We start from the raw sequence: 57,671 nt of genomic DNA, 5'->3' as shown, positions 1-57,671 counted from the left end.
TACCTCTGCCATATACCGCTTGTGCGCCGGCATATAAAATAAAGGCGAGTGCCGCTCCTTCTCCGAAGCTCCGGACGCAATCAGCCCACCCGGACCGGTTCGAAAACGCTGTTCCGGTTCTGTGCCTTCTGTCTGCCACTCCAGGCAAAGGCCCGGTTCCTGGAAGGAATCTTGGAACTTGAAGGCTTCAGCAGCCGGATTGGCTTCTGCCTTGCCAGCCGCGCGGAACCAGCCGTCTTCTGTCCATTCAATCGGCTCCAGCAGCGTCTGTCTTCCGAGCGTATGATAGCCGCTTGCATAGGCATGATAGACCATCCACCATTGCCCGTCCGGTGCATCAATAAGCGATGCATGTCCCTTGGACCACCACGCCTCTTCCTTGCTCCAGGTGCGGACCACCGGATTATACGGGGAATGCTCCCACGGTCCCCAAGGCGTCCTGGACCTTGATGACACCGCCATATGGCTCGTAGGCGGACCGGCTGTCCCTCCGACGGCCACGGTCAAATAGTAATAGCCGTTATGATAGGTGACCTTAGGGCCTTCCAGGCTGTACCCTTCGACCACCCAATCCTCCGGATAGCGCCAGCCCTCGTAGATTTCCCTTGCCTCGCCGGCCACCGACAGTCCGTCATCGCTCAATTCAACAATGTATCCGCCGGACATATGCAGATAGCGCTTACCGTCCGGACCAACCGTATGACCAGGGTCAATCCCCTTAATTCCGAGATTGACCGGTTCACTCCACGGACCGGCCGGATGCTCCGCCGTTACGACCCAGTTCGTCCCTCCGGCAGGATAATAGATATAGTAGCGCCCGTTATGCACGGCAAAATCGGGCGCCCACACATCCCCGCCATAGCGGGTCAGCGCAGCGCCAACTTTCGTCCAATGGAGCAGATCCCGGGAATGCCAAATGATGAGTCCAGGTGTCAGCTTATAGGAAGAATGCGTCATATAATAATCTTCACCGACCCGAATAATGGAAGGATCGGCGTAGTTCCCGCCAATAATAGGCGCGTACAGCTTGTTCTCCATGAGAGCTCCTCCGAGTTTTCCTTATTATCCTTTAATCGAGCCGAGCAGGGCCCCCTTGGCAAAATGCTTCTGCAAGAACGGATATACGCACAAAATCGGAAGCGTCGCCACCACGATAACCGCCATCTTCACCGTCTGCTCTGGCGGCCGGACAAAGTCCTCCATGCTGGAGGTGTCGGCGGTCAGCCCGCTGGCCAGGATAACGATCTGGCGCAAAATAACCTGCACCGGCCACTTGGCTCCGTCATTCAGATACAGAATCGCCTGCATGTACGTGTTCCAGTAGGTCACGGCATAGAACAGCGAAATCGTTGCAATCGCAGGCATGGACAGCGGAATGACAATCCGGAACAAAATCCCCCAGTCGCCGGCACCGTCAATTTTGGCAGATTCCTCAAGACCTTCGGGCAGGTTTTGAAAAAAGTTCCTCATAATAATAAGGTTGAATGCATTAATCGCCGTCGGTACGATCAGCGCCGCATACGTATCGATCATGCCAAGCTCCTTCACCACGAGGAAGGTCGGGATCATGCCGCCGCTGAACAGCATCGTAAATACGACCATGAACATAATGAAATTGCGTCCGTCCAAATCTTTGCGAGACAGGCCATAGGCCATCAGACATGTCAGCAGCATGCTGAACATCGTGCCGAAGAACGTGACCCCGACAGAAACGCCAAGGGATTTGAATATGGTATTCGTTGAAAATATATATCTGTAAGCGTCCAGCGACCATTCCGTCGGGAACAGGACAAACCGCTTCTGTGCCAGCTCAGCCACCGTCGTAAACGAACCGGCGATGACATGCAGGAAAGGCAGAATTGTAACGAGGCCGATAATCAACAATAGCGTATAATTGACGATATCGAAAATCCGGCTCGGTATTGTTTTGTCATGTACCATAGCGCTCCACCTTTCTCATCTTAATAGATGCCCTCTTCGCCGGCTTTTTTGGCCAGCCAGTTGGCCAGCATTACCATAATCAGACCGATGATCGACTTGAAGAATCCGACCGCCGTACTGAAGCTGAACTGCCCCTGCCGAAGCCCTGCGGTATATACATACGTATCGAATATTTCCGCCACTTCCCGGTTCATCGAGTTCAGCAGCAGATAGACATGCTCAAATCCAAGCTCCAGCACATCCCCGATCTTCAAAATCAGCAACACCACGATGACACTGCGGATCGAAGGAAGGGTAATATGCCAGATTTGGCGGAACCTGCTGGCCCCGTCGATGCGGGAAGCCTCGTACAATCCCGGGTCAATCGCCGCCATCGCTGCCAGATAGATAATTGTCCCCCAGCCGGCTTCACGCCATATGACCTGGAGCACATACATTGGCCTGAACCAGTCGCTGCTCATCAGGAAATTGATTTTCTCAAAGCCCATCATCGCCAGCAGCTCATTGATGATCCCGCGGTCCATGGACAGCATGACAAATGAAATCGATACGATGATGACCCACGACATGAAGTGAGGAATGTATACCATCGTCTGGATAAAACGCTTGAATACTTCGCGCCGCACCTCATTCAGCATCAAGGCGAGAATGATCGGCACCGGAAAATAGAACAAAAGATTCATCATGAACAGTATTAAGGTATTGCTTAATATCGTAAAAAACATCGGCTCTGTGAACAGACGTTCGAAATGCTTGAACCCTACCCAGGGGCTGTTCATTACTCCCAGAAATGCTTGATAGTCCTGAAAAGCAATTACCAATCCCGACATCGGGATGTATTTAAAGATCAGGAAGTATAAGAACCCGGGAAGAATCATCATATAGATAGCTCGGTTTTTGATTATTCGCTTCATCCGTCCTGAATCTTGCTTGGGCGGCTTTACATCTACATCTGGATTCATCCCGGTGCTCACAGCTGTCTCACTCATGATCCTCGACTTCCTTTCTGTTCCCGACAATACCCGAAGGCCGAGCGGGCTGCTCGGTCTTCGGGAGACGGGATACTCGTGTACTGTTATTTCGAAGCCTCGTTTGATGCGTTGAATTCATCGATGATCTGTTGGCCTCCGCTGTTCAGCCAGTTGTCCACAGCGGCCTGGAAGCCATCCTCGTCGATATCGCCAAGCATGAAGCGGTAGGTTGCATCCTTGATAAGCTCTTGGAGCTGCACGCCTTTTTCGTTATAGGTTTTGGAATCGAGCGCTGCAGCAGGGTCTTCGATCAGGAAATCATTGTTCTCCACAATGAGCGCCTCAGCTTTGGCTTTCACCGGTCTTGTATGCTTCGCTTCCAGAAAGCCTTCAACCGTGAGCGGTCCGCCGACCTGAAGCACCTGATAAGGCTTCACTTCGCGATCCCAAAGCTTCGTGTCTTCGGTTGTAATGACCTGACCGTCCTCAAGCGTGTGGTGCTCGCCCTCGATTCCCCAGTAGATCAGGTTCGCCAGTTCGGGGCTCATCAGCTGATCCACGAAGGACAGCACTTGCTTGAGCTCTTCCTCTGTCTTGATCGCCGTTTTCGGGAACAGGGTCACCGAACCGTACCCTGGTACGGACCATACGCCAAAGCCGTTTGGACCACCGTCAATTTTGTTCTGCACGTCAAGCTCCGCATCCGGATTAATCTCCAGCACCTTCGGCTCTAAGCTGGACACATCGCCCATTGCACCGATATATACCCCTGCTTTGCCTGTGGTCAGCAAGTTCTGCTGGTCGGTTTTACTTGTCACCGGGAAGTCCTGATTGATCAACCCTTCCTGATGAAGCTTCTTGAAGAACTTCATCGTTTCCACGTACTCAGGGAACATGAATTCAGGCAGAAGCTGGCCGTCCTTCTCACCCCAGTTGTTCGGCGTGCCGAACCAGGAGCTTACCGTCTTGAATGCGCCGTAGACGAGATCGTTGCGGTCGGTGAGCGGGATCGTATCGTTCTGTCCGTTGCCGTCCGGATCGTTCTCCTTGAACTGCTTCAGCATCTCGTAGAACTCGTCAATCGTTGTCGGAGCGCCGAGTCCAAGCTTGTCAGCCCAGTCCTTGCGGTAGATGATGCCCTGACGGGATAGCGGCACCTCGCGATAGATGGCGTAGATTTTGCCGTCCACCGCCGTGTTCTTCAATACTTCCGGTTTCAATTTGCTCAAATTCGGGTAGTCCTGAAGATAAGGCCCAATTTCCCAGAACTGCCCGTTGCGGATTGCATCTCTCATATTAATAAGAGAGGCGGCATTCTTCAGCAGCGTTACCTGCGGCAGCGTGCCGGTAGCAAAGGATGCATTCACCTTTTCATCGTACGTGCCGTCTGGAACCCACTGAATCTCTAGCTTCGTGTTTGTTTTCTCTTCAATTAATTTCTCGATTTTGTCTGAAGGAACTTCCGGGGTGTGGAGGTTAGCCATAATCGTGATGGCTACTGGCTGATCGCTCTCTCCCTGAGCGCCGCTGCCCTGCTGCTTCGTTCCGGATGCGCTTCCTCCGCCTCCGCCACAGCCGGCCAATACCGCTAAAGCGGTTACAATTGCCAAGACAGTGCTGGCTTTTGTCTTTTTCATTTTTTCTGACCTCCGTTTTAATTGAAATTTGAAATGTTGACAGGAACAGCTTAAAACACCGCCTCCCGGTACGTATATAATCTTGAGATTGGGGATGCGCCGTGCACGCCATTCCATCGTTTCCGCTCCATCCAAAGGAGCGGAAAACTAATCTAATGATTATCACGGTTCCAAGGATCCCGTTGGGGACAGGCAGCAGACGAAGAACAAGCCGCTTGAATTCCGCGTCATAGGGTGAGCGCGTGCGAATTCAAGCGGCTTAAAAGATCGGTTGCGTGTATGTAATATCAGGCATTTGCCTACAGTCGCGGCTACATTTATGTTTGTGCGAATAAGCCTTTCATCATGTCAAGCCGCTGGCCCTGGCCCTAGTCTGGCTCCCTTCATTTAATCCGGTGACAACGTCCCGGCCGTTTGAGCATAAGCCTCATTATATTCCCGGATAATTCTCTCCCCGCCTTGCTGCAGCCACCGCTCCACCTCCGCCTGGAACCCGGCTTCATCCAGCATCCCGATCATAAATTGGTACGTAGCATCCCGGATGATCTCCTGCAGCCGGACGCCAATCTCGCTATCCAGCGGAGACTCCAGTGGATCTGTCGGATCATATATCAAGAATTGTTCATTATCATAGATTAACCGTTCCGCTTTCTCCTTGACTTCGTTCAGGGTAATCGGCTGCAGCATGCCCGGAATGGTGCTGAAGCCTCCGATCATGAGCGACTGATACGGCTTTACTTCCTTCTCCTTTAACCAATGGGAGTCCACGGCCATCGCCTTCCCTTCCCGAATAGTATAGTGCTCCTCCTTCACTCCCCAGTAGATCAGATTGGCCAGTTCCGGACTCATCAGCTGGTCATAAAAAGATAGTACCTGCCTCAGCTCTTCCTCGGTAGCGATGGCGGATTTAGGGAACAGCACGACCGTTCCGTAGCCTTGATTCGCCCAGATGCCATATCCCTCAGGCCCGAGAATCCGGTTATGAACATCCAGCACAGCGCTGGGATCATGCTGCTTCAACTTGGATTCCAGGGTGATGACATCCCCCATCGCTCCAACGTATACACCGGCCTTTCCCTTCACAAAGAGCTCCTGTTGATCCTGCTTGCTGGTCACCGGGAAATTCGGATTAATGAGCCCCTCCTCATGCAACTGACGGAACAACTTCATCGTCTCCATATACTGCGGAAACATAAACTCCGGCAGCAATGAACCGTCCTTCCAGCCCCAATCATTCGGAGTGCCAAAGTATGATGAAATCGTCTTGAATGCCCCGTAGATCAGGTCATTCCGATCCGTTAGGCCATAGGTATCCTGCTTGCCATTGCCGTCCGGGTCATCAAATGTAAACCCTTTCAACATGAGGTATAGCTCATCAAGCGTCGTCGGCGCTTGAAGTCCCAAGCGATCGGCCCAGTCCTTGCGGTAAATGATTCCCTGCCTCGACAAAGCCCGTTCCTGATACAAGCTGTATAGCTTGCCGTCCACCGAGGTGTTGTTCAGCACTTCCGGCTTCAGCCTCGATAAATTCGGATATTCAGGAATGAACGGCCCAATCTCCCAAAACAAGCCCGCTCGAATTTCATCACGAAAAAACGGCAGCGAGGCCGCATTTTTCAAATAGAGTGCTTTCGGAAGCGTGCCTGTCGTCAGCGACGCATATACCTTTTCATCGTAGATCCCGTCCGGAACCCACTGCACGTTAAGCTCGGTGCCGGTATGTTCCTCGATCATCTGTTTGATCTTATTGGATGGAATCTCCGCTGTATGCAGATTGGCCATAATCGAGATAGACAAGATGTCTCCTCCGGCTGCTTCGGTGCGATTATCCAGCGCCATCGATCGCAACATAAGCAAACACATCACTATTAACACAGCCCCGGACAGTACAATCCATACATTTCCCGATAGACGCCCCTTCATAACAAGCCCACCTCCGCGCTCAAGCATATTTCGCATTATGATTCGAATAACAGCAGACAGTTCCTCGTAAAATCCACAATATCCCAATCCAGTGATTATTCTTTATGAAATGATTATTGAATCATGAGAGCGTTACCAATACAATGATTATACACTTTGTTAAACGGGAAGGTGTACCCTTTGCATCCAAAAAACAGTCTTTATTCCAAAATGATACTGTTCGGCTGCGTCATCAGCATTATTCCGTTGATCGCGCTTGGATTTTTCTCTTTTATGAAATCGTCCGCCTCAGTACAAAGCCATGTGAACAGCAGCAATATCCAGCTTATGAACCAAACGAACAGCAATTTGGAGCAGGTCCTCAAGACCGTAGACTATACACTTAACTATGTTATCAATTCCAATATTTTGCAAGAGGCGCTGTATCGCCCTCTGTCCTACTATGATTTCCAGCTCTACAACAAGCTGAGAGAAGAACTAAGTTTGCTGCAATCACCGGAGACGAAGGTGACGGATGTCATTCTGGCCAACGCCACGATGAACTGGCTCGTCAACAACCGGGGAATGTACGACTTTTATGAATACGCTTCCAGTGATACATTGCTGTCGTTAATGGAATTAAAAAGCAATTCGAACTGGCTCCTTCTCGAAACCGAATCCCTGGGCTCAAGCGACACCCAGAGCTATGCTTGCCCGTATACGATCACGCTTGCGAAGAAAATGCCGCTGTCCTCCTCCGAGGCGCGCGGCATAGCCGTAGCGACTATTCCAAGCTGCAGCCTTGCTGCCATGATGGACAGTCCTTCCGATACGCGGGAGGTTATGGTGCTTGACCATGATTATCGGATCGTCGTTCATCCGGAACCCGGCAAGCTCGGCCGTTACTTGACCGATACCGGCTATGAGCAAGAAGACTTGGAGCGCTTCGACAGCAAGTCGGGGCAGTTCGAGACGAGAATTGACGGCAAGCCGGTGTCCATCACCTATGTTCGTTCCGATTTCAACGGCTGGCTGTACGCCTCCTTAACCGAGATGGCCGCAGTGACTAAGGAATCCCGCTCCATCGGATGGTTTACACTGTACATCTGCCTGGTCATGATCGGCTTCAGCCTGCTTGTTGTGTGGCTCGGCACGCGCAGGATGTATACGCCGATCCGGCATATTTTCGAGAGCATTGTGGAGCGTCTGCCGGAAATTCAGGCGAATAAGAAGAACGAGCTGCAAATTATCGATGAACATATCCGTGACATGTTCCAGTCCAACACGCAGCTTCGCAACGAGCTGCGCCAGCATAGCCAGCAGGTTCGCACCTTCTTCCTGCACAAGCTGTTTCTGGGCAAGATCAATGCTCCCGAGGCGGAAGAGCAGATCGAGCTGTTCGGTTACCGGGAACTGGTATCGAAGTGGGAGCGTATGGCGGTCTTTACCCTCCAGATCGATATGCTGGACGAAACCCGTTATGAACGAAAGGACAGCGACCTGCTGCTGTTTGCCATTCATAACATGATTGAAGAAATTATACCGTCCGAGCACAGGCTCCCGTCGGTCATTATTGATCAAACCCAGGTTACCCTGATCGGGCGCGGCGAGATCACCCTTGAGCAATTCAACGACTATATCTACAAGCTGTCCGAGGAAATTCAGAAAACGACCCGTTCCTTTCTTGATCTGGATGTCAGCATCGGCATCAGCCTGCCGTACAGCAATCTGTTCAAAACTGCGCGCGCTTATCAGGAAGGGCTTGAGGCGCTAAAGCACCGGATCAAGCTTGGCACAGGCGTCATCATTCCTTATCACAGTCTGAACTCCGGGAAACATACCCGCGTGTACTTCTATCCGACTCAGGTGGAGAACGAGCTGATCGACGCGATCAAGCTGGCCGATGAGGAACGCGCGCTGGAGTTGCTTGGACAGTGGCTGTCCGATGTATTTCACAAAGACCGGACTCCGCATGAATATCAAATCTCACTGATCCGGCTGTTGAATGATCTGATGATTGTCATGCAGGAGAGCGGGATTATGCTGGAGCAGGTCCATATCCAGGACGGCTCCCTTGTCGAGGAGCTGCTGAAGCTGTACACAAGCTCCGACATCGAGAGATGGTTCCATACCCGAGTCATTCAGCCGATGGTGAAAGTGTTCCGCGACCGGCAGCAGTCGCAATACCAGAACTTGTCCGAGCAAATGATCGAAATGATCCGCAACGAATTCGACCGCAACATTACACTTGAAGAATGTGCTTCCCGTCTGCACTATAACAATTTTTATCTGAGCAGTGTGTTTAAGAAGGAAACCAATATGTCCTTCAGCGAGTATCTGACCCAGTACCGATTCAAAATGTCAAAAAAATGGCTCGTTGAAACCGATATGCCGATTAAGGAAATTGCCGAGAAGTTAAGCTATAACAATTCCCAGAACTTCATTCGTTCCTTCCGGAAGCTTGAAGGCATGACCCCTGGACAATATCGGAGCAAATACAGGCAAGAAGGGTGAGCGCAGAATATGCAGGTGCGCTCCCCTTCTTCCTTTAAGTCAGCCTCCGCTTCTCCCAGTCCCACGACCCGCCCTCGCTTAGTACGCTGCCTAGCGCGTAGCTCTCGGCTTCTGCCTCGTCAATCTGAGCTGACCAGGGGACACGCCCGTGAGAGACCGCCCCTGGGCCGCTGCTCTCATATTCTACATACGTGACGGTGGCTTCACTTTCGGGTTTGTTCCAGTTGTCCCATCCTTCGCGCCGGATATGCGCCCCCATCCAGCAGCGGATATAAGCGACCTTCGCATCATTGCGCCACGGTCGGCCCAGATAGACACTCTCCGGGGGGGCGTCGCCAATCAGCCTGCAATCTATAAACACGTAGCCGTAGCTTCTACCCTCCGGCGTCGACGCTGCCGTTACCCAGCCGCTGATATGAGGATGAAGCTTAACATTCGCCTGGTTCTCCTCGGTTAGACGATTGCGGAGTAGATATCGCATGCTGTAAAAACAGCCGTAGCCGAACCGAATATGAAATCAACGTCGCCCTCAATGTAGCAGCGATCATACCACTGCCGGTGAACCGCTCTCCTTGGCTCTCCCTCCCGCGGTCCGCCGAAGCTTCCGCCCTGCAGCGGCTTGTCCGGCAACGGACCGGTGAACAGCGTGTCCTGATGCCCGATAAACCGGCATTCGCGAAAACAGACACGATCCCCGTCCACATAAGCCGCGAGCGCCTGCCCGACCAGCTCGCCCCGCCCCGCATCATTGCGAAAGGTGATATCCTCAGCCACGATATCATCCGCCCCGAATAGAATCGTGTAAGAGTTAAACGTCTTATACTCCGAGCCGTCCGGGAACCGCTTTCTGGCATAGTCATTGTAGGTAATGATTGTGTCATTCGCATGCTCTCCCTTTAAATAAAGAAACGGCTTATCAATATGAACCTTCTCCTTGTACACGCCACGCTTTATCCTGATGACGGTCCAGTTCCCCGCCGATCCCGCCGGCGCCAGGTCAATCGCCTCCTGAACCGTGCGGCAATGCCCGCTCCCATCCTGAGCAACGATAATGCTCCGGCCTTCCTGATTCGATATCCCCATCGATCCTTCCCCCTATCGCCCGCCATATCAAGCACGGCAATCGTATCATCTTCGTACCCTCGTTGCAGGCACTCACCTGCCAAGACGGCCGCGAAACCCTGTATATGCCTTATTCTATAAAACACACCTTATTCCGCCTACAATCCAGCCATTAGATGCTCCTCTCTCCCCCATGATGGCGGGCATATCCCATGTGATGATTATCGGCCTGCCTAACCTTCGTCTGCCCGGTCACGTTTAAGGCACGAACCGGGTGAAAACAACGCATCATTTTACCAAAAAAGGTCACGCCTATCCGGTACTCATCCGCTGGGGAAGCCTCTACAATGAAAATAGTTATCTTTTTCACCCTAGTCTGTTTCTATACCAAACCAAAGGAGATCTGCAATTATGATGCGAGAAATGCAAGCTGATATCGTCATTTTGGGCGGCGGAACAGGCGGAACCGCAGCAGCGCTAGCTGCAGCAAAATCCGGAAAAACAGTCATTATGACAGAAGAAACTTCCTGGATCGGCGGGCAGCTCACAAGCCAGGCCGTCCCGCCGGATGAACACCCCTGGATTGAATCCTTCGGCTGCACCCGAAGCTACAGACAATTTCGCGATGGCGTGCGCCAGTATTATCGGGATCACTTCCCGATGACGCCTGCGGCAAGAGCTGTGCGGAATCTCAATCCCGGCAGCGGCACCGTCAGCCGCCTATGCCACGAGCCCCGGGCTGCGCTCGCAGTGCTGCATCAAATGCTCGCCCCGTATGTGCATAGCGGCAGGGTACGTATTCTGTACCATACCGCCGTTACGAAGGCTGAAGTTCAAGGGGATCATGTAGAGAGCGTCACGGTCAAGCAGCTGGATACCGGCGATCACATCGCCCTCCACGCACCGTATTTCATCGACGCAACCGAGCTTGGCGATCTGTTGCCGCTGGCAGGCATTGAATATGTGACGGGCGCTGAGTCCATTGCGCAGACCGGAGAGCCCCATGCGGTCGACGGCGAGCCCCTGCCCCAAGACATGCAGGGCTTCACCTACTGTTATGCCGTCGATTATTTCGAAGATGAAGATCATACGATTGCCAAGCCCGACATGTACGATTTTTGGCGCCAGTACAAGCCGGACTTTTGGCCGGACCGGCTGCTTAGCCTCAGGGCGGTGAAGCCGTCTACCAACGAGCCGATCGATTATGAAATCTTTCCGGGATACGGGAGGTTCTCACTGTTTCAATATCGGCAAATTCTGAACCCTGACCATTTTGCAGAAGGGGCATTTGCCAGTCCGGTATCCTTGGTGAACTGGCCGCAGAACGACTACTGGCTCGGGTCGATCATTGATGTTCCGCAGGAGAAGGTGGAGCGGCATCTGTATGAAGCCAAGCAGCTAAGCCTGTCCTTGCTGTACTGGCTGCAGACCGAAGCGCCGCGCCCCGACGGCAAGCAGGGCTACCCGGGACTGCGCCTTCGTCCTGATGTCGTGGGCACCGAGGACGGCCTCGCCATGTACCCGTACATCCGGGAGTCCAGACGAATTCTGGCTGAATTTACCGTCCTTGAGCAGCATGTAGCGACCGACGCTAGACCGAGCGGAGTGGCCGAAACCTTCTTCGATTCCGTCGGCATCGGCTGCTACCGGATTGACCTCCATCCGAGCACAGGCAATCGGCCATACATCGACATATCGTCACTGCCGTTCCAGATTCCGCTTGGCAGCCTGATCCCGAAACGGGTCCGCAATGTGCTCGCAGCCAGCAAGAACATCGGGGTCACCCATATTACGAATGGCTGCTATCGGCTGCATCCGGTGGAGTGGAACATCGGAGAGGCCGCGGGCTACCTGCTCGGATACTGTCTTGACCACAACGCCCTCCCAACCGAGGTCCGCAATGACGAGGAGAAGCTGGCAAACTTTCAGCAAAGGCTGGTTAACGAAGGCATTGAGCTGCAATGGCCATCGCTCCGCCCGGTATAAAACACCAGCAGGCTGAATACAAGACAAAAAGCGATCCAAACCTGGCCAGAATGCCGGTTCGGATCGCTTTTTTCAGTTGCTCTTCCAACGCGGGAGCCGGGGTCAATTGCCCCGGCCCACCCGTGAACACGATTTCGGTATACTCAAACCTTGATTACCGTCCATGTGACCGGTTCAAATACTCTGCCATTTGCAGCATTCTTGTCAGCACTGCGGCCGCTTCGGCCCGGGTCGAGTCCGCTTTCGGCGCAAACAGCTGCCCGGACCGGCCATTCATCAGCCCGGTTTGAACCATCACAGCCACCGCCTCTTCCGACCAGCCCCCGAGACGGTCCCGATCACTAAAGCTTCCCAGCAGAGCATCCTTGTTCCCGAGCTCTACCCGGGTCCCGGCCAGCTCCATTGCGCGAAGCAGCAGCACGCTCATCTGTTCCCTCGTGATCCGGTCGTTCGGACGGAACTCCCCGCTGCTAAAGCCTTCAATCAGCCCGTGCTCCACCGCCGTCTTAACGGGATCGGCATACCAATCGCCCGCCTGCACATCAAGGAATCCGCTCTGGCCCGGCTGCGATTCAAGACCGAGCGCCCGTACGATCATGACGGTGAACTGGGCTCTTGTGACTGGCTCGTTCGGCCCGAACCGGGATTCCCCGAGGCCTTCGATCAGCTTCTTAGACGCCAGCAGGGTCACATCTTCACGTGCCCAGTGTTCCGTCATGTCGCCAAAGGTCTTCTCATTGGAGACGAGCGTGAATACACCGTTCTTCATGACTCGCAGCAATACGCGTGACTTCCCATCCACTGTATGGAACAGTGCCGGTACGAACACCGCCTGATCCGAACTTGGATGGCTTCTCAATACCGTTGTCGTGGACGCATGAACGACGCGGTCCAGCGTTCGAGAGAACGTAGCAAACATGCCGGAAGGCAGCTCCACCGCAGCGCCGATCTCCCCTTCTTGCTTCCAGTGCAACGCGATCTCGTAAGAGGACTCGAACGCCAGCAGATCTCCAAGCAGCGTTCGGGCTCGCTGCTCCTGTTCCCGAGAAGCCGTGCCGATCCGAATATGCAGATGCTCCGCCTGCCCGGTATTCGTCATCAGCGGCTTCAGTGCCGCAAGCGGAAGCTCGAAACGGCCCAGGGACGATTCGATAGCCACAGCGCCATCTGGCAGCCTGTTCACAGCGTTGCGGAGCCCTTCAGCCGGAAGATCCATTGTGAGCATATCCCCCTCCGCCGCTGTCCCGGCCAATGAATAGGCCAGCACCTGTGCAGCTGGCGACAGCTTGCTCAGCCTCTCGATATCTTCCAGCAGCCGCAACTCATTCACCTCGACATGGATAGCCGTCCGGCCATCCTCATCTGTCCCGCTGCTGATCGTTAACCGTTCCGGCCGGGCAGGTTCCGGCTGCGGGGCACTTCCCGTTCCCCCGTCTGATCCTGCCACGGGGACGCCAGGACTGCCTGGAGATGATCCGCCGTCTCCTGTCGATGTGCGGATGATGTCAAAGGTTTTGCTGTTCGTTTTGTAGCCGTCGACATACACCTCAACCGTGACTGAATTGCTCCCTGTTGCCAGAGGAATGACAGCGGTAAATCCGCCGTTTGCCGACAGCGCCGCATCGGCTCCATTCACTTTCACCGCAGCCTGACCTGGGCCGAGCACCTCGACCTGACCCTCAAGCTGGATCTGGCTTTCCCTCGTTTCCCGTCCTTCATCGTCCAGAAGGCCGCTTAACGCCGCAGACCGGACCTGATCGCCAACACTGTAGGCATTCGCCACAAGCTGGCGCAAGGTTCGGATGCCTGAAGGGTCCAGCGCCGAAATGACGAACCCGCCTTGCGGAATGACACTGTTATTCTCCTCCGGTGCTCCCCAGCTCCACCGAATCGCCTGATTTTTGTTCACGACCCGGGTGACAGTGCCCGTATCATCGACAACCACTTCGACTCCGAAGCGATTTGTGCCTGTGGAGTAACCGAAATCCTCGGTCATGACATTCACATTGCCTTCAACCCGGTTGACATTATAGAAGTGCCCTTCCATGAAAGAATCCGGATGCCCCGGCAAGCTCATACCAAGCTGAAAATCCTTCACCCACTCCCGATTCTCCAGCGATGCCTGAACAACGGTCCAGTTCACCTGCGAAGCATCAAACAGCATAAGCCCGTTCGTTGACGAGAGCCCCGCCTGGAACACTTCGCGCTGCACCGCCGGAACCTGCACATTATTCATTGCGATGCCGGCATACAGCGGAATTTCCCCATTGGTTACAATATTGCCGAGGGTAATGTACTTCTGAATTTCCCGGCTCGTCGTCTGGTACGCACCAATCATCAGGAAATCAAGGTACTCGATATATCCGGTATCGTAATAATCCGGTGTATACACCGACTCCTCCGGCATATTGAGCGCAGGGTGGTATCTGAAGTTTTTGCTGCCCCAGTTCACGCCGTTCAGATAATAGGTTTCATACCAGGAGCCGACATAGGAAGAGACTTTGATCTCCCTGCCTTCCCGGGCCTCATACGAATCAACCAGTGACTTCACCTCTGCGAAGAAGCTCTGGATTGTACCGGAGCGGAATTCCCACCACTCTTGAATCAGCGGACCATCGACACGGGCGTTATTCTCATAATAGAAAATATCCTCCGGCCAGTTCTCCAGCTGTTTCCCCCGCTGCTGCAAAAATTGCTCGAACTTGGCCCGCGTAACATCGCTGAAATCAGCCCCTTCATTGTCATAGCGGCCACGATCGTGCACGACGCCGTCAACGTCGTAATTCTTAATGATCTCCTCAAACGTCTTGAGTTGGTACTCCCTCACTTCGTCATGGGACGGATTGACAAAGGCCACCAGCCCTTGTCTGGCACTCTCCCGCAGACGCTTGATCTCGCCGTTATTTTCCGGGAAATAGACCCGCTCCTCCCAGTCCAGATGATCGTTCAGCACCGCATATTCATGATGAGCGATAGAACCTTCGGCAAACACGTTGATCGCAGCGTGAATCTCCAGACCCAATGGGTGTCCGTGGTCGATGAATTCCTGGAGCAGATCAAGATTCGGGCTTGCCCCCGCCTTCTCCGGCGCCTGGATTTCACTGACGTACGGCCGGCCTGTCAGGTCGTTCTTCTTATAAGACACATAGCCTTCTACGCCTTTAACATCAAGCACAACCGAGGTAATGCCGGTATCCTTTGCTTTTTGCAAGAACTGCCGCACATCCTCGCTTGACTGGAATTTGCGCACGTTGGCCGCCTGATCCACCCATAGAATCACTTCTTTATTCGATGAGAAGCCCGGCCTTGCAAAGACAGCAACATACCGCACATCCTGCTCAATGTCATTTTTCAACACTTTGACTTCAATATAGTTGGTGCCGCTAGCGAGTGGATACGTATAGGAAAAAGAACCGTCAGCCTCAAAGGAAACTTCCGTCTCGTCAATCAGCAGCTGGATCGCATCGATGTCATCCATATTATCGATTTTGCCAGAGATGACCGTACTGCCTTCAGTCACGGTGTACATCGGCTCATTGTGAAGCGACAGTCGGGCGATCAGGCCGTTGCCGCTCATCAGATCGCGAACCTGAACGACCTCACCGTTCTTGCGCAGCTTGATCACATCGCCAGCTCGAAAGTTCTCCGCCAGGAATCGTTTAATATAGTGCCCTGTATAGCTGTCATCCTGCGCCATCAGCACATAGCCGCCTTCGGGAATAGCAAGCTCGGTCGGGCCGGTCCACACCGGCGGATTCCCGTTAATGGACGGATTGATAACCTGCAGCACACGATTGTTGGCATCGACCTGAACCGCCACATTAAACTGGGGGATCAGAACGGACGCGCCGTAATCCTGTGTAAACAATGCCACGATATTCGGGACTCCCGTCACGTCCCGGTCAACATAATTCAGTTGAATGCGCGGGCCGTCGATGTCGATGGTGATATCCTTCGGAGCTGCCTCAACCTCGATATAATCCTGATCCTCCAGCGGTTCATATACAACCGTCAGATGGCTCGTCGCCAGCTCATGGCCTGACTCAAAGAGCTTTACAGGGATCACCCTCACTCCCGGCTCCAAATACACGACGTGACGGAACACGCCCTCCGGCGACAGATTAGCCGCCTCGCCATCCACTGTGACGGACAACGCCGAGCTGTCATCAGGCAGATTTGCAATGAATCCGGCCACCTCGATCGCCGGAACGGACACGATCGTATCGTTATGCGTGATCAGATGCAGCTCCGGCCCAACCGTGCCCGGGTCTGGATCAGGATCGGGTTGAGGGCCGGGATCCGGCTGCTGTGGAATAAAATCAGCTGCGGTGACCACCGTTCCTCCCCGCATCAGCTTCACTTGGTCACCAGGCTTGAAGTGCTGGAACAGCTGCTGTTGATAAGCCGACTGCTCCCAGCTCCCCCCAGCCAGCACGACATATCCGCCCGCAGGGATAGGCAGCTGCGTGTCCGGGTCCCAGACGAAAGGCGGGTCGGCATCCGGTCCGGTTACGCTGACCACACTTCCGCTAGCATCCACGGCAACAGCTATATGCTGGGATGGCACCCACACCGCTTCACGGTATACGGCATTGGTGACCCCCGAGCCGCTTGTGTACAGGGCCAAGTAGTCCGGCTTGCCTGCAAGGGCGTCCCCGGCTGCATTAATATCCGTCAGCTGCAGCGGCTGACCGCCACCCTCAGGCACAAAAGTAACCGGCTCCTCCGACGCCCCACCAGGCAGCTCTGACAAAGACGCGCTATCGCCATAGACCGCCGGCGCAGCCGGCAGGAGCATGGATATCAGCAGCGTCAGACAGAGAAGCCGGGACAGCTGCTTTCGAAGCATTCGATTCATAAACAGTACCACCTTTCATCTCATGGATTATGGCTAACACCAGATTGATTTGCAATTAAGTAAACACCTCATTTTTAGATCAATGTAAACAGATTTAGAACAGATTGTCAGATGAAGGGTGTGGAAAAAGCAGCTGCACCATGCAGACTGCTTTTTCACATCCATTTACTTCGAGGATTGAAACCATTCGTTGGCTGCCGCAACCATATCGGCTCCGCCCTCCGCCCTCCACTGGGCGAGGAACTTGTCGTAATCCTCAATTGGCTTCGCTCCGGAAATAAACTGAAGTACATTATCATCAAGCATCGTCGTTAAGCGGAGCAGGTTCTTGGAAACCGCATCGATCGGCGGCGCCGTGGACATCGGATCAACCACGATCAAGCCTTCCGCATTGCTCTGGAACTCTTCAAAATGCGCCTGCAGCACCGGGTCCTTACGAACGCGCGCCTGCCAGTAGATCGGATATTTCTCTTCATCCACACCGGTCAAGAAACTGCTGGCGTTGTTCAAATCATCATTGAATTTAGGAAGAATCGGATAATACTTGCCATCCTTCACTTCATGATGCACGCCCTCTTCCCCGATCGCAATTCCTTTGAAAGTCTCCGGCTCCAGCTTGGCGTTCAGGAAATCCATCGTCGCTTCCTTGTTCTTCGAGGACTTCAGAATCGAGATATACCAGGTTGTATTCGCTTTGGCACCGACTACCGCCTTGCCATCCTTCCCTTTCAGATAAGGCACAACGGCCGTCTTGGCCTCCGGAAAGTTCTTCTCCAATGCTGAAATCGTCGTGCCTGCATTCCACCAGGCCAGTTTATACATGGCGGCATTGCCGCCCGCAAATTTCTCGATGGACTTCTGAGCCGTATTGATCGGCGTTTCGGTGTCCAGCAGGCCTTCTTTATACAGTTTGTTCATATACGTAATGAACTCTACCATCTCCGGCAATTCTGCGCGGTGCATCAGCTGGCCGTCCACTTCCTTCCAATCGGTCAGCACCCCGAACGTCGTTGCAATATCTCCGTAGATCGAGTCTTTGCTCATCGTCAGCGGAATGACGTTTTTCTTTTCTTTGATCGTTTTTAATACGTCGTACAGCTCGTCGGTATTGGTCGGAATCGACAGCCCCAGCTCATCCAGCCAGTCCTGACGGACAACCAGCTCTTCACCGATGCTGACGCCGGCTCCCGTTTCCGGAATTCCATAGATCTTGCCGTCAATCATCGCGCTGCCAAAAGACTCCTGCTTGATGGACTGCTTGATATAATTGCCGTGCGACTCAATCAAATCATCCAGCGGCTCCAGCGCTCCTGCGGACGCCAGATTGTAGAACTGCGCCGCGTTCAGTTTCACCAGATCGTAATTATCCTTGCTGGACACAAGCAGGTTCAGCTTCTCATCAGCTCCCTCCGCAGGCAGCAGCTCGTATTCCACATTGTAGCCAGTTCTTTCCTGAATATATTTCGCCGCAAATTCCGTCTTCGGGTCAAACAAGCCGTACTGCATAATCATGCGCAGATTTGGCTTTTCAGCAGTTTCTCCCCCGGACGCACCTTGTCCTTGCTCCGGCGTAGTCGGCGGTTCATTGGGCTGTTCCGCGGTACTTCCCCCGCCACCGCAACCGGACAGTGCCAGCGTGAATCCGAGCACCGCAGCCAGAATCGAAGATCTCTTAAGCTTGATCATGGATAACCCTCCTTATAATTGAGTAACTAGACCAGCATGAATTCACTCTTAACGGGAAGCATCACCACCTTCGAGAAGTTCAGATGCTGCACATGCTTAATGACCTTTCGCGTGCTGTGATGTTCAGCCTTTGACCGAACCGACCAGCACCCCTTTGACAAAATACTTCTGCAGGAACGGATACACAAGCAGAATCGGAATCGTCGCCAGCAGGATTGACGAGGCTTGGATTGATTGCGGCGTCGTATTGATTGCCGCGTCGATGTTATCCTTCAGAAAGTCGCCGCTTGAGGATACCAGAAGCTCCTTCAGATACAGCTGCATCGGCTTCAGCCCCGGATCGGTAATGTAGATCATGGCCGCGAAGTAATCGTTCCAGAAGGCTACCGCAAAAAACAGTCCGATGGTGGCCATAACCGGAAGCGAGAGCGGGAGGATGACTGACAGCAGGATGCGGATGTTTCCGGCCCCGTCGAGCTTGGCGGACTCCTCAAGCGAATCCGGCAGACCTTCGAAATAGTTTTTGATGATCAGCATGTTGTACACGTTGATCATCGCCGGCAGAAACAGCACCGGGAACGTATTGACGAGGTTCAAGTTCTGCATAAGCAGATAGGTCGGGATCAGACCGCCGCTAAACAGCATGGTGAATACAAACATAAGCAGCAGCCATTTGCGCCCGCGCAGCCGGTATTTGGACAGCGGATACGCGGTGAGCGTGGTCACTGTCAAGCTGCAGGCTGTGCCGACAAGCGTCAGCAGCACGGAGTTTTTCAGTGAATTTAAAAACAAGGAATCCTGCAGCACATACCAGTACGTATCAAACTGCAGCCCTACCGGCAGCAAACCGACTCTTCCCGAGATCACCGCCCCCTCGCTGCTTAGCGATTTGGCGATCAGATTGACAAAAGGGAGCAGGGTCGTCAGACCCATCAGAATGAAAAAGGTGTAATTGAATACCGCAAAGCATTTCTCGGAGAAGGACAGCTTGATGACACCTCTGGCTGTGCTGTTCCCCTCCAGCGCTTTTTTGTGATCTTCCATTGAAGTTCCGCCCTTTCTTTACCAGATCCCGCGCTGCAAATATTTTCGGCTCATCGCATTGCCAACAATGACAAGCGTGAAGGAAATGACAGCTTCGAACAGGCCGACCGCGGTTGAAAAGCTGTAATCCTGATTGCCAAGCCCCATCCGGTATACATAAGTGCCGATAACGTCCGACACTTGATAGACGACAGGGTTGTACATGACAAGGATTTGCTCTGTCCCGGCCTCCAGTACGTTGCCAAGCCGCAAAATAAACATCAGAATGATGATCGGCGCAATTCCCGGCAATGTAATATGCCACAGCTGTTTCCAGCGGCCGGCGCCGTCGATTTTGGCTGCTTCATATAGCATCGGGTCAATCATCGTGAAAGCCGCCAGATAGACAATCGTGCTCCATCCGGTCTCCTTCCAGCCCGCAGAGGTGATCAGCACGCTTCGGAAGACGCTGTTGTCGAGGAAGAAGGCAATCGGCTCCATGTTTAAGGACACAAGAACTTTGTTCACGATGCCGCCGTTCGTAGAGAGCAGATCGATGAATAGGCCGCCGACGATTACCCAGGACAGGAAATGCGGCAAATAAATGACGGTCTGCACCGTCCGTTTGAACAGCATGTTTCGCAGTTCATTCAGCATGAGGGCGATAATGATCGGAAGAGGAAACAGAATGATAATTTTAAGAAAGCTGATAATGACCGTATTTCTGAATACCTGGGCGAAGTCCGGGGACGTAAACAATTTCGCAAAGTGCTTCCACCCGACCCACGGACTGTCTGCATAACCGGCAAAAATGTTAAAATCCTTGAACGCAATCGTGATCCCGTACATCGGGGTATATTTGAAGAGTAAAATGACCAGGATTCCCGGCACGAGCAGCAGATACAGATCCCATTCCTTCCAGATGTCCGACCCCAGGCGGCTCCAGTAGCCCCGCTTTCGGTTCAAGTGTGGGCCCGGTGTCGGTGAGGCCGCTGATGCATCCTGTGGTTCGATTGTTGTTCTCACGAGCTTGTTTCCCCCTTTCGATGTCATTCATCTCTTGTCGTTATTACAAATTGTAATTCGCGCCGCGGACACTGAGTAGGCGAGGATCATTACTATTTATGGTAATCTGATGTTGTGTTGGGGTAGGGGTGTCAGTAATGATGCCATGGAGTTGCGGTCGGTTTGTCACGGGATGTGATGGTGATGCTTCAACGGAACGACGTTTAGTCAACACGTCGCATCGGCTCCGGATGGATCATAAGTTCAAAATAAAAAGGCTGGGCGAGAAAACGTCAAGTTTTCCGTCCAACCTTTTGTATGACTGCTTTTACAGGAATGCAGCTAATGCCTCCCTTGCCAATGGCCTGGTGGTCCATTGTGATGTAATGTCTGCAATGAGCTTGTAAATTATCGTTCCAAGCCGCTCGTGCGTGAGGGCTTTCACGCGGGGTACCGCGTAAATCGTGTGACGTACGGAATTTTAGCAAGCTTGCCTATAGGCACGAAGGCACTTTAACCTAACTACTCTATTCGTAAGCCGCAGGCGCCTTAAAGTTCAGCGCACGCCCCGTGGCGCCTCCCAGCGGAGCGAACGAATCAATTCCGGAAAAGCGATAGCGGTCGCCTTTGGAGCTGAATTTCTTCCTTACTTCTATGATTCAGGAAATTCAGCGACAACAGCGATTGGAGGAATGATACGGTCGCGGAGCGCCTACGATTCGTCACTTACAGCGACAATGCTACGCAAGCACGCCTCTCCGCTCCACGCCCCTCTCCAGCTTGCCACTCACCCCTTGAATTCTCCCGGATTCACCCCCCAATATTTGCGAAACACCTTCGTAAAATAGCTCACATCCCGATACCCGACCAGGCGGGCGGTATCGTAAACCTTCTGTCCCTGCTGCAGCAGGGATTTAGCCCGCTCCATCTTGCGCTCCAGCACATAAGCGGAGAATGCAACTCCCACCTCCTGCTTGAACAGCCGGCTTAAATAGGACGAATTGACATATAACCGGTCCGCTACTGTATGCAGCGTAATCTCCTGGTCCATTTCTTCCTCCAGCAGGTGAAGGATATCCTTGACCAGCTGATTGCTGGATGTTTTTCGCTGCTCGCGCATGAATCTGGCGATATGCCGGACGGTTCGCGTGAGCAGCGACCAGGTCTGCATTTTGGTGCTGAGTAGCCTGACGTTGTGGAAATAGGCGATATCCTCGCCAACGATTTTCTTCAACGTCCAGCCTTGCTTATGAATGACCCGGGTCAGAAATCCGCTGACATACAGGATCGCCTCATGAAATTCATCAGAGGATGCGGAGCGCGTGAACACTTCCTCCCACAGCTCTTCCAGCAGTTCCAGCGCTTTCGTCTCGTCGGCGGTTTCCAGGGCAATTTCCAGTGCCTTCTCCAGACTCTGCTGCACGGCAACCGCCATCCCGTGACCGTCCGCTGCCTGCTGCTCGCGATATGGAATCGCAAGATCATGACCGTAGATCACCCGCTCCTGAAGCGCGCGGCAAGCCTGGGCATACAGATGCGGCGCTTCGGCAAGCGTACCGGTACCGGCACAGATGCCTGCACTCGCCGTCACCTTCAGTACCTCCTTCGTCTGGGACAGAAGCTTGGCTACTTCAGCATGAACCCGCAGCATCGCATCTTTCGGATCCCGCTTCTCATCCACAACAAATATGAGCAGCAGCTGGTTGTCTGCATCCGCACAGCCCCAGCAGGCCGGAGCCGAAAGCAGCTCCTGGGCCAGACACTGGACCGTGAACTGCAGCAGCTCCCGGTCTCCCTGACGAAACCTCGTCTCTTCCTCCGGGATCGGATCGAGATCGACGACGGCTACCGCTATCTGCGCCTCCTTTTTCAGCGGAATGTACAGCTCTTTGCTTTTGGCCAGAACTTCCTGCTCCGCATATTTACCGCCAACCCATTGAATGAAAAAAAGATGCTGCAAGTGAGGCAAGTTGTCCTTCCAGCGCTGCTCCAAGAGCGCCCTGCGTTGCCACTGCTCCAGATCAGCCCGAAGCTGGGCTCTGGCCTCCAGCACCGCCGCAAGTACCTCCTCCTCACCCGCAGGCTTGAGCAAATATTTCGAAACCCCGTACTCAAGCGCATGCTGGGCGAAGGCAAAATTATCATGCCCGCTCAAAATGATCAGCTTCAACCGATCCAGCTCCTGCCGGTCCCTCAGTTCGCGAAGCAAAGTCAATCCGTCCATCTCGGGCATCTGGATATCGAGCAGCATGATGTCCGGCTTCTTGCGGCTTACAAGCTCCAGCGCCTCCAGCCCGCTCGATGCCAGACCGACCACCTCGATGTCATGCTCCTCCCAGGGGATATTGAAGGCAAGAGCATTCCGTAGTCTCGGTTCATCTTCCACAATCATCAAGTTCATCATCTACGACTCCCCCTTGTCTGTGTTATACGTTCTCATCCGCAGGGCTTTCCAATCTGCAGCGATCAAGCGGAATGGACAGTGTAACCACCGTACCCTTGCCGGGCTCACTGTTCACGTCGATATCAGCTTCCCGCCCGTAATAGAGCTTCATTCTGCTCAAGACGTTGCGCAAGCCGAACAGGTCTTTGACATGCTCCTCGTCTTGGGAGAGTGCCTGCACACTCCGCGCACCCATCTTGGCAAGCTCCTCCCGAATATAAACGAGCCGCTCCTCCGCGATGCCGGGGCCATTGTCCTCCACGCTGATTTTGACGATGCTGCCCTGCTCGATCCAGCTGCTGATTATCAGGCTTCCGCCCTCGCTTCTTCCCTCCATACCGTGCAGGATGGCATTCTCCACCAGCGGCTGAAGGAGCAGCTTGAGAATCGGAACCCTTCTGCTGTCTTCCGATATTCGGTACGCCACGGTGAAGCTGTCCAGAAAACGAATCTGCTGAATCCGAACATAGTAGTGAAGGTGAATGACGCTTTCCTCAATGGTGAATACCTGCCTGCCTTTATTCAGGCTTAGCCGGAAGAACTTCGACAGATTCATGACCATCTCGCTGATTTCATCGGCATCATAGTTTTTGGCCATCCAATAAATGGAATCCAGCGTGTTATACAGAAAATGAGGATTGATCTGCGACTGTAAAAACTTCAATTCGGTTGTCTTCAGACGCAGCTGCTGTTCATAGTGATCTTCGATCAGATGCTTCTGCACGGCAGCCATTTTGTTAAAGGACTGGATCAGAAATCCGAACTCGTCCCTCCGCTTTGTATCTACATTGACGTTCAGTTCACCGCTGCTCAGTCTCTTCATCCCCCGGGACAGCTTCAGTACAGGAGCGGCAATGCCGCTGTAGACAACCCAGGAGATGATGATCGCCAGCAGAATGCTAAGCGCAATGATGGCATACGTAAACAGCCTGAGCTGATCTGTTTCCTTGTACAGCTCGCTCCTTGGCTGAACCAGGGTTAGCTGCCAGGAGGAGTAATCCGAGGCGGTTGTCACCACCAGATCCCGCCCTGTCACCTCGTCCTCCAGCGTGCTCCCGGTCTCCACAATGACCTCGCCCTTCTCGTTCACCAACGATATTCGGCTGTTCACCGAAGGAAGCAGCGTTTTGATAATATTGAGCAGCTTCGCCTTTTGAAAAGAAACCATGAGCAGATTGGACTGGCGCTCGCTGTTATACAAATCCATGGCCCGGATGAGCGAGATGCTGTCGGTGTTCGTCATCGAGCCGAAGGTATGCCCGCCTGCAACCGGATAATCAGCCATCACGTAGGAGAAGCCTGTTCCGTTATTGCGCGCGGCCTCCACCATCCATTCCTGCTGCGGCTCTCCTGTCAGCTTGCGGCCTCCGGAATTGGTGGATATCAGCATGTTAGAGGCATGGTGATACACAGCAATCTGCGATACGAACCGGTTCACCGAGACCAATTTGGACAGCTGCTCCAACACTTCAGAGAAATCCACAATCGACTGGGGGGATAGCTGCGTGCTGTTTTTGTTAAGCAGTTCGTTGATGCTGGGGTCCCCCGCAATCAGCGTCGATATTTCCTCGACATTTTGCAGTGCCAGATCAAAATGATTCATCGCCGAGGACAATGCCGTTTCCGTCCGCTCGACCGCCTGCTCATACAGGATGTCCCTCGATTTCTCAATAGCAAACAGGCTGACGACCACCAGCGGCAGCAAGATCAGCAGGAAATAGCCGGTTAACCGTGTCTGTATATGTTGTGAGAACCGGTCCGAAATCCAGCGAAACGGCTTCTTCATCACACCACCTCCCCCGAGCCTCTCATCGGCCTGCCTCCTGTCTGGTATACCATTCATTCACTTCCTTCGTGATTTCATCTCCTCCTTCTTGTCTCCACTGCTCCACATAGGTGTCAAATGCATCCAACGGCTCAATGCCCATAATAATCTTGGTAAAGACATCCTCCATTCGGTCCAGCTTCTTACTGTATTTGCTCATGGCAGGGGTAGGCACACCGTAAAAAGCGTTAGGGATAATATGCTGATTGATCATTTCCAGGTTGTTGTATAAATTAAAATCGCCCAATGAATCCAGCCGCTCCTTGAACAATACCGGGTCTGGCACATCGACCAGCGACTGATAAATGCCCCGATATAAATGCTCGTCATGCAGCGCAAAATCGGTCACCATCACCCCGTTCTCCCATCTCCATATTTCATTTTCGAAGCCGAGCTTTAACGTTCTATAATCGCTCACGATAAAATCCAGCATTTTGATGACCTCTGCGGCATGCTCGGATGTGGCCGGAATCACGTTGTAGCCACGAATCACGTCTTTGCCGTAAACACCGCTATGCCCCTCGGGTCCGGTAGGGTATTCCAGCATGATCCATTCCGCATTCGGGTCCTTCAGCTTATTCGCCGCGATGGGACCGCGCGTGTCATACCAGGCTGCAGAGAAGAGTCCGACCTTGCCGTTCTCGATTTTTTCGTGGACGCTGGATTGCAAGTTGAGCGGGAATTCACTGTCCAGCAGATTTTCTTGATACAGGCGATTGAAAAAAGCAAGCGCCTCCTTCGTTTCCGGAAGAATATTTCCATACACCAGCTTACCGTCCCGTTCAAACCAGGTATCCAGCTGTGTGCCAAACGCGCCGAAGAACGGGGAGGAGCGTCCCAGCTTCGAGGTTAGCGTCAGACCAATCGTATCCTGCTGCCCGTTCCCATCGGGATCATCGAGCGTGAAGCCGCGAATAACCTCATAGTAATCTTCCAGTGTGACCGGGGGCGCAAGCTCAAGCCGGTCCAGCCAGTCTTTGCGGACATACATCAATTCAACACCGGTCACTTCGTTCAGGCTTGGCACCGCATAGATGTTGCCGCCATACTTGACCCGATCCCAAACTTCGGCTGGAATTTTCGCCTTCAGATTCGGACCGTATTGATCCAGAAGTTCATCCAGCGGATGCAGTGCCCCGAGCTTGGCATAGTGATCAAACCATACCGGGTCATAGGTATGAAGCATATCCGGCAGATTTCCTGACGACATAATGACGTCCAGCTTTTCGTTATAGACTTCAGGGGGCGGGGTGTTGACCCGGATATCGAGCCCGGTTTGTTCTTCAATATAGTTGAGGTAGCGGTTGTCGTTCTCGTCCATACCGGCGGGAAACGTCATCCCAAGATTGGAGATCACGATATTGATGGGGGATTTCGGCTTGGCGTCCGGGGGATGATCTGGTGTGGGCAAGCGTGGCCCGTCGCATCCTGCGGAAAGGACTATGCCTGCCATCAATAAGAGGAGCAGCATCTGTCTACCCGGAAACCATGGATAACCTTTTCGTTTGACATGCCGATGCCAACTGCCAAGACCTGCTTTGTTGATTCGCATTCGTCTGCTCACTCCCTCCATCTAGTAGAATTAATACTACTATATATTGATTTTTTTGTGAGTAGGATCGATTTATTTTCAGACGGAAAATAAATTTCCGCCAAGTCCACAGCCGCCATCAAAAAAAACGGACCTTGACACAAGGAATTCCCTGGTCAGGTCCGGTTCATATACACGTTAAGTTCAGTTTATGCTCGCGGGTCGCTGTTGTCATCCGGATTTCGCAGGAGCCGTGTATCCTCCCCCTGATCCGGGTTCACTTGTATAACCTCAAATGTAGCCCCGCAGTGCGGGCAGAATCTGGCGTTCATTGCCGAGCTCTTTCCACAGGCTCTGCACAGCTTTTCGTCCGAAAGATTCGCAATTTGCAGTTCATTTTGCTCCATTTCGAATTTCAGTTCCTGAATGCGCCGCATACAGGCTTCAAAGCTTTGTCTGTCAGGTGGCCATGCCCCTGACTCTGCCGATGCGTATACGATCTTGCCAATCTCCAGCAGCTGTCCGTCAATTTCGCTTCGCTTGCTGCTGTTCTGCAGCTTCAGCTTATTTACTTCCACCAAGATCTTGGCCTTGTTGCCGGCCTCCGACACACCAGCCTTGAATTTATCGAAAAAGCTCAAGGTCCAAACGCTCCCCTCGTTATAGTTGTCGCTTGTCAATCCCCCAGAGCAAGGGGCGTTCATTTCCTACATTATACATGAAAATAGACAGCCGGGTATGAAACAGGCTGTCTGAGAAGTCTCCTGGGTAAGGAAGCAAGTTATGATGGCATAGCTTGAAGATCAAAGCGTAATTCGCAGCGCATTTGCGCTCGCGTCATACGACAGGCTGGCGCCAAGCCCTCTGGCAAACACCTGAACAGGAACATAGGTCACGCCGTTAATGACCCGCGGAGGAGCAGCTATCGTCTCAGCCTTCCCGTTGTAGTACACCGTTTTGCTGCCGAGCGTGAGTGTCATTTTATAATTTTCTCTCTGTACTCCAATCGCCCCGGCCGACTTGTTCCAGCTCACCTGGGCACCCATGCGTTCAGCAATCTCTCTGAGCGGCACCAGGTTCGTATTATTTTCGATGATCGGATCGCTCCCGAATTGAAGTGCGCTGCCATTGATAAAGACTTTAAGCCCGGACTTTACATAAGCAGGCTTGCTCTCTTTCGGCTTGCTGGCCGACGAGCTGCTCGATTTCGGCGCGCTGGATTTCGATGCAGCAGAACCACCTGAAGAGGAGCTCGAGCTGCCTCCGTTATGATAATGATACTCCCCGTATTTCAATCCCCATCGTTCACAGTTGGTTCTGCAAGTATGACCGCCCTTGGAATCCGTTCTTCCGGGATGTGCCGCAGCTGCAGAAGTGGACATGAGCAATAAAACCAACATGCTTAGCAGTATTCTTTTCTTCATCGCATTATTCATCCTCCTGGTATAATATCCCTTTTATTCTAACATACCTCTATATAATCTATCACTATATAAAGATACTTTATTTAGTACTGATTCATCCTGGTTCACACGGTTAATCGTACATAAAACCATTTGCATTGCACACTATAATTGGGAAAGGAATGAGAAAATATGAGCAATAAAAAAGTCGATTACGAAGGTCAGTTTCCAGGTGTGCATCCCGTTCCCGAATCCGACCATCCGGAGGATCATGCAGCTACGGACATGCTGGATGATCTGGTTCAGGGAGTTCTGGAGAATGAAGATGCAGAGGAAATCCGAAGCAGCTCCAATGAGGCAACAGAGCAACCCAAATCGCCGAACAGCAGAAGAAGCTCCTCTCGTAAAAACACGCAATAATTGGCAGGGACAAGGCAATCGCTTTGGCATTCGCTCCAAATGACACTATAGGAGCAAACCAAATGATTCAACCCGAAACGAAAATAAAGGGCGAACAATTGCGGAACATTCGCACTTCTTCGCCCTCACTCATCTAAATATATCCAAATATATAAAGAGATTGTAACCCTATAAATGATCTCCCAAACCGTTCCTAAATAATTTATCGTTCTCATTTTGAGATCAATTACATTTATGTTATCATTACCATAGGAAGCTAGGAGCGAAGGGAGGGAAATGACTTGGAGCGTATATTGAAGACAGCACGATGGCTTTGGATGTTCGGTTTGGTGCTCATCACCGCCTTTGCGCTTTATTTTCCATCCCAGGAACAATATAAGGATGAGCATGCAGATCTGCGGTATGTATTTAAGCCTGACATTCACCATAACGCCGCGGTGCTTAAGCCATCTCATATTCTCTCCAAACTCAAAGTCGCCAGCAGCTTGCTGCCGGCATTCTTGACGACTTCGGCGGTCCTTATATTGAGAACGCCTAAGTTCAGGTTGCCCTATCGGTCGATAATCCCACTTCGGCTTCGGCTTTTATTATTATTTCCTATTAAATACACGTCGATATTTGTCAGCTTTTCGTCCCGTTCAGTAGCCCCGGTGTAATTTCAAGCTATAACTAATCATGTCCATTTTTTAGGAGGATTTTACTCATGCATGTACGTGAAACAGATCTGCCCGGAATCGGTAAGAAATTTGTGATTGATACGCGAGGCGGCGATAAGCTTGTCATCATTATTCATGACGATGGCCGCAGAGAAATGTATCATTACGAGTACGACGATCCGGAGGAAAGCATCTCCATGATCTCCGTCGATGACGACGAAGCTCGCCAAATTGCTGCCATTGTCGGCGGGTTGACTTATAAGCCGAAAGCTCTAGAAACGATTGATATGGCACTCGATGAACTCATCATCGAATGGTACCGGATTGAGCCTCATTACTATGGGGTTGGCAAATCCATCGGCGACCTGGGTGTCAGACAGTCCTCGGGCGCAACGATTATTGCGGTTGTGAATAAAAACAGCAAGCAAATTAATCCCGGTCCCGACGTTATTATTACAGCAGACTCGACACTCGTAGTCGTTGGTGAGCGCCAGCAGCAGCGGCTATTTAAACAAATCTTGATAGACGGACGGGGTTGATTGAATGGATCATTTGGTATTAGAAGTAGGACTGGCGATTGCCCTACTCGCCATCGCTGGGGTGCTGTCTGCAAAACTCCGCTTTTCTGTCGTTCCGTTCTATATTCTGATCGGGATGGCAGTAGGGCCACACGCACCCCACTTTGGCCCGTTTGATTTCCGGTTTATCGAGAGCGCACCATTTATTGATTTTCTCGGCCGGATCGGTGTACTGTTTCTGCTCTTCTATCTGGGATTGGAGTTCTCTGTCGGACGGCTCATTAAATCAGGCAAGTCGATTGCCGTCGGCGGAACCATCTATATTGCAATCAACTTCACCCTCGGATTGATGCTTGGTATCTTCTCCGGATTTCCGCTTCCAGAGACGTTGATTATTGCGGGGATCACAACGATATCCTCAAGTGCCATCGTGGCCAAGGTCCTCGTCGATTTGAAGAGAACGGCGAACCCCGAGACCGAGATGATTCTTGGTATTATCATGTTCGAGGACGTATTCCTTGCGGTTTATATCTCGATCCTGTCAGGTCTTGTCCTGAGCGGCTCGTCCTCACTTGGCGGCGTGCTGCTGTCGGCGGTTATTGCCCTTGGCTTCATGCTCCTGGTCATTGTGATCGGACGCAAGATGGTGCCGCTGCTGAACAAGGCATTGAATATTCGTTCCAATGAGCTATTCTGTCTCGTTATTTTTGGAGCTTTGTTCCTGCTTGCAGGCTTCTCCGAAACGATTCACGTTGCCGAAGCGATTGGCGCTCTGCTCGTCGGGCTTGTTCTGGCCGAAACTGAGCATCAGGAGCGGATCGAGCACTTGATCTTGCCGTTCCGTGACTTCTTTGGTGCCATCTTCTTCTTCAGCTTCGGGCTGTCGATCGTTCCGTCGGAGCTTGGAGGCGCTGTGGTACTGTCTGTAATTGCTGTAATTATCACTCTGTTCGGAAACTTCCTCGCAGGGATGCTGGCAGGACGAAGCGCTGGATTATCCTCCAGAGCTTCCTCAAACATTGGTCTGACTATCGTATCGCGCGGCGAGTTTTCCATCATTCTGGCCAATCTCGGCAAAGCGGGCGGACTTGCGTCCTTCATTCAGCCGTTTGCAGCATTGTACGTGTTGATCCTGGCTATTTTGGGGCCTTTGCTGACCAAAGAGTCGAAGCACGTGTACAATATCTTAAACAAAATCTTCAAGTTCAAGGATCATAAAGAAAAGCCGGCCAAACCCCGGCTGAAGGATGAGAGCACCAGCTGATAAAGGAGGTGCGTTGTGTCCATGCCTAATCTTCCGTATCCCATAACGGACGGTGACGCAGAAGACTGGAAACGGACATTCAGAATAAGACGGCTGCTCATGGCGGTGTTGGGCGGACTCATCGCTGCCCTTGGCCTTGATCTGTTCCTGGTGCCAAGCGGCATCATTACGGGAGGCGTGACAGGGATTTCGGCCCTGGCCTCCCACATAACAGGTCTGCATACCGGCATGTTTGTCTTTGTACTGAATCTCCCGCTTCTGCTGCTTGCCTTCCGCCAATCGGCCCGGGAGAAGGCTCTTATAGCAGCCATAGGACTTCTAACCTTCTCCATTTGCTCCATCGTGTTTTATCCCGTTCCCTCCGTGATTGACAGCAAGATCGGGTCGGCCGCCATTGGCGGGATCCTGCTGGGCACAGGGATCGGCATCGGAATCCGCTACGGCATTATACTGGATACTCTCCAAATGCCGAAGCTCTCCAGATCCTTGACCCGGCTTCTCAATCGGATCAAGCTTCCTGGCGTCCAGATCGGACTCAACCTGGCACTTCTTACCGTGGCCGGATTGGTGCTTGGCTGGGAGCTTGCTATGTACTCAGCCATTGCTTGCCTAGCGGCGCTGGAGGCCATCCGCATCTCCACCTCCAGCTTCTCGTTTCATCTTGGCATCCGGATTAACAGTGCCAACGAAGACGCGCTGGCTCAAGCAATCAACACGTTCTTGAATCGTGAGCCTGAAGAAGCGGACATGGAGGAGCGAAGCAAGTTTACCGCAGACGGCAATCAAGCACAGAGCGAGGCAGTGTCCGGAATGTTGTACCGGATTCATCTGTTCGAGCTGCCCCGGTTCAAGTCAATTGTAAGGAATTTGGACCCCGAAGCTGTTGTAACCTATGATGCAGCGTCATAATTTGAAGAGGCCGCCTTATCCTTCACGGAAAGGCGGCCTCTTGGCGTTGGATCAATTACGTGACGGAAAGTTAGCAGCTGCGGCTATTTTCGAAACATTTGAATCAGATACAGCAGCAGCGAGCCGACCACACTGATCACAAGGCAGGTCACGATAGGAAAGTAAATTTTGACATTGGGCCGATCCACTACGATGTCGCCCGGCAAGCGGCCGACCCAGCGGCCAATAAGCGGCCACAGCAATCCGATCACAATTAACGCCCCGCCTATGATCAGCAGCACTCGGGTTACGGGATGCACAGTTTGATCACCTCACGTTAGGTTTGCGTCATGCCATGCGGAATATGCATCTCTACTCTCCATCTTAAAACGGAAGTCTTCATTTTGCCAGTCTAAGAGGCGTTCACGAATGAACCGCCGCCTCAAGCCGGACACCGGAAAGATACCGCCTGTTATGTATGGTTAGCTTGTCCGGACCGTCCATTCCTGCTAATCATGAAAAGGCACGACTCTTGAAAGAGCCGCGCCCTCATTATTATCCCTTCACAGCCCCTGCTGTCATTCCGTCTATAAAGTATCGCTGAAAGGCAATGAACAGAACAAAGATCGGAATGATCGAGAAGAAGGAACCTACAATGAGCAGATCATAATTGTTGCCATACGGGGTCAACAGCGTCTTGAGTCCAATCGGAAGCGTGTATTTATTAGCATCGCTAAGGACCATGAAGGGCCACAGGAAGTTGTTCCAGCTGTTCATCCCGTTCAGAATGGCCATCGCCGCAAAGGAGGGCTTCATTACCGGCAAAATCAGTCTGATATATATGCCGTATTCACTAGCCCCATCCACTCGCCCCGCTTGAATAATTTCGCTCGGCACGCCTCGCAAATACTGCCGGAAGAAAAAGATCGTAGCCGCACTTGCAATCCCCGGCAAAACGATAGCCGAATAGGTGTTCATAAGACCGATATTATAGGTCAATGTGTACAGCGGGAGCAGCAAAATTTCGAACGGAACCATCATAATAAGCAGCACGCAAATAAAAAGCATATTTTTGCCTTTGAACTCGTAGGCGGCGAAGCCATAAGCTACCGTTGCACTGACAATGAGCGTCAAGCTGACCTGGACAATCGTCAGAAGCAGCGAGTTGAAGAACCACATGAAATACGAGTGGCTTCCGGTGAACAGGTATATGAAATTATCCAGACTCATCACCGACAGGTCAAGCCGCAGGTTAAGCCCGTAACGAATCAGTTCCTCACCCGGTTTGAAGGAAGAGATCGTCACTGCGTAGAACGGAACGAGAATGAAGAAGCACAGGACAGAGAAAAAGATTAAAAGCGCAGCGCGCGGCCAAATCTCCTTATTCATCGCTCACTCCTCCTTCTTGAACATCCCGGACAGCGTCAGCTGCGACAAATTAATGACCATGGTAATGGCCAGCAGGACAATCCCTACCGCCGCTGCATAACCGAGATTATTCCTCTCAATGCCCTGGCGATACAGATAACCGACGATGGTCAACCCGATATTTTTCGGTGAATTGTTACCGTTCCAGAGCATCATGCTTTCGATGAACATCGCCAACCCTGCATAGATGCTGATCGTTATAACATAGATCGTCGTGGGTTTGAGCAGCGGCATCGTAATTTTCATGAATTTCTGAAAGGACGACGCTCCGTCAATCGACGCGGCTTCATAATATTCATCCGGAATATTCTTCAGCCCCGACAAGAAGTAGAGCATATTCACCCCCGTCCATCTCCATGCGGCCAGCGCCAGCAATGCGATGAACCCGGTAACCTGTCCCTTGAGGAATTTGACCGGCTCGATGCCGAACCAGCCCAGTATACTATTGATCAACGAACCCTCCATCTCGCCAAACATGAGTCTGAAGATCGTGCCTGCCACAACAACCGAGGTAAGCGCCGGGAAGAAGAAGGAGGATTTGAAGAACTCCCTCCCCCACATAAATTTATGGTTGATCAGCACCGCGAACAGCATCGGCAAAGGAATTAGAATGACGAGGGTCAGCACCATGTATACAGCGCTATTCAGCACAGCCTTCATAAAGATGCCGTCCCCAAGCAGCTTGTCATAGTTGCTTATGCCAACCCACTCCGCCTCCTGCCCGAGCTGGATCTGCTGAAAACTCATGCCGAGCGAGCTTCCAAGCGGATAGACCCAGAAGATGAGAAAGACCAGAATAAACGGCAGGACAAATACGTAAGGAGCAACTTTCTGGGAGTACAAAAACTTTCTAATCATACACCATGACTCCTTTGACGAACATTATTTCAATTCCTGCTCAATCTGCTGCTGCGCATCATTTAACGCTTGCGTAATGTCCTTGCCGTCCTCAAAAATTTCATTGTAGGTCGTGGTGGAGAGTATATTGTTGATCGTTGGTGTTGCGGGGGTCGATTTAATCAATTGAATTTCATCCCGGATCTCATTGAGCACATCAAAAGGATTGTTGACGAAATACTGGACAAACGCGTTCTCGGGATTGTGAGTGACTTCCTTCATCTCCCATACGTCCATATTGACCGGGTCGAATCCAAGTGTATTCCAAATTTCCTTGTTGGCGTCCAGCGACAGTTTGGCAAACGCCAGAAAGTCTTTGGCTAGCTGAATATCCTTGGCTGTCTGGGTGATGACGGTGCCCGTTCCGCCTCCGCCTACCGATCGCGGCATTCCCTCTTCGATGACCGGAATTGGAGCGATGGCAATTTTACCGGACAAGTCTGGCATGTAGTTCGTGTATCGGGACATCTGCCAGAGCGGCATAAACGCCGATACATAATTGCCGGCATTGAATTCGCCATAGGCCTCCTCCGTATCCGGCTGACCGCCTGCAATTGTGGCGATAACTTGGTTGTCCTGCAAATCTTTAAGTACCGTCATCGCTCTTATCATCGCTTCCGAGTTCACCTGAGGATTTCCTGCCTCGTCGGTATAATCCGCCCCTTGCTGTGCAAGCAGCATGGAAGCCTGCCATGAGGCACTTGTATCGGCGGTCCCCATATATTTTCCAGTCTGTTCATATACCTTCATCCCCGCTCGCTTGAAGTCCTCCCAGGTTACAATCTCCTTGTAATCGACACCAACTTCTTCAAGAATTTCGGTATTATAGAAGGCAACGGATGCGCCCACATGGGTAGGCACTCCATAATTGACGTCATCCTTGCTGTATAAATCCACTCGGGATTGCACAATGGTGTCCCGGTACGGATCGATAACGTCATTCAGCGGAACGAGCTGGGGCGTTCCGGACAGAAAGTCCGGGAACTTGCCAAGCTCGATATCGGCGATGTCCGGTGCTCCGGTCCCCGATTGAACGGCTATGGATAATTTGTTATGCATATCATCATAAGGCATGACCGTCACATTAAGTTTGATTTGACGGTCAGGATTGTCCTGATTCCACTTCCCCAGCATCTTCTCAAAATGCTGTCCGTGCAGCTCCACAAATGTCCAGTAGGACAACTCGGTCGCATCCTCCCCGGCTCCACCGTCGATGACCGAGCTTGTGCCTCCGGCATTATTCGAGCCGCCGCATCCCCACAGCATCGTCATCGCCAAAACCAGAAAACCGACAAACCATTTTTTAATCATTTCCATTGACCTCCCCAGATTTCATTCATACGTCCCTTGATGCCTGCTCGTATGATGTCTGTCAGCCAGAAAATGAAGCGCTTACAAGTTTCGACATGCCTTATGTCTTCTGAGTTATGCCTTATTGTCCGAACCTCCGCCCCTTAGGGACGATGGAACAGTGCCGCTCTAGATGTCACTGCTCCATCTGTGATTATGCCCTAGATCATACCCGGAACTATACATGCTGCATGGCTAGGCTAAATACTGCTAACTGCTCAGATGGCTGCACGCTCTATGCCTTGGCAGAATGCGTTAACCTTTCTTGAGCCGAATGACATTCCAGGAAGCCTTTGCAAGGGATGCGGTTAACATACCGGAGTCCAGCTTCGCCTGTCCCCTGTGATGCGGCTTTACCTTCTCTTCATCCGCCGTATTGACGGCTTTCAAGTCCTCGTGCTCCATCACGATAAACTCCACAAGTTTGAAGCCTTCAAAGCTGCGCACGTCACACGTCAGCTCCAGTGACTGTTCCAGATGGCGATTCACCGCGAATATCGTAATTTCTTCCTCCGCCTCGTTATAAACGACAGCGCTGTCGAGGTATGGAACATCGGTAAAATCCTTCGAGTCATAGACCGGAGAATCGACGATGGGCTGCAGCGATACACCGCGCCCGTACCGGGAAGCATGCAGGTATGGATAGTAAATCGTCTGTTTCCATGCCCGGCCGCCATTCTCGGTCATAATCGGAGCAATGACGTTGACGAGCTGGGCCAGACAGGCCATCTTCACTCGATCGGCATGACGCAAAAAGGTGATCAGCATGCTGCCGACCAGCAGCGCATCCTCAAAATTATAGACATCCTCCAGCTGTGGAGGCGCCACGCTCCACGGCTCGATTTGTTTGTCCGCATCGTTGGAGTGATACCAAACGTTCCACTCGTCAAAGCTGAGATGCATCGTCTTTTTGCTGCGCTTTTTCGCCTTGATGTAATCACAGGTAGATTTCACGGTATGGATGAAATGATCCAGATCAAGGGTAAGCGCCAAATAATTGGCCGTATCGTTAGCACGATTCCCGTAGTATTGGTGCAGGGAGATGTAATCGACAGCCTCATAGGTATGATCCAGCGTGACGGCCTCCCATTCCGGGAAGGTTGGCATGTTCGCACTCGAGCTTCCACAGGCCACAAGCTCAATTTCCGGGTCTACCAGACGCATCGCTTTCGCCGTTTCCAGCGCCAGTCTGCCGTACTCCTCAGCTGTCTTATGCCCGATCTGCCACGGGCCGTCCATCTCATTGCCCAAGCACCATGTTTTCACTTGATGCGGCTGTTCATAGCCATGGCTGCGGCGCAGATCGCTCCAGTAGGTGCCGCCAGGGTGATTCGTGTACTCCAGCAAATTTCGGGCGGCATCAATGCCGCGCGTGCCAAGATTAACGGCCATCATCACTTCTGATCCGATTTCCTTGGCCCAGGTGATGAACTCATTGGTTCCCACTTCGTTGTTCTCCAGCGTTCTCCAGGCCAGTTCCAGCCGCTTCGGTCTCTCCGCTACTGGCCCCACACCGTCCTCCCAATTGTATCCGGACACAAAATTCCCGCCTGGATACCGAATGATCGGAACCTGCAGCTCTTGAATCAGCTCCTTTACATCATTCCGAAAACCGCTCTGATCCGCGGACGCATGCCCAGGCTCATAGATTCCGCCGTATACGGCGCGTCCAAGATGCTCGATAAACGAGCCATATATTCGGTTGTCCACTTGCGCAATTCGAAATGACTTGTCAATGGTCATCCGTGCCTTCAATGTCCCAGCTGTCAAAACGCTTCACCTTCCAGTTTAGTTTTTCTTGAAACTTTTTAATAAAACCAATATGAATCCGTTTGCAAAATTAACATAGCATAGGTGTATAATCGTTGTAAATATAAAATGTTTTATGTTTATTAAAAATAATAGAATCGGCTTAATCGGAACATTCGCACGATCACTCTTCAGTAGTACATATAGCACAGAATTATTGTTTAGTGATTTAAGCCTTCATCTTATTCCGGTCTCCTTTTAATTCAAATAAATATAAATAAAACAAGTAAAGTCCGGTCAAAATTCGACGGATTCAGCTTCAATCCTAGTCCATTTCAGATGAAGTTCTTTATTTCGCGACCATATTGATTTATACTCATTTAAAACAAACCGTCATCCGTCCGATTTAAGGTACGAATGGCGATCCCTATACGTGGAAGAAGGGTTGAAATCGTATGATTTACATCAAAGACTTAAAGAGCGGACTGGATATATTCAAAGCGCTTAGCTCTGAAATCCGGATCCAGATCCTTGAGCTGCTGGCTACCAACCAGAGCCTTAACCTGAATGAAATCGCCAATAGACTGAATTTAAGCAACGGTGCGATTACAATGCATATTAAGAAGCTGGAGGACAGCGGCCTTATCGAAATTCAAACGACCGGGGGGAAGCATGGCATTCAGAAGATTTGTTATCTGAACAAAGACAAGCTGATGGTCGACCTTCGGAGCAAGGATGCGGAGAATTTATACGAGGTTGAGATCAAGGTAGGCCATTACAGCGACTACCAGGCTATGCCAACATGCGGTCTCGCGACTAAGGACAGCATCATCGGCGACTTTGACGATCCCCGCTATTTCGCCGACCCTGACCGGATCGATGCCGAAATTATTTGGCTCACCGAGGGATATTTGGAGTATCGGATCCCGAATTATTTGAAGTCCAACCAGTCCTTCCGGGAAATCCAGTTCTCGCTGGAACTTGGCTCCGAAGCTCCCGGCTATTGCGATAACTACCCGTCCGACATTTACTTTTATATCAACGGGATCGAGATCGGCAGCTGGACCAGCCCAGGCGATTTCGGTGACACACGCGGCAATTTCAACCCGGATTGGTGGCCGCCTCAGCTGAACCAATACGGGATGCTCAAGCTGATCCGGATCAACAAAAAAGGCAGCTTTATTGATGGCTGCCGCATCTCCGATGTCACGCTGGACCAGATCCAGCTGGATTATAAGAGTGAGCTTACTTTTCGCGTCGCAGTCACGGAGAAGTCTGTGAACAAGCGCGGGCTTACGATCTATGGCAAGCACTTTGGCAACTACAGCCAGGACCTGCTGGCCCGTGTGCTTTATGATGTAAGAGAGGGTTAGAGCTGTATTCATGCATATCCGTATGATAAAAAGGGCTATCCCTAAGCCGTTATAAGCTGGCTTTGGGGGTAGCCCTTCATGCGTATTTGAAGTCACTCTTTCCATTTCAACAGTCTGGCGCTATGACCGCCAGCCCGCGGTAGACTCGCGGACAATCAGCTCCGTCTGCAGCACGATCTTCTGCTTATCCGACGGTTTCTCTTCCAGCTCTCTCACCAACAGATTGACGGCCATGGCGCCAAGCTGTTCCATCGGCTGTGCTACCGAGGTCAAAGGAGGATCCGTTACCGCTGCCAGTATCGTGTTGTCGAAACTTACGATCGACAATTGTTCAGGCACCCTTACACCCGCCTCTCTAGCCGCCTGCAGCGCCCCTACGGCAAGCAGATCATTGCAGCAGAACAACGCCGTAGGACGATTCTCATCGGCGAGGAGCAAGGCGGTGTTCCTTCTGCCGTCTTCAATCGTAAACTTGCATATTCGGATGTGGTCATTATGTAAGGGAATGTCCGCTTCCTCCAGCGCCTGCCGATATCCTTGAACCCGCTCCCGGCTGCTAATGATCGTCATGCTCTCCGACAGCACAGCACACCGGCGATGTCCAAGTCCCAGTAGATGCGAAGCCGCCGCCCTCCCGCCTTGATAATCATCGGCTACAACTGTATGGACGGGGACCGACGACCATTCGCGGCCAATGGCAACTACCGGCATCGAGCCGCTCAGTTCAGCTGCCATATCCACCCTTTCTATGCCTGTTCCCATAATGATCCCGTCTACACTTTTTTGCTTCAGTAAACCGATATACCGCTCGACCCGATCATCCTTATTGTCGGTACTGCAAATAATGACGCTATAACCTAGCTGATGGGCCCGGTCCTCCACCGCCCTTGCCACCTCGGCGAAGAAAGGATTGGAAATGACCGGTATGAGCAGCCCGAACGTATAGGTATGCTTTCCGGTCAAAGCTGATGCGATGACGCTGGGCTGATAGTGAAGACGATCCATAATCTCGATAATTTCCCTGCGCCGTTCTTCACTGATTTTTCCTTTGCCATTTATAACTTTAGAAACTGTCGCTATGGACACCCCAGCTTCTCTGGCAACATCATAGATCGTTGCTTTCATCCTGATCCGCCTCTTTCCATCTTTATCCTTCTATTATGATCAGGAAACGACCCATCGTAAAGAACTTCGCCGGTATGACAGATCAGAATCTATCCTGACCCGGGCACCCAGCCCCTTGCGCGAAACCGCCTGCCATCGCTTATTTAAGCAGCCACTCGTGATGGGGATCATTGTAGAACTTCCAAGTTCTGCGCGGCCCTGCCATCACATTCAAATAGTAGACCTCATAGCCGGCAGGCGCCGCTACAGGATGATAGCCCTTGGGCACGAGCACTGCCTGGCCGTTTCTTACGCACAAGGTTTCATCCAATGATCCGTCATCCGTATATACGCGTTGAACGGCAAAGCCCTGCTCGGGCTGGATACGATAATAATAGGTCTCCTCGAGCAGCGATTCCTCCGGCAGCGCATCCCGGTCATGCTTATGCGGCGGATAGCTGGACCAATGGCCGCCCGGTGTAAACACCTCGACCACCAGCAGGCTGTGCGCAGGCTCGGATTCCGGCAGAATATTGTGAACAAGCCGTGCCATATTGCCGCTGCCCCGATGTTCAACCCCCACATGCCCCGGCTCGATGAGCCTGGCTTCATATTCGCCGCCCCCCGGAGCGGTGCAGACCGCGAGGTCCACGTCCGTCTCGGCCACCACCTCATAGCGGTCTTCGCTTGGGACGTAAACGGAATAGGGCGGCGTTTTCTCGAACACACTCATTCTTTGGCCGATCCCGGTCCAGCGTTTCTCCGCCGTCCTGACATCGCCTTTTCCACTAAGAAAAACCAGACATGCCTCCAAGCGGCCTGTTTCCCGCGTCAAAGCTTCGCCCTTCTTCAACTTGACCATTTCATAACCGACGTAGCTCCATCCCGCCGATTCCGGCGTTACCCGCAGCACAACGCCCTCCTGATTCGGCTGCGATGCTTCAGGAACAATCAGTTTGGATTGCATCCGTATCCGCTCCTTTACTGATTCCCCCGGTACCCAGGGATTCCTCGATGCATCTGAATACCGGGTGATCTATTGAATTATCGATTTTAATCATATAGCCTGCCACTACTCGGCAGCTATGGACAGCTTCACCGGCACCGGCCTGCCCAGACGGAGAGACTCCGCCGCAGCACAGGCCATCAGCTCTGCTTGCATGCCATCCTCGCCGTTAACCGGAACCTGCCGCCCTTCCGCAAGGCAGGCAATAAATTGCCGGGCTTCATCCGCATAGGCTTCATTGTATCGTTCCAGAAAAAAATGCAGCGGATTGTCGCGGCGAACGCCGTCCTCCGTATGAATCTCGGCCGTATTCGGATAGTCGTTGTTTACCCCGACAGCTCCGCCCGATCCGAATACTTCAACGCGCTGATCGTAGCCGTACACTGCCTTTCGACTGTTGTCGATAATGCCTATCGCACCGCTTGCGAACTGAATCGTCACGACGGCCGTATCCACGTCCCCGCACTGTTCGAACACGGGATCAACCAGCACGCTGCCGACCGCGCTGATCGTAACCGCCTCCTCTCCGCTTACATAACGGGCCATGTCAAAGTCATGAATCATCATGTCCATGAAAATCCCGCCGGAAGAACGAATATAGCTTTCCCCGGGTGGACTAGGATCGCGAGATGTGATCTTCACGATATGCGGCTGCCCTATTTCGCCGCTGGACACAATCTCCTTGATCCGTTTGAAATTATGGTCAAATCGTCGATTGAATCCGACCTGCAGCTGTACCCCTGCGGCCTTGACCGCTTCCAGCGCCTCCGCCGTCTGCGAAACCTCCATGCTGATTGGCTTCTCGCAGAAGATATGCTTGCCAGCAGCCGCCGCCAGCTTAATGAATGGCACATGCGTATCCGTTGGCGAGCAGATGAACACGGCCTGGATCGCCGGATCGTCCATCCATTCAGCTGCATCCTTCGTTACGGTCCGGATCCCCCGCTCCGCTGCCCACTGCCGCAGCGCTTCGTCAGCGAACGGATCGCTTACGGCGACCACCTCTGCATTTCCTTGACGCTGTAAATTCTCAATGTGTATTTTACCGATCCGTCCGGCACCGATGATGCCGACCTTTATTGTTCCCATAGGCTTAACGTCCCCTTGTCTCCCGAATTCGTCAGTTGTATGTCAGAAGGAATGTTCCCGTTGCTCCCGGGCCACCCTTCGCACATCCTTCCTCCTACCAACGCGCCGTAACCATTTTCTTGCGGGTATAGAACTCAACGCCATCCGGACCGTTCGCGTGCAGGTCACCGTAGAACGAATTTTTCCAGCCCGAAAACGGGAAAAAGGCCATCGGCGCCGGAACCCCCAGATTAATGCCCAGCATGCCTGCATCGATCGTTTCCCGGAACTTCCGGACATGGCTGCCGTTTTTCGTAAACAAGCAAGCACCGTTCGCAAATTCGGACTTGTTCGCGATCGCGATCGCCTCGTCCAGCGTATCCGCCCGGATTATCGAAAGCACCGGAGCAAAAATCTCGTCCTGCCAAATTTTCATGTCGGAAGATACCTGATCGAAAATCGTGGGTCCGACAAAATAGCCTGTGCCGTCCGTGGCTGCATCCTTGCGTCCGTCGCGAACCAGCAGAGCGCCCTCTTTCTCGCCGATTTCGATGTATTGTAGTGTTCGTTCTTTATGCGCGTCCCGAATAACGGGACCCAGAAACACCCCTTCATCCAGGCCATTGCCGATCACGATTGCATCTGCCGCTTCCTTCAGCTTGGTCACCAGCGGATCCGCCGCTTCGCCGACAGCCACCACAACCGCGCAAGCCATGCAGCGTTCCCCGGCCGAGCCAAAGGCCGCGCTAATAATCTGTTTCACCGCAGCATCGAGATCGGCGTCCGGCATGACGATGGAATGGTTCTTCGCGCCTGCCAGCGCTTGAACCCGCTTGCCATGAGCCGCGCCGGTCTTGTAGACATACTCGGCGACCGGCTGGGAACCCACAAAGGAAATGGCCCGCACATCCGGATGCTCCAGCAGGCCGTTAACCACTTCGTGCGCACCGTGTACAACGGACAGGACGCCTGGGGGCAGGCCGGCCTCCATAAACAATTCGGCCAAGCGATTGGCCAAGAGAGGGGTCCGCTCGGACGGCTTCAGCACGAACGTATTGCCGCAGGCGATCGCCAGCGGAAACATCCAGCATGGCACCATCATCGGGAAGTTAAACGGCGTAATGCCGCCGACAACGCCGATCGGGTAGCGGTACATTCCCGATTCCAGATTGGTGGCGATATCGGGAAGCTGTCTGCCCATCATCAGCGTGGGGGCACCGGCTGCAAATTCCACGCATTCAATGCCGCGCTGAACCTCACCGTAAGCTTCCTCGTAGCTCTTGCCATTCTCGGTCGTGACAATGCGCGCAAGCTCCTCCCAATGCTCCACAAGCAGCTGCTGATACTTGAACAGAATGCGCGCCCGGCGCGGCACCGCCGTCTGACTCCAGGTACTGAACGCGTCCTTCGCCGCGGCTACCGCAGCATCCAGCTCTTCTCTTGTCGATAAAGGCACATAACCGAGAACTTCCTCTGTTGCCGGATTAACAACCGGCAGTGTGTGTGTTGAAACTGAGGTCGTCCACTGTCCGCCAATCAAGTTTTTGATCTTCGTTGCTTCTGTTGCCATGGTACACGCTCCCCTACGATTATTAGCTCTTGGACTTGTTTATTCATCTGCCTGGCTGGATTCCATGAATTCATCAATTTGGCGGGCTGTCGGCATCGCGTCCGAGCAGCTGTGGCTGGACACGACGATCGCCGCCGCCGCGCTGCCGTAAGTCATGCTGCGTTCGATCGGCCAGCCCTTCATCAAGCCGTATAACAGCCCCGCGGCATACGAATCCCCAGCTCCAAACGTCTTGATTACCTGCGCCTTAAAGCTTCGCGCGCGGTGGCTTGATCCGTCCTTGGTGTAGGCAATCGAGCCTTCCTTTCCATGCTTGATCACAACGATTTCAGCCCGATAATCGAACCATTTGGAGGCCGTCACCCGGTCGCTTTTGTCCGGATTCGATTCGAAACGCTCCATCATATCAAATTCCTCGCGCGTACCGATCACAATATGGCAGTACTCTGCGGCTAAATTGTAGTAAACCGCTGTCTCTTCATCAGAGCTCCAGGTGTACGGCCGATAGTCCAGATCGAAAGCAACGACAACCCCATGCCTTCGCGCATATTGAAGCGCCTGGAACACCGCCTCCCGTGACGGGCTCTTCGCCAGCGCCGTGCCGGAGATGAGCAGCAACTTCGCCTCGGCGATCCGCTCCTCCTGCACCTCGCCCGGCGTCAGCAGCAGATCGGCGGCATTGTCGCGATACATGAGGATGCTGCAGTCTGTCGGACTTTTGATCTCTGTAAAAGCGAGTCCGGTGACAGCGCCGGAATGATCGGTTACCACATTGCGGGTATCGATGCTGTTCTGTTGTAAATATCGCGTAATAAACCGCCCCATCTGATCATTTGACACTTTGCCAATAAAACCGGTGCTCATCCCTAGACGCGACATTCCGATGCAGATGTTAGCCGGCGAGCCGCCGACATACTTGGTGAAAGTGACCGTATCCTCCATCGGCCGATTGATCTCATTGGCGTTCAGATCAATGCACAGCCGCCCGATCGCAACAAAATCAACCGGCTTGCTGAAATCAAATGCCAGTGTGCTCATCGTGACCATCTACTCCTCTCCTTCCCTGCTGGCCGGAAGCCATGCCTTTAAATATTCAAGGGATCGCCGCGCATACTCGTACGGGGGATGGAGCGCCGGATCCTGCTCTCCCTCCAGCATCGCCCAGCCATCATATTCGCGCTGGACGAGCAGCGCCATAATCGGGGCAAAATCAATGCAGCCATCGCCCGGTACCGTAAAGACCCCCTTGCGGATGCAGGTCACAAAATCGGCACCCTCCCGGCGGGCCTCCTCCAAAACTGCGTCCCTCACATCCTTCAAGTGGATATAAGCGATCCGGTCGTAGTGCTTTTGCAGCAGATTCAGCGGATCGGCACCGCCATAATAAGCGTGGCCTGTATCATACAAGAGGTGCACCAGCGAAGGATCCGTAAGCGCCATTAAACGGTCGATTTCTTCCGGACTTTCCACCACAGTCCCGCCATGATGATGGTAAGCCAGCTTCATCCCGTATTCCGCGGCGATGCGCCCAGCAGCATTCAGTCCCTCCGCCAAAGCCTCCCAGCCGGCTTCATCAAGCCGGATTACTTCCTTCTCATTCGGCGTCCGGCGCGGGTCGAAATGAAGCGAGCCGCCTACCTCCGCCGTGCTGATGACCGTGCTCCCCATTTCATGTAAAAAAGCAGCATGCAGCCGATACGCCTCTAACTCGCTTTGGTGATACGCCGGATCGGAGAACAGCACCGACTTCCACTGAGAAACCAGACGTATCCCCCGGCTTGCCAGCGTTTGCTTGAGTACATCCGTCTCCTTCGGAAATTTTCGGCCCATTTCCGTTCCCGTCAGCCCCAGTCTTTGAATATCATCGATAATCTCTTCATAGGTGGTGTTATCCCCATGCTCGCGGACGTCCTCGCCGACCCAGTTAATCGGATGAATGCCCAGCTTCATCTTTAAGCCTCTTCGCATCTCCCGCCAGCCTCCTCATATTTGAAAATGACGACTTCGTGATGTGAAATCACAAAACAGCATGAGCTCCTTCAGGCTTCCACTTGCGCTTATTGCAGTAGCTCTATGGACAAGCACATCCTTATCTAGGCCTCGCTTGCTCAATTCGCTTTTGCATTTCCCGGTGCGCAGCAAGCACTTTCTCGCTGGACGATGCCCCCGGCACGCCAACCCTCCACCACGATTCATAATCCCCGGTATTGGTGCCAGGCACCACCTTGATGTCAATCAGCGTGGATATCGCCTCACGCTTCGCCTTGACCAGTGCCTCCTGAAGCTCCTCCGCGTTTGTTGCCGTATAAGCTTTGGCTCCCATGCTCCGCGCATGAGCGGCATAGTCGATGGGCATATATTCGCCTGTCAGATTGCCTCCGGGCACACGTCGGCGAAACTCATTGCCGAACCCGTCGCTTCCGTGGCTGCGCTGCAAATTGTGAATGCACTGAAAGCCGTGGTTGTCAAACAGCAGGACGGTGATTTTCGTTCCTTCCTGGAGGCTGGTCACCAGCTCCGAGTGCAGCATCAAGTAACTTCCATCTCCCAAGACGGCGTATACCTCGCGGTCCGGCTCGGCGAGGCTCGCACCAAACGCTCCGCTGACCTCATAACCCATACAGGAAAAACCATATTCCGCGTGATAGGTGCCCGGCTGCGCGGCCCGCCACAAGCGGTGCATATCCCCGGGGAGGCTTCCCGCCGCGAACACCACCACATCCTTCTCCGTCAGGCTGCGGTTAATGATGCCAAGCGCACGGGTTTGCGAAAGTCCCTCAGCACATTCGATTTCATACAACCGGTCAACCTCCCCATCCCACGCTGCTTTCAGATCAGCCAGCTCCTCAGCGGCATACCCGCTTTGATAGGCTCGTTCAGATAGAGCCTCTCGGAGCGCCTCAAGCCCTTCCCTCGCATCCGCCGCAATCGATACGCCGTCCAGCTTCACCGCATCCATGCCGTTCACATTGATGTTCACGAACACGGCGTTGTCTCCAAAGGCAGACTTGGAGGAAGTCGTAAAGTCGGAGTACCGGGTCCCCACGCCAATGATAACGTCCGCTTCTCGTGCTAATCGGTTGGCTGCAGCTGTTCCCGTCACCCCGATCCCGCCCATGCTGAGCGGATGCTTCCAGGAAATGGCGCTCTTGCCTGCCTGGGTCTCAGCGATCGGAATCCCGAATGCTTCCGCGAAAGCCATAAGATCGGAAGCGGCTTCGCTGTAGTGGACGCCGCCGCCTGCAATGATCAGCGGCCGGCGTTTGCCGGCGATCTGTTCGCTGGCGCGCTGGATCGCTTCCCGTGCAGGAGGCCTGCGGTCTATAACATGAATGCGCTTACGCAAGAATTCGGCCGGATAGTCGTACACCTCGGCCTGCACATCCTGAGGCAGCGCCAGGGTCACCGCACCGGTCTCGGCAGGGTCGGTCAACACCCGCATCGCCTGCAGCGCCGCACTCATCAGCTGCTCCGGACGGGTAATCCGGTCCCAGTACCGGCTAACTGGGCGGAAAGCATCCGCTGCCGATACCGTATAATCCCCAGGCACCTCAAGCTGCTGCAGCACCGGGTCGGGCTGGCGACAGGCAAAATTATCGCCAGGGAGCAAGAGCACCGGAATCCGGTTCACCGTGGCTGTCGCTGCCGCAGTGACCATATTCAGCGCGCCTGGGCCGATTGAGGTTGTACATGCATAAATTTGCCGGCGGCGCTTCTGTTTGGCGTAGGCCGCTGCAGCGTGCACCATGCCCTGTTCATTTTTGCCCTGGATGTAGCATAGCCCTGTCTGTTCCCGCTCGATCGCTTCACCGATTCCCGTCACATTGCCATGCCCGAAGATTCCCATGATTCCTCTGACGAATTTCGTTTCCACTCCGTCCAGCACGACAAATTGGTTATCCAGAAAATGCAGAAGCGCCTGGGCCATCGTCAGCCGAACCGTCTTTGTCTTCATTGTGAACTCATCCCCTTACGATTATTGGGTTAAGCGCTTAACTCGCTGAAGAATCATACGGCCAGCTCCAGCCATATGATGAATATTTATATTCCTGAATCCGTGGAAAATATGTTGCCCCTGTCATGAAAAAAAGCGACTGCGTCAAGAGCGTTCATCCGCTGATCGCATCAGCGCGGCTTTAAGCTGCATAATTTCAACGCCGGCCAGCATCACGATCCCGATACCGTGGTTATCATTCAGCACGGTCCGCAAATCATCCATATAGTAATAAGGTGAATAGGAGTACCTGGAGCCGCTGCATACACCGTGCACATTCCCCTGCAGGTCGATCGCATGCCTGGCAAGCCCCTCCCAGCCTTTCATAGCTGCTTCGGCGTAAGGGCCCGTTCGATCCAGCCATCCCATACGCACCCCTCGCGAAAAGGCATATACGAACATGGCAGTGCACGACGCCTCCAAGTAAGCGTCAGGGCGGTTCAGAACTTGATGCCACAGCCCTGAGTCCGACTGCAGTGCTGCAATTCCTGCGCTCAGCTCCCGAAACATGGTGAGCAAATCTTCACGATCCTTATGATCCTCCGGCAGCCGCTCAAGCAGCTCGCTCAGCGAGAACAGTACCCAGCCGTTGCCGCGACCCCATGGAATGCGGGTGGGCTTCCCGTATTTGAAATCATAGACATGGGACATGACGCCTTGATCCTCCATGAACAAATAACGCCGGTACAGCAGAAACTGCCTCGCTGCTTCATTCATCGCCGCAGGATCGCCCGTCGCCTGGGAATAACGAATCAGGAACGGTCCGCTCATATACAGGTCATCAGCCCACATCGTGTTTGCGGAGTACTCTCCTTCGCACAAGCGATAGAACGCTCCATCCTCCCGCCGCTCCAGCTGTGTCAGCATAAAATCGGCGATGCTGTCCGCGATCTTCCTAAATTCGGGCTGCCCTCCTGAAAGATAAGCTTCCAGCATCGCTGATCCGAAGGAACCGCAATTGTCCAGCATCTTGATCAGCACCAGCTGATGGTTGATCGCCGGAAAGCCATACTCCGCTAGATCCCACAGCGAATATTCATACATCTGCGCGCAGCTTTCGATATGGGACAACGCATATTTCTCCATATCCGAACGATCCAATGCTTGTGCGGTTCGCAGCAGGCCATACATCGTAACGCCAAGCGGATAATCCCACCGTCCATAGTTGGTTGCCCCTCCGGTCGTCCATTTGTTACTCAGCATGGCGTTCTCATAGTAGGGCCGAACACGCGTGGACGGCGCGTCAACAGTCCAATATACGAAGCCGTCAAGACCGGCGAAAGGGGACTGGATGGAGCGGATCTGAGCTGGCGTGTACATCGCTTCAACGGGCAGCGGAGCCAGGTACAGCCACGGACTCGTATTCCCGTGAACCGTCACCGGTTGGGACAACGGTAAGGTGCGTCCCTGTGCAGCTGCCTGCAGCTCGAATCCCCAGCCGTCGTGTGAAGATACTGTCCGGACCAATATCTGGTTCACGCCAGGTGTAACGTCGATCTCTGCCCGAAACGCGCCGCTTTCCGCAACACGGACCACCACCCGATCGTCCAGCCAGATTTGAGCAGGTCCATAGCTCCTGCCGCTCAGTTCAAGCTTCGCTAGCGAGGCCGGCACGCGGATGGAACTCCAGCCGTAACCGGCGGCGGTACGGTCCGGGCGGCCGTACATGCGCTCCAGGTTCGGCAACGCCAGCTCGCGATACTGCCACTGGACAGCAGGCAGCCACTTCCGTCCACTATCCGCTTCCGATTTCCGCCAATCCGGAAATGCTTGACCGGCCTCACCGAAATCGGTAGACTTGACCGGCTCCGAATACACCCAGCCCGCGCTGCCCTTCCGATCGGCGAATGGGGCGAGCACTTGCATGATCCGCACCTTCGCCTCATCGGCGCCAAACCGGCAGCCGAAGCCAGACGCCGTCTTTCTCGCTTCAATCAGCAGCGTGTTCCACCCATAGCCGAAAGTCAAAGGCACCTTGATCCGCGCGTTCGGGTCAAGCTCGTCTACCACGGTCGAGCGATACTCCAGCTTCTCATTCACGAACAGCCGCACAGGGCCAAGCACTTCCATGACACCATCAATCGATCGCTCGCCCTCGCTCCAAACGAGGCCGAAGGCATACACATAGTCGCCTTCCTCCGCCTGCGGGAGCCTTTCGGAAAAATCCAGGTCATATAAGCCGTCCCTATTCTGCAATATCCCTGCTTTCGAAAAAGCCCGCAGGGCAAATGGGACCGGAGGGTTCGCCCCCATATAGCGTCCGGCCACGAGTTCCAGTATCCGTTCATCCTCATTCCCGAACCAATAACGGGCGCTTTCCCTCTCCTCTACGTACCCGATCATGCGTCTCTCTCCTCCCATCCTTCACGTGAATTAAAGGCATGCCCATTAACGAGATAGTCTTAATTCGAACGTCCGGTCATAAGGCGTGAGCACGTTCACAAGCAGTGTCCGGTAATCGGCCGGGTATCCGGCATTGTTGATTCCCATGGCCCAATGCTCATATGCGCCGCCTTCAAGTTCAATCCAATCCGCTCCTGCTGCCAAACGAACCGGCCCTTGCTTCCAAAAGTACGTTTCGCCCGCGATCTGCTCAAGATCTCCGCCAGCCAATACGCCTTCCTTGCCCAGGACAAATGAAATTTGTGTCAAAATCGGCTCCTCCCTTTGACAGCGGACTCGAATGCTCCAGCCTCGTTCGGTTTCCTCCAGCATGATTTCAACCTGATGCTGCTGTTCGTGGGTCACCTTCCGCAAATGATGCGGCAGCAAATACCAAGGGCTGACAAGCCCGCTTGCCGTTTCGGGCAGGTCCTCCTTAGAAACGGGGCCGTAATATCCTTTTTTCTCAAGCGCACTTAAACGAACACCCTGATCTAATGTCTCCAACCGGCTCGGCTTGACGAAGCCTGGACCGAAGGACGACGCAATCTGAACCCCCAGCAGCCGTACAGCCCCATGGCGCAGCGCGAAGAACGAGTTCGTCTCTGTCATGACGGTCGTGCTGGTCGCTCCGCGTCGATAGCGGGCAATCGGAGCGCCAAAGTCAGGATGAAGCTTGCTGTGATAAATCCGGCCATGATGCCCGGCGGCTTCCATCCCGCTCAGGTAGTGCTCCCGTGCGAATCCGCCGTTAAGAATTACGCCGTAGGAGTCAGGCAAGGCACTTGCCTCTACGGTGGACTCAAGCAGCTTCGGATAGCGCAGCAGCCCGAGCAGCGCATGATTGGGCAACCCGCCGGGATGCTTAAGCGACCGGCCTGCCAGCTCGGCAAGCGCCTCGAATAACGGATCCTGATCGCGGTGAGCCATCAGCTTGGCACAGAGGAAATATCCGCTCATATCGTGCGCATGCCCAAAATCCTGACGTCCGGAATAATCGGTGACTACTTCTCCGTCCGGGTGGACCAGATAGGCCATCATCCTAAGATTCCGGCGCACCGGCTCGAGCAGCTCGGGCCGCTCCAGCTGCTCCGCAGCATAATACAGCACAATATTGCTGACCGCGTTATAAATGCCGTTGCTTCGTTCTGTCCATTCCCCATCCTCCGTACAGTCCATTCCTTCCGCAATCCATTCTTCCGCCCTGGCCTTTAGCTCCTTCCGCCCTGTCAGCTTATACATAAATCCGAGCGCTGAGGATATCACCCATCGGTGATTGGGAGTATGGCATCCGCCCGTGAGCAGAACGGGAATCGTTCGCTCCAGAAACGTATAAATATCCGCCACCACCTTCTGTAACCGCTCATATCGGTCAGCATGGCTGCTCAGCAGCGCATACACTTGGGCTAGCCCGCTTACAACGAAGGCCGTGTCCGGCGGGGAATGAAGATTGGTCCATGGCGGGGAAATCGAGCCGTCTTCATGCTGGGACCGGAGCATAAACTCCGCAGCCAGTTCCAAACGATGCACCAGCTCATCATCGTGATAAAATCGGGAATCCTTGTTCACGAGGGCACAGGCCCAGGTTGCCATATCTTTTGGTGTTCCGCCGTGACTCGGCCAGGCTAGGCCGTTTGCCGGATCAACGACGCCTCCGTGGAAGCGGCTTTCCTTATCAAGCACCTGATGCTCCATCGCCATCTGTGCGAATTCATCATTCGCTGCAACTAACTTGTCATATATCGCCACATATCTCCCCACACTTTCTTATAAATGTCACGGTAACGCTGGTCATGTCATCCCTTAATTGCGCCAATCATGACTCCGTTGACAAAATAACGCTGCAGCCACGGGTACACAAGCAGAATCGGAACCGTAGCAAACATGACGCTTGCCGCCTTTAATCCTTCGGGCACGAGCTTCGCAACAGCTCCCGCTCCTTCCGCCGCCAGCAGATCGGTAATCATGTTATTCTGGATCAGCTGGTACAACTTCAGCTGCAGCGGGTACAGCTCCGGACTGTTGATGTACATGAGCGTATCTTGAAATCCATTCCACCGTCCTACCGCATAGAACAGGCTGAGCGTGGCGATGACGGGGAGTGACAGCGGAAGGATAATGCCGATCAACGTTCGGAAATGACTGCTGCCGTCGATCTCCGCAGACTCCTCCAGACTCTCGGGAATATTATTAAAGAAGGTGATCAATATGATTAAATAGAACGGATTAATCAAACCGGGCAGTACGAGCGCCCAGATCGTATCAAGCAAATTCAGACTGCGGACCAGAATGTACTCCGGTATGATGCCGCCGCTGAAGAACATCGTGATGACCACGACGGTCATAAGCAGCTTGCGCCCCCTCAGCTTTCTCTTCGACAATGGATACCCGGCCGCGATGGTCATGATCATGCAGAGCACTGTGAATAAAGTGGTCAGCATCACCGTGAAGCCAAGGGAACGTATCATCGAAGAATCGGTAAAGACCTGCTTGTAGGATTCAAAATTAATCTCAACCGGAATCAGATTGACTTTTCCCGATAGAATAGGTCCTGGTGAGCTTAAGGAAACTGCTAATATATGAATAAATGGAGCCAGACACAGCAGTGTGGCGATCGTTAAAACTATAAAATTGACAGTATTGAACACGCGATTGGCTGTTTGCTCACTCACAGACGTCCGCTCCTTTCCAGTAAATCATCCCTTGCATTGGCAGCCATTTCACCGTATCCCGCTCCCCTCACATAATGCCTTCGTCCGTGAGTTTCTTGGAGATATAGTTGGCCGAAAGAACCATAACCAGCCCTACGACAGCCTGAAATAAGCCAACGACGGTAGCCAGCGTATATTGGCCGGATTGAAGACCAATCCGATATACAAAGGTGCTTAATACATCAGAATATTCGCGCACGGCCAAGTTGCCGATCACATACGGACGATCGAAGCCGATCGTGATCAGATGCCCCAGATTAATAATGAGCAGCATAACAATCGTCGGTTTGAGACCCGGGAGCGTAATATGCCATATCCGTTTCATTCTGCCGGCGCCATCGATGCTTGCCGCTTCAAACAATTCTCTATTGATGCCGGTCAACGCCGCTAAATAGATGATCGTTCCCCAGCCCGCACTTTGCCATACGCCGATCAGTAGGTACGTCACAAGCCAAATATTTTTCTCTGTGAGAAATGGTATAGCCTCATATCCCAGTGAAGTGATAACATTGTTGATCATGCCGGACTGTGTGCCGAACACCTGGGCAGCGATACCACCGATAATCACCCAGGATATAAAGTGAGGGATATACAGAATGGTTTGGGATAGCTTCTTAAACCAGACGGTCCTCATCTCGTAGAGCAGAATAGCCAAGATGATCGGTGCCGGGAACGAGACGACTAAATCCAGAAAATTGAGCATCAGCGTATTGCGAAGTGTAAGGTAAAAGTCCCGCATGCCAAATACTTCTCGGAATGCCTCGAACCCGATCCATTCGCTTCCTTGGATCCCTTGAAAAAAGTTGAAGTCTTTAAACGCGATTTGGATCCCGTACATCGGACCGTACTTGAATATGATGAAAAATGCCAGCGGCAGCATAACCAGCGCATACAGCTGCCAATATCTGCGGAAATATACTTTTGAACTCACAGCGGCCCCTCCCTATGCGATTGGTTCACACAGGAGACGAGAGATCGAGAGATCACCCGAGCTCAGTCTCCCGTTATGACCAAACCTGACTTTATTTGGACTGCATCTCTTGATAGACAGCTGTGCGCTCGTCGAGGATCGCCTGTCCTCCACTTGCCATATAGTCCTTCATCATCGTTTCATACACGTTGTCGAATTGGTCCGGCTTTGCCATCGTTGTTTTTACAAGCATCTCTTTGAATTTCTCCTGCAATGTTGTCCCGTATTTCGTCTGGGCATCAATAGGTCTGCTCAGGACCACCGGCTCAATCAGATCGGTATTGGCAAGCTCCTGCGCGATCGCTACAATATCCTGATATTCTTTCGGGAATTGCATCGCTCTCGCTCTCAGATTCAGCTCCTCGCTTCCAAGCTGCTTGCCGTTGGAGATGATCGCCATGTCGCCACTATTGTACAGGCGGTTCAGCGCTTCCTCCGTTTGATTCTCCATCGCAACGGGAACGTCGTCTACCATCGTGTAGTTCTCTCCTTCAACGCCGTTCTGCATGTGGAACAGGTGATCGTCGGTGGCCATCCATTCGAGATACTTGATGGCTTCAACGGCACGATTGCTCGATTTCGGCACCATAATATACATGCCGTTCGGATTGTACATCGGTTTGGCATACTTGCCTTCAGGATTTAAATAGACATCCACCGCAGCTAAGGTGGCACCTGGGACGTTCTTTTGCAAAGTAGCATACATGCCGTTCTCGTAGAATGGATTAACATCGTCCTCGCTGAAGAAGCCTACTTTGCCTGAAGAAACGTCCTCGCCTAGCTTTTTCTTATCTGTATCCAGCGCAAAGTCCCTGCTCATCAATCCTTCGTTGTACAGCTTATTCATAAACTGCAGCGCTTCCTTAAAGCCTGGCAGAAGGGTCGGATAATCATTGGAGCCGAGTGTTTGCGTCAGCGTGTAGCTCTGTTCTTCCGTGAGCGGCTCGATGAAAGACCAGATCAGCGGCTCATACTGGGCATTTGCCACCGTCATGGCTAACGGAATGACTTGTCCCCCCGTCTCACCCGGGTCTTTCTCTTTGAAAGCCTTCAGCACTTCATACAGCTCCTCTGTCGTTTTCGGCACATCAAGCCCCAGCTTATCAAGCCAATCCTGGCGGATAAAGGAAGCATATTTGCCGACTTGCGAGCGCTTGGCCGGAACCGCGTATTGTGTGCCTTCATAAAGGCCGTACTGCAGGATGTCTTCACCGAGGAAAGCCGTTAAATTCGGAGCATGCTCTTCAAGCAGCGGAGCCAGATCGGTCAAGCCTCCCTGTGAAGCATAGCGGTTAAATGTATTCGTATCATACGTGAACACGATATCCGGCACATCGCTGCCGCTTGCCATCAACACATTCAGCTTCTCCACCTCTTCGGAGCGGGGTACGGGTACGAATTCAACATCGATATTGTTGGGATCGCCGAAGTTCTCCTGAACGTATCTTGTCAAGTAGTTGTCCGTGATGGTGGACCCTGCTGGAGAGTTTCCTCTATCGAACACTTCGATCTTGAGCGTCACCCGTTGTCCGGATTCCGACCCGCTTGATCCGCCTGACTCATTGGAGTTTGAATTGGACGAGCAGGCCGTGAACAGCAGCAGGACCGCTAGAATGACAGAAACCATCGCCATCCCGTTTCTTTTTGTATTTCCAAGCATCTTACCATCCCCTTCTTCGATTATGATGTTCATCCGACGAGCCCATGAATGATGGCGTTTTCATAATCGTGGTTGTCGGTCTCTTCGGAATGACCAAAGTATGGCATGATACCGGATAAAGCGGCAATAAACTTGTTTCAAAGCGATAAACTGTTGTGGATTTAGCTTTTCAGTGGTGGGATAAAGCGGATTCGCGCAATAAACCTTTTTCATGAAATGCTGTCAATGGCGGGTTTTGTCAGGCCTTATCTTCAATCTCCGGTACTCTCCCGGCGTAACACCTACCACTCGTTTGAACACGCGGCCAAACGTAATCGAATTGGCGTAGCCGACCTGAGTCGAAATATTCTGTATCGTCTCATTGGTTTCAGCAAGCAATTGCTGTGCCCGCTCCATTCGCAGCTTCACGATAAAATCAACAAATTTCAGGTTGAATTCTTCTTTGAACAAATAACTGGCGTATTTCGGGGAAATATGAAACCGGTCGCTTAAATGCTTCAGGGACAGGTCTGGATTCTCAAAATTCTCTTCGATATAAGCCTTGATCTCGCCGATCATCGCACGATGGTTTTTCGTTTCGCTGTGCGCCACGTACAAGCGGTATACTTCCGTTAAATGCTCGAAGTAACATGCCTTTAAATCCTCCAGCGATCCTGCCGTTCCATCAACATTCAGCTGTGTGACCATTTTCGGGTTCTCAAGATGGTCATATAAATCATCAGACATGGAGGACAATTCATATCCCAGCATATCCATCATCATTTGCAGCACCGTACGAATGTCCTCATCCTTCAAGCAATCCTTTTTCATTTGCTCGAACAGCCTCTCCATGCAGGTGCGCCACTCGCCGTCCAGATGCCGAAATTCCTTCACCAACTCCGAGCTGATTAATACATATTCATACCATCTGCGGTCCGACGCCTCCGGCAAGTCCTCGCTGATCATAATCGCTTCTTTCCCGAGCGATAGCTTATGCTGCAGCACATCCTCCGCTGCTTTATAGGAACGCTTCATATGCTGCCAATCCACCTCCAGCTGCCCGATGCAGAACAAGAGAGAAAAGCGCAGATGCTGCTCAACCCACTCCCTTCCTTTATCCGCAAACCCTTTGATATGATGTAACGCGGAGGAATGACTGTTGCTTACGCCAACAATCATGCCCATCCTCTCCTCGGCGACCCATTCCGCCCAGCAATACATGCCCTCCATTTGAGCAAGCTCCTGCAGCACATTGGTTAAGGCAAATTTCAGCGTGCGCTGGTCCCGCTCCGAGAATGTGCTGCGAAAATCATGGTAGTTTCTGATCTCCACCACCACGAATGCCAACTGAGGATCCTCCATATCAGGATGCACCCCGAGCTTCTTCAAGCGTTCATCCAGCCTGCTTAGCTTCTCGCCCAGCATAATGTCATAGAACAGTTGACGCCGGCTAACCAGCAGATTCTCCCGCTGCTGCTTCTCAAAATCGGCTGCCTGACGTATCAGATTCTCCAACGTTTGATCAATCAGGGCCATCTCATCCCGATTTAGACTCGGTGCATCCTCCCGTTCGTGAAGCGACTCAATCCGGCTCATCATCGTTCGAATCGGCTTATAATTTCTTTTCGTAATAAACACGATGTAGATCAAAGCGAGCACAACCGTAACGATACCGATTACTACCCATATATAAGAAATAAGCGATACCCATAAAAATAGGTGACCGGCCGCAATGCCACTCTCAAACTGCCAGCCGAGCAAATCCAGCGTGATCCGATTCACAACTTTCCCTTGCTGATCATCCTTGCCTGCATCGGCTGAACGGGTAGAAAACAACAGCTCTCCCGAAGCATCCCGTACATCCAGAAAGGAAACCTCATTGCTGTTCATCGAGCGAATCATCTGCTCTACAGCGTAGACATCAATATTGATGACCACCAGGCCATCATTGCCGAAGGGCAGAGGTTCCCTTTTATACATGGAGACAACCTGCTTCTCCTGGTCCAAGCCGAATTCCCTATAGCTTCGGATAGGTGACCAGCTTCGGGTATCCAGCCTGATCAACGCTTGTTCGATGAAGGAGCGGTCGGCGAACCTGTCCGAGTCCACGAGCCCGCTCCGTGTCAGCACCTTTTCGTCTTGAATGCGATAAATGTATATCGAGTGAATCAAGCTGTCGCTGGCTACCAGCTCGCGCAAGCTGCCCGCCACGTCAATGATAATCTGGCTGTTCTGCTCGGTAAGCGCCACATTCAGAAAATCCTCGTAACGTTTATTTTTTTCGATTTCCTTCAGCACGTCCATTTCAATTCCTTTGAGCGAACTGCTCAGCCGGCCTACCACGTAATCGGTCGTGATCCGGTCGGCTTTGACCGTTTGCTTGTACGAAATATCACTTACGACAATAATAAAAATGAATATGAGCACAGCCATCGTTACGAAAAAAATAGGGAAATAAGATAATAACATTCGCCGATACCAGTTCTTTTTCATTTCACCCCTCCGATCCTCAAACGCCTGTGGACTTGCCATGCTTAACCGACACTTTTTTGTCACCGTAAAAGAAAGCGCTTACCTCGGTATTGTAAAAGACGACCTTCAAATTCGTCAACGAGAAACGAAAGTAAACCTCCCGATCTCTCTCCTGCATCACGGATTCAGCACAGCCGTCTGTTCGTTTAGGTGATCTATAATGGGTTCGACGAATTCGAATTCATTTTGATATATTGATATTAGGAAAGATGTTAATAAAAGGAGTCGCTTTATTTATGAAAAAACTGATCAAAGGACTATTAGCCGGTATAATCGCGCTCACTACAGTCGGCGGGGGGCCCGTCCATGAAGTGCAAGCTTCCGGGAGATTTAAAGATGTGCCTGCGAACCATTGGGCCAAGAGT

Annotated in this window: 41 protein-coding genes (1 of these 41 running past the window's edge); 7 read left to right on the top strand and 34 right to left on the bottom strand. The window is 52.6% G+C overall.

What is annotated here, in order from left to right; all coding sequences use genetic code 11:
• From CHH67_RS00605 to CHH67_RS00585, 5 genes are all read right to left on the bottom strand, one after another.
• Window positions 1-1,038: the 5' portion of a family 43 glycosylhydrolase gene (locus tag CHH67_RS00605; protein WP_095263038.1), read on the bottom strand. Its footprint begins 354 nt before the window's first position; the window shows 1,038 of its 1,392 coding nt (coding positions 1-1,038); its start codon is at window positions 1,036-1,038; its stop codon lies beyond the left edge, outside the window.
• 24 nt (window positions 1,039-1,062) lie between these two features.
• Complete coding sequence (locus tag CHH67_RS00600; protein ID WP_095263037.1) at window positions 1,063-1,941, bottom strand: carbohydrate ABC transporter permease; 879 nt, start codon at window positions 1,939-1,941, stop codon at window positions 1,063-1,065.
• Between the two features lie 20 nt (window positions 1,942-1,961).
• Window positions 1,962-2,930, bottom strand: a complete 969-nt coding sequence (locus CHH67_RS00595) for an ABC transporter permease (RefSeq protein WP_095263036.1) — start codon at window positions 2,928-2,930, stop codon at window positions 1,962-1,964.
• An 86-nt stretch (window positions 2,931-3,016) separates the two neighbouring features.
• Window positions 3,017-4,549 carry an extracellular solute-binding protein gene (locus CHH67_RS00590; protein ID WP_095263035.1) on the bottom strand — a complete coding sequence of 511 codons (1,533 nt, stop codon included), beginning with the start codon at window positions 4,547-4,549 and terminating at the stop codon, window positions 3,017-3,019.
• Window positions 4,550-4,936: 387 nt separating this feature from the next.
• A complete protein-coding gene (locus CHH67_RS00585; protein WP_244908045.1) occupies window positions 4,937-6,388 on the bottom strand; it encodes an extracellular solute-binding protein in 1,452 nt (483 codons plus the stop codon).
• Between the two features lie 264 nt (window positions 6,389-6,652).
• On the opposite strand from CHH67_RS00585, the gene CHH67_RS00580 reads away from it, so the two are divergent.
• Window positions 6,653-8,965: a helix-turn-helix domain-containing protein gene (locus CHH67_RS00580; protein WP_230875540.1), complete on the top strand. Its 2,313-nt coding sequence runs from the start codon at window positions 6,653-6,655 to the stop codon at window positions 8,963-8,965.
• A 34-nt stretch (window positions 8,966-8,999) separates the two neighbouring features.
• Here the strand turns inward: CHH67_RS00580 and CHH67_RS27000 are convergent, their stop codons facing one another.
• Together CHH67_RS27000 and CHH67_RS26995 are read right to left on the bottom strand one after the other, a co-directional pair.
• Window positions 9,000-9,446: a pectinesterase family protein gene (locus CHH67_RS27000; RefSeq protein ID WP_280523024.1), complete on the bottom strand. Its 447-nt coding sequence runs from the start codon at window positions 9,444-9,446 to the stop codon at window positions 9,000-9,002.
• A complete protein-coding gene (locus CHH67_RS26995) occupies window positions 9,419-10,048 on the bottom strand; it encodes a pectinesterase family protein (protein WP_280523023.1) in 630 nt (209 codons plus the stop codon). The genes CHH67_RS27000 and CHH67_RS26995 overlap by 28 nt, the downstream gene beginning before the upstream one ends.
• 390 nt (window positions 10,049-10,438) lie before the next feature.
• Between CHH67_RS26995 and CHH67_RS00570 the strand changes: the two genes are divergently transcribed.
• Entirely contained in the window at window positions 10,439-12,013 is a 1,575-nt protein-coding gene (locus CHH67_RS00570) for an FAD-dependent oxidoreductase (protein ID WP_095263033.1), read from the top strand.
• 154 nt (window positions 12,014-12,167) lie between these two features.
• On the opposite strand, the gene CHH67_RS00565 is transcribed toward CHH67_RS00570, so the two are convergent.
• From CHH67_RS00565 to CHH67_RS00525, 9 genes are all read right to left on the bottom strand, one after another.
• On the bottom strand, window positions 12,168-16,871 hold the full coding sequence (locus CHH67_RS00565; RefSeq protein WP_095263032.1) for an S-layer homology domain-containing protein: 4,704 nt from the start codon (window positions 16,869-16,871) through the stop codon (window positions 12,168-12,170).
• A 165-nt stretch (window positions 16,872-17,036) separates the two neighbouring features.
• Window positions 17,037-18,557 (bottom strand): extracellular solute-binding protein, encoded by a 1,521-nt coding sequence (locus tag CHH67_RS00560; protein WP_095263031.1) that lies wholly within the window; start codon window positions 18,555-18,557, stop codon window positions 17,037-17,039.
• Window positions 18,558-18,680: 123 nt separating this feature from the next.
• Window positions 18,681-19,601, bottom strand: a complete 921-nt coding sequence (locus CHH67_RS00555; RefSeq protein WP_095263030.1) for a carbohydrate ABC transporter permease — start codon at window positions 19,599-19,601, stop codon at window positions 18,681-18,683.
• An 18-nt stretch (window positions 19,602-19,619) separates the two neighbouring features.
• The gene (locus CHH67_RS00550; RefSeq protein WP_413773578.1) at window positions 19,620-20,606 is read right to left on the bottom strand and encodes an ABC transporter permease; all 987 of its coding nucleotides are present in this window, start codon (window positions 20,604-20,606) and stop codon (window positions 19,620-19,622) included.
• 766 nt (window positions 20,607-21,372) lie between these two features.
• Complete coding sequence (locus CHH67_RS00545) at window positions 21,373-22,986, bottom strand: response regulator transcription factor (protein WP_095263204.1); 1,614 nt, start codon at window positions 22,984-22,986, stop codon at window positions 21,373-21,375.
• A 25-nt stretch (window positions 22,987-23,011) separates the two neighbouring features.
• Window positions 23,012-24,814, bottom strand: coding sequence for a cache domain-containing sensor histidine kinase (locus CHH67_RS00540; RefSeq protein ID WP_095263028.1), 1,803 nt, complete (start codon window positions 24,812-24,814; stop codon window positions 23,012-23,014).
• 22 nt (window positions 24,815-24,836) lie between these two features.
• Window positions 24,837-26,324, bottom strand: coding sequence for an extracellular solute-binding protein (locus CHH67_RS00535; protein WP_244908053.1), 1,488 nt, complete (start codon window positions 26,322-26,324; stop codon window positions 24,837-24,839).
• A gap of 269 nt (window positions 26,325-26,593) precedes the next feature.
• Entirely contained in the window at window positions 26,594-27,025 is a 432-nt protein-coding gene (locus tag CHH67_RS00530) for a zinc ribbon domain-containing protein (RefSeq protein ID WP_095263026.1), read from the bottom strand.
• Window positions 27,026-27,187: 162 nt separating this feature from the next.
• Window positions 27,188-27,808: a copper amine oxidase N-terminal domain-containing protein gene (locus tag CHH67_RS00525; protein WP_095263025.1), complete on the bottom strand. Its 621-nt coding sequence runs from the start codon at window positions 27,806-27,808 to the stop codon at window positions 27,188-27,190.
• A 171-nt stretch (window positions 27,809-27,979) separates the two neighbouring features.
• Between CHH67_RS00525 and CHH67_RS00520 the strand changes: the two genes are divergently transcribed.
• The 4 genes from CHH67_RS00520 (at window position 27,980) to CHH67_RS00500 (ending at window position 31,554) form a co-directional block, all read left to right on the top strand.
• A complete protein-coding gene (locus CHH67_RS00520) occupies window positions 27,980-28,207 on the top strand; it encodes a hypothetical protein (protein WP_095263024.1) in 228 nt (75 codons plus the stop codon).
• A gap of 703 nt (window positions 28,208-28,910) precedes the next feature.
• The gene (locus CHH67_RS00510) at window positions 28,911-29,402 is read left to right on the top strand and encodes a cation:proton antiporter regulatory subunit (protein WP_095263022.1); all 492 of its coding nucleotides are present in this window, start codon (window positions 28,911-28,913) and stop codon (window positions 29,400-29,402) included.
• Between the two features lie 4 nt (window positions 29,403-29,406).
• The gene (locus tag CHH67_RS00505) at window positions 29,407-30,645 is read left to right on the top strand and encodes a cation:proton antiporter (RefSeq protein ID WP_095263021.1); all 1,239 of its coding nucleotides are present in this window, start codon (window positions 29,407-29,409) and stop codon (window positions 30,643-30,645) included.
• Between the two features lie 21 nt (window positions 30,646-30,666).
• Complete coding sequence (locus CHH67_RS00500) at window positions 30,667-31,554, top strand: YitT family protein (protein ID WP_095263020.1); 888 nt, start codon at window positions 30,667-30,669, stop codon at window positions 31,552-31,554.
• A gap of 83 nt (window positions 31,555-31,637) precedes the next feature.
• Here CHH67_RS00500 and CHH67_RS00495 read toward each other — a convergent pair whose 3' ends face one another.
• The 5 genes from CHH67_RS00495 to arfA form a co-directional block, all read right to left on the bottom strand.
• The gene (locus CHH67_RS00495; protein WP_095263019.1) at window positions 31,638-31,853 is read right to left on the bottom strand and encodes a DUF2905 domain-containing protein; all 216 of its coding nucleotides are present in this window, start codon (window positions 31,851-31,853) and stop codon (window positions 31,638-31,640) included.
• 235 nt (window positions 31,854-32,088) lie between these two features.
• Window positions 32,089-32,922 (bottom strand): carbohydrate ABC transporter permease, encoded by an 834-nt coding sequence (locus CHH67_RS00490; RefSeq protein WP_095263018.1) that lies wholly within the window; start codon window positions 32,920-32,922, stop codon window positions 32,089-32,091.
• A gap of 3 nt (window positions 32,923-32,925) precedes the next feature.
• A complete protein-coding gene (locus CHH67_RS00485) occupies window positions 32,926-33,819 on the bottom strand; it encodes a carbohydrate ABC transporter permease (RefSeq protein WP_095263017.1) in 894 nt (297 codons plus the stop codon).
• A gap of 24 nt (window positions 33,820-33,843) precedes the next feature.
• On the bottom strand, window positions 33,844-35,169 hold the full coding sequence (locus CHH67_RS00480; RefSeq protein WP_095263016.1) for an ABC transporter substrate-binding protein: 1,326 nt from the start codon (window positions 35,167-35,169) through the stop codon (window positions 33,844-33,846).
• Between the two features lie 294 nt (window positions 35,170-35,463).
• Complete coding sequence (gene arfA / locus CHH67_RS00475) at window positions 35,464-36,951, bottom strand: arabinosylfuranosidase ArfA (RefSeq protein ID WP_095263015.1); 1,488 nt, start codon at window positions 36,949-36,951, stop codon at window positions 35,464-35,466.
• Window positions 36,952-37,412: 461 nt separating this feature from the next.
• Here arfA and CHH67_RS00470 point away from each other — a divergent pair, with 461 nt between their 5' ends.
• The gene (locus CHH67_RS00470) at window positions 37,413-38,330 is read left to right on the top strand and encodes an ArsR/SmtB family transcription factor (protein WP_095263014.1); all 918 of its coding nucleotides are present in this window, start codon (window positions 37,413-37,415) and stop codon (window positions 38,328-38,330) included.
• 120 nt (window positions 38,331-38,450) lie between these two features.
• Here the strand turns inward: CHH67_RS00470 and CHH67_RS00465 are convergent, their stop codons facing one another.
• From CHH67_RS00465 to CHH67_RS00405, 13 genes are all read right to left on the bottom strand, one after another.
• Window positions 38,451-39,455: a LacI family DNA-binding transcriptional regulator gene (locus CHH67_RS00465; protein ID WP_095263013.1), complete on the bottom strand. Its 1,005-nt coding sequence runs from the start codon at window positions 39,453-39,455 to the stop codon at window positions 38,451-38,453.
• Between the two features lie 139 nt (window positions 39,456-39,594).
• Complete coding sequence (iolB, locus tag CHH67_RS00460; protein WP_095263012.1) at window positions 39,595-40,401, bottom strand: 5-deoxy-glucuronate isomerase; 807 nt, start codon at window positions 40,399-40,401, stop codon at window positions 39,595-39,597.
• A gap of 105 nt (window positions 40,402-40,506) precedes the next feature.
• Window positions 40,507-41,529: an inositol 2-dehydrogenase gene (gene iolG, locus CHH67_RS00455; RefSeq protein WP_095263011.1), complete on the bottom strand. Its 1,023-nt coding sequence runs from the start codon at window positions 41,527-41,529 to the stop codon at window positions 40,507-40,509.
• A 94-nt stretch (window positions 41,530-41,623) separates the two neighbouring features.
• Window positions 41,624-43,078: a CoA-acylating methylmalonate-semialdehyde dehydrogenase gene (locus CHH67_RS00450; protein WP_095263010.1), complete on the bottom strand. Its 1,455-nt coding sequence runs from the start codon at window positions 43,076-43,078 to the stop codon at window positions 41,624-41,626.
• A 39-nt stretch (window positions 43,079-43,117) separates the two neighbouring features.
• Window positions 43,118-44,116, bottom strand: a complete 999-nt coding sequence (iolC, locus tag CHH67_RS00445) for a 5-dehydro-2-deoxygluconokinase (protein ID WP_095263203.1) — start codon at window positions 44,114-44,116, stop codon at window positions 43,118-43,120.
• A 9-nt stretch (window positions 44,117-44,125) separates the two neighbouring features.
• Complete coding sequence (gene iolE / locus CHH67_RS00440; protein WP_244908044.1) at window positions 44,126-45,046, bottom strand: myo-inosose-2 dehydratase; 921 nt, start codon at window positions 45,044-45,046, stop codon at window positions 44,126-44,128.
• Window positions 45,047-45,167: 121 nt separating this feature from the next.
• Window positions 45,168-47,033: a 3D-(3,5/4)-trihydroxycyclohexane-1,2-dione acylhydrolase (decyclizing) gene (iolD, locus tag CHH67_RS00435; protein ID WP_095263009.1), complete on the bottom strand. Its 1,866-nt coding sequence runs from the start codon at window positions 47,031-47,033 to the stop codon at window positions 45,168-45,170.
• 144 nt (window positions 47,034-47,177) lie between these two features.
• Window positions 47,178-49,415: a glycoside hydrolase family 88/105 protein gene (locus CHH67_RS00430; protein WP_095263008.1), complete on the bottom strand. Its 2,238-nt coding sequence runs from the start codon at window positions 49,413-49,415 to the stop codon at window positions 47,178-47,180.
• A 45-nt stretch (window positions 49,416-49,460) separates the two neighbouring features.
• Entirely contained in the window at window positions 49,461-51,215 is a 1,755-nt protein-coding gene (locus tag CHH67_RS00425; protein ID WP_342351943.1) for a hypothetical protein, read from the bottom strand.
• Window positions 51,216-51,250: 35 nt separating this feature from the next.
• On the bottom strand, window positions 51,251-52,126 hold the full coding sequence (locus tag CHH67_RS00420) for a carbohydrate ABC transporter permease (protein WP_095263007.1): 876 nt from the start codon (window positions 52,124-52,126) through the stop codon (window positions 51,251-51,253).
• 67 nt (window positions 52,127-52,193) lie between these two features.
• A complete protein-coding gene (locus CHH67_RS00415; protein WP_095263006.1) occupies window positions 52,194-53,096 on the bottom strand; it encodes an ABC transporter permease in 903 nt (300 codons plus the stop codon).
• A gap of 91 nt (window positions 53,097-53,187) precedes the next feature.
• Window positions 53,188-54,795 carry an extracellular solute-binding protein gene (locus tag CHH67_RS00410; protein ID WP_095263005.1) on the bottom strand — a complete coding sequence of 536 codons (1,608 nt, stop codon included), beginning with the start codon at window positions 54,793-54,795 and terminating at the stop codon, window positions 53,188-53,190.
• A gap of 222 nt (window positions 54,796-55,017) precedes the next feature.
• Complete coding sequence (locus CHH67_RS00405; RefSeq protein WP_244908043.1) at window positions 55,018-57,207, bottom strand: helix-turn-helix transcriptional regulator; 2,190 nt, start codon at window positions 57,205-57,207, stop codon at window positions 55,018-55,020.
• Window positions 57,208-57,671 lie beyond the last annotated feature (464 nt).

It is taken from the genome of Paenibacillus campinasensis, from assembly GCF_002272015.1.
Classification (GTDB): Bacteria; Bacillota; Bacilli; order Paenibacillales; family Paenibacillaceae; genus Paenibacillus_AQ; species Paenibacillus_AQ campinasensis.
This window is presented reverse-complemented; position numbering and strand designations above follow the sequence as displayed.

Bases quoted from the DNA above. Each gene is read 5' to 3' on its own strand.
- CHH67_RS00600 (WP_095263037.1), bottom strand. From the start codon at position 1,941: ATGGTACATGACAAAACAATACCGAGCCGGATTTTCGATATCGTCAAT.
- CHH67_RS00595 (WP_095263036.1), bottom strand. From the start codon at position 2,930: ATGAGTGAGACAGCTGTGAGCACCGGGATGAATCCAGATGTAGATGTA.
- CHH67_RS00590 (WP_095263035.1), bottom strand. From the start codon at position 4,549: ATGAAAAAGACAAAAGCCAGCACTGTCTTGGCAATTGTAACCGCTTTA.
- CHH67_RS00585 (WP_244908045.1), bottom strand. From the start codon at position 6,388: ATGGCGCTGGATAATCGCACCGAAGCAGCCGGAGGAGACATCTTGTCT.
- CHH67_RS27000 (WP_280523024.1), bottom strand. From the start codon at position 9,446: ATGCGATATCTACTCCGCAATCGTCTAACCGAGGAGAACCAGGCGAAT.
- CHH67_RS26995 (WP_280523023.1), bottom strand. From the start codon at position 10,048: ATGGGGATATCGAATCAGGAAGGCCGGAGCATTATCGTTGCTCAGGAT.
- CHH67_RS00570 (WP_095263033.1), top strand. From the start codon at position 10,439: ATGATGCGAGAAATGCAAGCTGATATCGTCATTTTGGGCGGCGGAACA.
- CHH67_RS00565 (WP_095263032.1), bottom strand. From the start codon at position 16,871: ATGAATCGAATGCTTCGAAAGCAGCTGTCCCGGCTTCTCTGTCTGACG.
- CHH67_RS00560 (WP_095263031.1), bottom strand. From the start codon at position 18,557: ATGATCAAGCTTAAGAGATCTTCGATTCTGGCTGCGGTGCTCGGATTC.
- CHH67_RS00555 (WP_095263030.1), bottom strand. From the start codon at position 19,601: ATGGAAGATCACAAAAAAGCGCTGGAGGGGAACAGCACAGCCAGAGGT.
- CHH67_RS00545 (WP_095263204.1), bottom strand. From the start codon at position 22,986: ATGAACTTGATGATTGTGGAAGATGAACCGAGACTACGGAATGCTCTT.
- CHH67_RS00540 (WP_095263028.1), bottom strand. From the start codon at position 24,814: ATGAAGAAGCCGTTTCGCTGGATTTCGGACCGGTTCTCACAACATATA.
- CHH67_RS00535 (WP_244908053.1), bottom strand. From the start codon at position 26,324: ATGCTGCTCCTCTTATTGATGGCAGGCATAGTCCTTTCCGCAGGATGC.
- CHH67_RS00525 (WP_095263025.1), bottom strand. From the start codon at position 27,808: ATGAAGAAAAGAATACTGCTAAGCATGTTGGTTTTATTGCTCATGTCC.
- CHH67_RS00520 (WP_095263024.1), top strand. From the start codon at position 27,980: ATGAGCAATAAAAAAGTCGATTACGAAGGTCAGTTTCCAGGTGTGCAT.
- CHH67_RS00510 (WP_095263022.1), top strand. From the start codon at position 28,911: ATGCATGTACGTGAAACAGATCTGCCCGGAATCGGTAAGAAATTTGTG.
- CHH67_RS00505 (WP_095263021.1), top strand. From the start codon at position 29,407: ATGGATCATTTGGTATTAGAAGTAGGACTGGCGATTGCCCTACTCGCC.
- CHH67_RS00500 (WP_095263020.1), top strand. From the start codon at position 30,667: ATGCCTAATCTTCCGTATCCCATAACGGACGGTGACGCAGAAGACTGG.
- CHH67_RS00490 (WP_095263018.1), bottom strand. From the start codon at position 32,922: ATGAATAAGGAGATTTGGCCGCGCGCTGCGCTTTTAATCTTTTTCTCT.
- CHH67_RS00485 (WP_095263017.1), bottom strand. From the start codon at position 33,819: ATGATTAGAAAGTTTTTGTACTCCCAGAAAGTTGCTCCTTACGTATTT.
- CHH67_RS00480 (WP_095263016.1), bottom strand. From the start codon at position 35,169: ATGATTAAAAAATGGTTTGTCGGTTTTCTGGTTTTGGCGATGACGATG.
- arfA (WP_095263015.1), bottom strand. From the start codon at position 36,951: ATGACCATTGACAAGTCATTTCGAATTGCGCAAGTGGACAACCGAATA.
- CHH67_RS00470 (WP_095263014.1), top strand. From the start codon at position 37,413: ATGATTTACATCAAAGACTTAAAGAGCGGACTGGATATATTCAAAGCG.
- CHH67_RS00465 (WP_095263013.1), bottom strand. From the start codon at position 39,455: ATGAAAGCAACGATCTATGATGTTGCCAGAGAAGCTGGGGTGTCCATA.
- iolB (WP_095263012.1), bottom strand. From the start codon at position 40,401: ATGCAATCCAAACTGATTGTTCCTGAAGCATCGCAGCCGAATCAGGAG.
- iolG (WP_095263011.1), bottom strand. From the start codon at position 41,529: ATGGGAACAATAAAGGTCGGCATCATCGGTGCCGGACGGATCGGTAAA.
- CHH67_RS00450 (WP_095263010.1), bottom strand. From the start codon at position 43,078: ATGGCAACAGAAGCAACGAAGATCAAAAACTTGATTGGCGGACAGTGG.
- iolC (WP_095263203.1), bottom strand. From the start codon at position 44,116: ATGAGCACACTGGCATTTGATTTCAGCAAGCCGGTTGATTTTGTTGCG.
- iolE (WP_244908044.1), bottom strand. From the start codon at position 45,046: ATGCGAAGAGGCTTAAAGATGAAGCTGGGCATTCATCCGATTAACTGG.
- iolD (WP_095263009.1), bottom strand. From the start codon at position 47,033: ATGAAGACAAAGACGGTTCGGCTGACGATGGCCCAGGCGCTTCTGCAT.
- CHH67_RS00430 (WP_095263008.1), bottom strand. From the start codon at position 49,415: ATGATCGGGTACGTAGAGGAGAGGGAAAGCGCCCGTTATTGGTTCGGG.
- CHH67_RS00410 (WP_095263005.1), bottom strand. From the start codon at position 54,795: ATGCTTGGAAATACAAAAAGAAACGGGATGGCGATGGTTTCTGTCATT.
- CHH67_RS00405 (WP_244908043.1), bottom strand. From the start codon at position 57,207: ATGGCTGTGCTCATATTCATTTTTATTATTGTCGTAAGTGATATTTCG.